The sequence below is a fragment of the Sphingomonas aerolata genome, assembly GCF_023935825.1.
GTDB lineage: Bacteria > Pseudomonadota > Alphaproteobacteria > Sphingomonadales > Sphingomonadaceae > Sphingomonas > Sphingomonas aerolata.
Window position 1 is genome coordinate 1,437,386 of the sequence record NZ_CP098762.1, and the last position, 56,168, is coordinate 1,493,553.

General features: G+C 66.6%; 54 protein-coding genes (2 of these 54 running past the window's edge). 28 read left to right on the forward strand and 26 right to left on the reverse strand.

Features of this window, described 5'->3' with window-relative positions; all coding sequences use genetic code 11:
- From purS to NEF64_RS06805, 5 genes are all read right to left on the reverse strand, one after another.
- Window positions 1-93 carry the beginning of a phosphoribosylformylglycinamidine synthase subunit PurS gene (gene purS / locus NEF64_RS06785; RefSeq protein ID WP_031439802.1) on the reverse strand. It extends 138 nt beyond the left edge of the window, so the window shows 93 of its 231 coding nt (coding positions 1-93); its start codon is at window positions 91-93; the stop codon falls past the left edge of the window.
- Entirely contained in the window at window positions 94-873 is a 780-nt protein-coding gene (gene purC, locus NEF64_RS06790) for a phosphoribosylaminoimidazolesuccinocarboxamide synthase (RefSeq protein WP_031396310.1), read from the reverse strand.
- Between the two features lie 148 nt (window positions 874-1,021).
- On the reverse strand, window positions 1,022-2,125 hold the full coding sequence (locus tag NEF64_RS06795; protein ID WP_156360329.1) for an acyltransferase family protein: 1,104 nt from the start codon (window positions 2,123-2,125) through the stop codon (window positions 1,022-1,024).
- 140 nt (window positions 2,126-2,265) lie between these two features.
- Entirely contained in the window at window positions 2,266-3,480 is a 1,215-nt protein-coding gene (gene kynU, locus NEF64_RS06800; RefSeq protein WP_252574728.1) for a kynureninase, read from the reverse strand.
- A gap of 34 nt (window positions 3,481-3,514) precedes the next feature.
- Entirely contained in the window at window positions 3,515-4,411 is an 897-nt protein-coding gene (locus NEF64_RS06805) for an alpha/beta hydrolase (protein ID WP_082446785.1), read from the reverse strand.
- Window positions 4,412-4,633: 222 nt separating this feature from the next.
- Here NEF64_RS06805 and parC point away from each other — a divergent pair, with 222 nt between their 5' ends.
- On the forward strand, window positions 4,634-6,883 hold the full coding sequence (gene parC, locus NEF64_RS06810; RefSeq protein WP_031396316.1) for a DNA topoisomerase IV subunit A: 2,250 nt from the start codon (window positions 4,634-4,636) through the stop codon (window positions 6,881-6,883).
- A 186-nt stretch (window positions 6,884-7,069) separates the two neighbouring features.
- Window positions 7,070-8,746 carry a putative bifunctional diguanylate cyclase/phosphodiesterase gene (locus NEF64_RS06815; protein WP_056406245.1) on the forward strand — a complete coding sequence of 559 codons (1,677 nt, stop codon included), beginning with the start codon at window positions 7,070-7,072 and terminating at the stop codon, window positions 8,744-8,746.
- 4 nt (window positions 8,747-8,750) lie between these two features.
- On the opposite strand, the gene NEF64_RS06820 is transcribed toward NEF64_RS06815, so the two are convergent.
- From NEF64_RS06820 to NEF64_RS06835, 4 genes are all read right to left on the reverse strand, one after another.
- Window positions 8,751-9,944: a CCA tRNA nucleotidyltransferase gene (locus NEF64_RS06820; RefSeq protein WP_056406246.1), complete on the reverse strand. Its 1,194-nt coding sequence runs from the start codon at window positions 9,942-9,944 to the stop codon at window positions 8,751-8,753.
- Window positions 9,935-10,531: a CoA pyrophosphatase gene (locus NEF64_RS06825; RefSeq protein WP_031395196.1), complete on the reverse strand. Its 597-nt coding sequence runs from the start codon at window positions 10,529-10,531 to the stop codon at window positions 9,935-9,937. Before NEF64_RS06825 ends, NEF64_RS06820 begins: the two co-directional genes overlap by 10 nt.
- On the reverse strand, window positions 10,528-11,118 hold the full coding sequence (locus NEF64_RS06830; protein ID WP_081877670.1) for a DUF1285 domain-containing protein: 591 nt from the start codon (window positions 11,116-11,118) through the stop codon (window positions 10,528-10,530). Before NEF64_RS06830 ends, NEF64_RS06825 begins: the two co-directional genes overlap by 4 nt.
- Window positions 11,119-11,194: 76 nt before the next feature.
- Complete coding sequence (locus tag NEF64_RS06835; RefSeq protein ID WP_056406247.1) at window positions 11,195-11,704, reverse strand: GNAT family N-acetyltransferase; 510 nt, start codon at window positions 11,702-11,704, stop codon at window positions 11,195-11,197.
- Between the two features lie 138 nt (window positions 11,705-11,842).
- Here NEF64_RS06835 and NEF64_RS06840 point away from each other — a divergent pair, with 138 nt between their 5' ends.
- Together NEF64_RS06840 and NEF64_RS06845 are read left to right on the forward strand one after the other, a co-directional pair.
- On the forward strand, window positions 11,843-12,214 hold the full coding sequence (locus NEF64_RS06840) for a dihydroneopterin aldolase (protein WP_031395199.1): 372 nt from the start codon (window positions 11,843-11,845) through the stop codon (window positions 12,212-12,214).
- 4 nt (window positions 12,215-12,218) lie between these two features.
- Window positions 12,219-12,509, forward strand: a complete 291-nt coding sequence (locus NEF64_RS06845; RefSeq protein ID WP_056406248.1) for a Rossmann fold domain-containing protein — start codon at window positions 12,219-12,221, stop codon at window positions 12,507-12,509.
- A gap of 24 nt (window positions 12,510-12,533) precedes the next feature.
- Here NEF64_RS06845 and NEF64_RS06850 read toward each other — a convergent pair whose 3' ends face one another.
- Window positions 12,534-13,493 carry a hypothetical protein gene (locus tag NEF64_RS06850; RefSeq protein ID WP_235516360.1) on the reverse strand — a complete coding sequence of 320 codons (960 nt, stop codon included), beginning with the start codon at window positions 13,491-13,493 and terminating at the stop codon, window positions 12,534-12,536.
- Window positions 13,494-13,747: 254 nt separating this feature from the next.
- Between NEF64_RS06850 and NEF64_RS06855 the strand changes: the two genes are divergently transcribed.
- The 5 genes from NEF64_RS06855 (at window position 13,748) to NEF64_RS06875 (ending at window position 16,887) form a co-directional block, all read left to right on the forward strand.
- Entirely contained in the window at window positions 13,748-14,428 is a 681-nt protein-coding gene (locus NEF64_RS06855; protein WP_056406249.1) for an energy transducer TonB, read from the forward strand.
- A gap of 51 nt (window positions 14,429-14,479) precedes the next feature.
- Window positions 14,480-15,274, forward strand: a complete 795-nt coding sequence (locus NEF64_RS06860; protein WP_031395815.1) for a MotA/TolQ/ExbB proton channel family protein — start codon at window positions 14,480-14,482, stop codon at window positions 15,272-15,274.
- A 92-nt stretch (window positions 15,275-15,366) separates the two neighbouring features.
- Window positions 15,367-15,846, forward strand: a complete 480-nt coding sequence (locus NEF64_RS06865; RefSeq protein ID WP_031395816.1) for an ExbD/TolR family protein — start codon at window positions 15,367-15,369, stop codon at window positions 15,844-15,846.
- Window positions 15,847-15,879: 33 nt separating this feature from the next.
- Window positions 15,880-16,308, forward strand: a complete 429-nt coding sequence (locus NEF64_RS06870; RefSeq protein ID WP_031395817.1) for an ExbD/TolR family protein — start codon at window positions 15,880-15,882, stop codon at window positions 16,306-16,308.
- Between the two features lie 231 nt (window positions 16,309-16,539).
- Window positions 16,540-16,887, forward strand: a complete 348-nt coding sequence (locus tag NEF64_RS06875; RefSeq protein ID WP_235516361.1) for a tetratricopeptide repeat protein — start codon at window positions 16,540-16,542, stop codon at window positions 16,885-16,887.
- Between the two features lie 90 nt (window positions 16,888-16,977).
- On the opposite strand, the gene dcd is transcribed toward NEF64_RS06875, so the two are convergent.
- Window positions 16,978-17,532 (reverse strand): dCTP deaminase, encoded by a 555-nt coding sequence (gene dcd, locus NEF64_RS06880; RefSeq protein ID WP_031395819.1) that lies wholly within the window; start codon window positions 17,530-17,532, stop codon window positions 16,978-16,980.
- A 119-nt stretch (window positions 17,533-17,651) separates the two neighbouring features.
- On the opposite strand from dcd, the gene NEF64_RS06885 reads away from it, so the two are divergent.
- Window positions 17,652-19,187, forward strand: coding sequence for a porin (locus NEF64_RS06885; protein WP_252574729.1), 1,536 nt, complete (start codon window positions 17,652-17,654; stop codon window positions 19,185-19,187).
- Window positions 19,188-19,194: 7 nt separating this feature from the next.
- Here NEF64_RS06885 and NEF64_RS06890 read toward each other — a convergent pair whose 3' ends face one another.
- From NEF64_RS06890 to NEF64_RS06900, 3 genes are read right to left on the reverse strand one after another with little or no spacing between them, the layout of a single operon-like run.
- A complete protein-coding gene (locus NEF64_RS06890) occupies window positions 19,195-19,659 on the reverse strand; it encodes a cytidine deaminase (RefSeq protein WP_056406250.1) in 465 nt (154 codons plus the stop codon).
- Window positions 19,656-20,333: a GH25 family lysozyme gene (locus NEF64_RS06895; protein ID WP_031395822.1), complete on the reverse strand. Its 678-nt coding sequence runs from the start codon at window positions 20,331-20,333 to the stop codon at window positions 19,656-19,658. Before NEF64_RS06895 ends, NEF64_RS06890 begins: the two co-directional genes overlap by 4 nt.
- A 9-nt stretch (window positions 20,334-20,342) precedes the next feature.
- The gene (locus NEF64_RS06900; protein ID WP_031395823.1) at window positions 20,343-20,825 is read right to left on the reverse strand and encodes a UPF0262 family protein; all 483 of its coding nucleotides are present in this window, start codon (window positions 20,823-20,825) and stop codon (window positions 20,343-20,345) included.
- A 143-nt stretch (window positions 20,826-20,968) separates the two neighbouring features.
- Between NEF64_RS06900 and NEF64_RS06905 the strand changes: the two genes are divergently transcribed.
- A complete protein-coding gene (locus NEF64_RS06905) occupies window positions 20,969-22,459 on the forward strand; it encodes a replicative DNA helicase (RefSeq protein WP_031395824.1) in 1,491 nt (496 codons plus the stop codon).
- A 165-nt stretch (window positions 22,460-22,624) separates the two neighbouring features.
- Here NEF64_RS06905 and NEF64_RS06910 read toward each other — a convergent pair whose 3' ends face one another.
- From NEF64_RS06910 to cobA, 5 genes are all read right to left on the reverse strand, one after another.
- A complete protein-coding gene (locus tag NEF64_RS06910) occupies window positions 22,625-23,377 on the reverse strand; it encodes a phosphoadenylyl-sulfate reductase (RefSeq protein ID WP_031395825.1) in 753 nt (250 codons plus the stop codon).
- Window positions 23,370-23,810: a DUF934 domain-containing protein gene (locus tag NEF64_RS06915; protein WP_031395826.1), complete on the reverse strand. Its 441-nt coding sequence runs from the start codon at window positions 23,808-23,810 to the stop codon at window positions 23,370-23,372. Before NEF64_RS06915 ends, NEF64_RS06910 begins: the two co-directional genes overlap by 8 nt.
- Window positions 23,803-25,434, reverse strand: coding sequence for a nitrite/sulfite reductase (locus NEF64_RS06920; protein WP_031395827.1), 1,632 nt, complete (start codon window positions 25,432-25,434; stop codon window positions 23,803-23,805). Before NEF64_RS06920 ends, NEF64_RS06915 begins: the two co-directional genes overlap by 8 nt.
- Before the next feature lie 282 nt (window positions 25,435-25,716).
- The gene (locus NEF64_RS06925; protein ID WP_031395828.1) at window positions 25,717-26,013 is read right to left on the reverse strand and encodes a DUF2849 domain-containing protein; all 297 of its coding nucleotides are present in this window, start codon (window positions 26,011-26,013) and stop codon (window positions 25,717-25,719) included.
- Window positions 26,010-26,798, reverse strand: a complete 789-nt coding sequence (gene cobA / locus NEF64_RS06930) for a uroporphyrinogen-III C-methyltransferase (protein WP_031441363.1) — start codon at window positions 26,796-26,798, stop codon at window positions 26,010-26,012. Before cobA ends, NEF64_RS06925 begins: the two co-directional genes overlap by 4 nt.
- A 199-nt stretch (window positions 26,799-26,997) precedes the next feature.
- Here cobA and NEF64_RS06935 point away from each other — a divergent pair, with 199 nt between their 5' ends.
- Window positions 26,998-28,815, forward strand: coding sequence for a DUF885 domain-containing protein (locus NEF64_RS06935; RefSeq protein ID WP_031395830.1), 1,818 nt, complete (start codon window positions 26,998-27,000; stop codon window positions 28,813-28,815).
- Window positions 28,816-28,878: 63 nt separating this feature from the next.
- On the opposite strand, the gene astD is transcribed toward NEF64_RS06935, so the two are convergent.
- Complete coding sequence (gene astD / locus NEF64_RS06940) at window positions 28,879-30,291, reverse strand: succinylglutamate-semialdehyde dehydrogenase (RefSeq protein WP_031441361.1); 1,413 nt, start codon at window positions 30,289-30,291, stop codon at window positions 28,879-28,881.
- Between the two features lie 69 nt (window positions 30,292-30,360).
- The gene (locus tag NEF64_RS06945) at window positions 30,361-31,740 is read right to left on the reverse strand and encodes a protein adenylyltransferase SelO (protein WP_056406251.1); all 1,380 of its coding nucleotides are present in this window, start codon (window positions 31,738-31,740) and stop codon (window positions 30,361-30,363) included.
- A 37-nt stretch (window positions 31,741-31,777) separates the two neighbouring features.
- Between NEF64_RS06945 and NEF64_RS06950 the strand changes: the two genes are divergently transcribed.
- The 3 genes from NEF64_RS06950 (at window position 31,778) to NEF64_RS06960 (ending at window position 34,745) form a co-directional block, all read left to right on the forward strand.
- Window positions 31,778-32,659 carry an alpha/beta fold hydrolase gene (locus tag NEF64_RS06950; RefSeq protein WP_056406445.1) on the forward strand — a complete coding sequence of 294 codons (882 nt, stop codon included), beginning with the start codon at window positions 31,778-31,780 and terminating at the stop codon, window positions 32,657-32,659.
- Between the two features lie 62 nt (window positions 32,660-32,721).
- A complete protein-coding gene (locus tag NEF64_RS06955; RefSeq protein WP_056406252.1) occupies window positions 32,722-33,480 on the forward strand; it encodes an SDR family oxidoreductase in 759 nt (252 codons plus the stop codon).
- A 149-nt stretch (window positions 33,481-33,629) separates the two neighbouring features.
- The gene (locus NEF64_RS06960) at window positions 33,630-34,745 is read left to right on the forward strand and encodes a glycoside hydrolase family 130 protein (RefSeq protein WP_056406253.1); all 1,116 of its coding nucleotides are present in this window, start codon (window positions 33,630-33,632) and stop codon (window positions 34,743-34,745) included.
- 35 nt (window positions 34,746-34,780) lie between these two features.
- On the opposite strand, the gene NEF64_RS06965 is transcribed toward NEF64_RS06960, so the two are convergent.
- Window positions 34,781-34,987: a hypothetical protein gene (locus tag NEF64_RS06965; RefSeq protein WP_156360330.1), complete on the reverse strand. Its 207-nt coding sequence runs from the start codon at window positions 34,985-34,987 to the stop codon at window positions 34,781-34,783.
- Window positions 34,988-35,126: 139 nt separating this feature from the next.
- Here NEF64_RS06965 and NEF64_RS06970 point away from each other — a divergent pair, with 139 nt between their 5' ends.
- From NEF64_RS06970 to NEF64_RS06985, 4 genes are all read left to right on the forward strand, one after another.
- Window positions 35,127-36,263 (forward strand): glycosyltransferase family 4 protein, encoded by a 1,137-nt coding sequence (locus NEF64_RS06970; RefSeq protein WP_252574730.1) that lies wholly within the window; start codon window positions 35,127-35,129, stop codon window positions 36,261-36,263.
- Between the two features lie 68 nt (window positions 36,264-36,331).
- A complete protein-coding gene (locus tag NEF64_RS06975) occupies window positions 36,332-37,735 on the forward strand; it encodes an NAD(P)H-dependent flavin oxidoreductase (protein ID WP_056406256.1) in 1,404 nt (467 codons plus the stop codon).
- A gap of 25 nt (window positions 37,736-37,760) precedes the next feature.
- Complete coding sequence (locus NEF64_RS06980) at window positions 37,761-38,387, forward strand: LysE family translocator (protein WP_056406257.1); 627 nt, start codon at window positions 37,761-37,763, stop codon at window positions 38,385-38,387.
- Between the two features lie 122 nt (window positions 38,388-38,509).
- Window positions 38,510-38,758, forward strand: coding sequence for a hypothetical protein (locus NEF64_RS06985; RefSeq protein WP_235516362.1), 249 nt, complete (start codon window positions 38,510-38,512; stop codon window positions 38,756-38,758).
- Window positions 38,759-38,805: 47 nt separating this feature from the next.
- On the opposite strand, the gene NEF64_RS06990 is transcribed toward NEF64_RS06985, so the two are convergent.
- Together NEF64_RS06990 and NEF64_RS06995 are read right to left on the reverse strand one after the other, a co-directional pair.
- Complete coding sequence (locus tag NEF64_RS06990; RefSeq protein WP_031395371.1) at window positions 38,806-38,997, reverse strand: hypothetical protein; 192 nt, start codon at window positions 38,995-38,997, stop codon at window positions 38,806-38,808.
- A gap of 79 nt (window positions 38,998-39,076) precedes the next feature.
- Window positions 39,077-40,099, reverse strand: coding sequence for a 2-hydroxyacid dehydrogenase (locus NEF64_RS06995; RefSeq protein ID WP_056406258.1), 1,023 nt, complete (start codon window positions 40,097-40,099; stop codon window positions 39,077-39,079).
- Between the two features lie 162 nt (window positions 40,100-40,261).
- On the opposite strand from NEF64_RS06995, the gene NEF64_RS07000 reads away from it, so the two are divergent.
- The 9 genes from NEF64_RS07000 (at window position 40,262) to NEF64_RS07040 (ending at window position 54,014) form a co-directional block, all read left to right on the forward strand.
- The gene (locus NEF64_RS07000) at window positions 40,262-40,753 is read left to right on the forward strand and encodes an SH3 domain-containing protein (RefSeq protein ID WP_056406260.1); all 492 of its coding nucleotides are present in this window, start codon (window positions 40,262-40,264) and stop codon (window positions 40,751-40,753) included.
- Between the two features lie 32 nt (window positions 40,754-40,785).
- Window positions 40,786-41,253 (forward strand): GNAT family N-acetyltransferase, encoded by a 468-nt coding sequence (locus NEF64_RS07005; protein WP_031396287.1) that lies wholly within the window; start codon window positions 40,786-40,788, stop codon window positions 41,251-41,253.
- 60 nt (window positions 41,254-41,313) lie between these two features.
- Window positions 41,314-42,087, forward strand: coding sequence for a prepilin peptidase (locus NEF64_RS07010; protein WP_234387516.1), 774 nt, complete (start codon window positions 41,314-41,316; stop codon window positions 42,085-42,087).
- The gene (locus NEF64_RS07015; RefSeq protein ID WP_056406262.1) at window positions 42,084-42,527 is read left to right on the forward strand and encodes a hypothetical protein; all 444 of its coding nucleotides are present in this window, start codon (window positions 42,084-42,086) and stop codon (window positions 42,525-42,527) included. The genes NEF64_RS07010 and NEF64_RS07015 overlap by 4 nt, the downstream gene beginning before the upstream one ends.
- Before the next feature lie 100 nt (window positions 42,528-42,627).
- Window positions 42,628-44,799 (forward strand): autotransporter assembly complex protein TamA, encoded by a 2,172-nt coding sequence (locus tag NEF64_RS07020; protein WP_056406265.1) that lies wholly within the window; start codon window positions 42,628-42,630, stop codon window positions 44,797-44,799.
- The gene (locus NEF64_RS07025; RefSeq protein WP_056406266.1) at window positions 44,799-49,055 is read left to right on the forward strand and encodes a translocation/assembly module TamB domain-containing protein; all 4,257 of its coding nucleotides are present in this window, start codon (window positions 44,799-44,801) and stop codon (window positions 49,053-49,055) included. The genes NEF64_RS07020 and NEF64_RS07025 overlap by 1 nt, the downstream gene beginning before the upstream one ends.
- A gap of 725 nt (window positions 49,056-49,780) precedes the next feature.
- Window positions 49,781-51,070 (forward strand): EAL domain-containing protein, encoded by a 1,290-nt coding sequence (locus tag NEF64_RS07030; RefSeq protein WP_081877554.1) that lies wholly within the window; start codon window positions 49,781-49,783, stop codon window positions 51,068-51,070.
- Between the two features lie 54 nt (window positions 51,071-51,124).
- Window positions 51,125-53,557, forward strand: coding sequence for an ATP-binding response regulator (locus NEF64_RS07035; RefSeq protein WP_235516363.1), 2,433 nt, complete (start codon window positions 51,125-51,127; stop codon window positions 53,555-53,557).
- Window positions 53,558-53,621: 64 nt separating this feature from the next.
- On the forward strand, window positions 53,622-54,014 hold the full coding sequence (locus NEF64_RS07040) for a response regulator (protein WP_031394137.1): 393 nt from the start codon (window positions 53,622-53,624) through the stop codon (window positions 54,012-54,014).
- Between the two features lie 43 nt (window positions 54,015-54,057).
- Here NEF64_RS07040 and NEF64_RS07045 read toward each other — a convergent pair whose 3' ends face one another.
- Window positions 54,058-55,212 carry a hypothetical protein gene (locus NEF64_RS07045; protein WP_056406270.1) on the reverse strand — a complete coding sequence of 385 codons (1,155 nt, stop codon included), beginning with the start codon at window positions 55,210-55,212 and terminating at the stop codon, window positions 54,058-54,060.
- A 68-nt stretch (window positions 55,213-55,280) separates the two neighbouring features.
- Window positions 55,281-56,168, reverse strand: partial view of an LPS export ABC transporter permease LptG gene (gene lptG / locus NEF64_RS07050; RefSeq protein WP_031394135.1) — the 3' portion only. It continues 210 nt past the right edge of the window; only the last 888 of its 1,098 coding nucleotides appear in the window; the start codon falls outside the window, past its right edge; the stop codon is at window positions 55,281-55,283.

The window sequence follows — 56,168 nt, forward strand, 5'->3', positions numbered from 1 at the left end:
GTCGAAGCCGAGGCTGCCGAGTGCGTGATGGATGGCGCGGCCCTGCGGGTCGAGCACGCCGGGTTTGAGTGTCACGAAAACCTTGAGTTTCATTTACTTGCCCCGGTTCTTGCGATGCTTTTCGAGGTCGAGGACCGAATTGTCGCCACCTTCGGGCAACAGGCCAAGACGGCGTGCAACCTCCTGATAGGCCTCGACTTCGCCGCCGAGATCGCGGCGGAAGCGGTCCTTGTCCATCTTCTCGTTGGTTTCCATGTCCCACAGACGGCAGCCATCGGGGCTGATCTCGTCCGCGAGGATGATGCGGCCATAGTCGTTGTCGAAGATGCGGCCGAATTCGAGCTTGAAGTCGACGAGGCGGATGCCGACGCCGGCAAACAGCCCGCACAGGAAATCGTTCACGCGGATCGCGAGGTCGGCGATGTCGTGCATCTCCTCCTGGCTCGCCCAGCCGAACGCGGCGATATGCTCGTCGGAGATCATCGGATCGCCGAGTGCATCGTCCTTGTAGTAATATTCGATGATCGTGCGGGGCAGCTTGGTGCCCTCCTCGATCCCAAGACGCTTCGAGATCGAACCCGCGGCGACGTTGCGCACGACGACCTCGATCGGGACGATCTCGACCTGGCGGATCAGCTGCTCGCGCATGTTAAGCCGGCGGATGAAGTGCGTCGGCACGCCGATATGATCGAGCAGCGTGAAGATGTGCTCGGAAATCCGGTTGTTGAGCACGCCCTTGCCGTTGATCGTACCCTTTTTCTGGGCATTGAACGCGGTCGCGTCGTCCTTGAAATACTGGATCAGCGTGCCGGGCTCGGGACCCTCGTAGAGGATCTTGGCCTTGCCTTCGTAGATCTGGCGGCGGCGAGCCATGCGCGGTCCCCTGAAAATTGAGCGGCCCCGACCCCCACGATAATCTTCGCGGAGCCGAGGCCGGAATAGGCCGCGCCTATAGGCGAAGGGCGCGGGCGGTGCAATCGGATCGGCGTGCCGGTGTGAACGGAATGCAGGGCTGTCGATGCTATCCGGCGACTTCGGGAAGCGGCTGGTCCACCGGCGCCGCCCGGGCGGGGCGGGCCGGGGTCAGTCGGCGAACGAGACCGAGCAGCGGTTTCTCGACCAGCAGATGGGCGAGCAGGCCGATGATGATCGCGATGATGACGATCAGGACCACGACGGGTTGCTGCGGCAGTCGGCTGACCGCGGGAATCTTCACCAGCCATCCATAGCCCATCATCACGAAGGCGTGGGTGAGATACAGCGCATAGGAGGCATCACCAAGCAGAACGAGGAACCGCGCCACCGCGGTGCGTGGTGCGCCGATCGTCAAGACGCTGGCGACGACGACGACTGCGGGAAGGCCCCACGCCGCGATGCGCGGCAGTTCGGGCAGGCTGGTGGTGGCGTCGTGCGCGACGAACAGCGGCACGACGGCCATAACCGCCATTGCGACAAGTGCCATGACGGGCGGCACGGGCCAGGCCCGTTCGCGGCGAGTCCAGGCGGCATAGCCATATCCCAGGACGAGGCCGAAGCAGAATTCGAGCGATAGCGGGCTTGCGAGAAACTTGGCGGTGGCGGTCGCAGGCATCAGCGATCCCGCGACCTGCAGGCACAGGATCGCCGCGATCGTCGCGATCACCGATAGCGTCGCCGAGCGCGCCCAGAGCGTGGCCGCGAAGAGAAGGTAGAAATACATTTCAAAGACAAGCGTCCACGCGGTTCCGAGCAGCGCATTGCCCGGCAGCAGGATCAGCGCGCCGGCGATCGTCCGTGCGGGATAATGGTTGGAAGCAAGGAATCCCATCGCCGAGATCGTCAGGACGGCGAGGCAGCACAACCAGTAGAAGGGGTAGATGCGGGTGGCGCGGCGAAACAGGAAGGTCCCGGGTGTCGGCGGGCCGCGGCGATCCCTGAACGTGACGTGGAACATGATGAAGCCGCTGATGACGAAGAATATGTCGACGCCCGATGCGCCCGATGTCGTCAGCCAGTCGGGGCTGAACTTTCCGATCGCACCCCCCGACTCCTCCAGCGCGTGATGGACGACGACGGCCAGCGCCGCGATCGCGCGCAGCATCTGTACGCCGTATAATTCGACATGACCCGACTGTTTGATTGTCACTGTTACGCCCCCGCGGCGCGACGCTCCCCATGCGCCGCGCCTATCGGCTAACAGATCGTACAGTGAAAGTCAGGGCTGGTTCGTCGGACGTGAAGCCGCGTTATTTTACAACTCTTGGCCGTTAGCGAAGGATGCTGTTCTCAGGTAACGGCAAGTCGTTCCGAATACTGCGGATTCTGCCATTCTCCGGTTTCGACGATCTTTTTCAGCATCTCGCCCGCGCACCAGACGTCTTCATGACTGAGATAGAGCGGGGTCAGGCCGAGGCGGAGGATGTCGGGGTCGCGGAAGTCGCCGATGACGCCGTGCGCGATGAGCGCCTGCGTGATCGCATGGGCATGGGGGTGGCGGAAGCTGATATGGCTGCCGCGCTGGGCGGGATCGCGCGGACTGACGCAGTCGAGGCCGAGCGCGTCGCCGGCGGCGGCGAGGATGTCGAACAGACGCGCGCTCTTGGCGGCGACGGCGTGCTGGTCGATATCGGCCCAGAGGTCGAGCGCGGTTTCGAGCGCGGCGGTCGACAGCATCGCGGGCGTGCCCGCGAGCCAGCGCTTCATCCCCGGCGCGGGGCGATAGGCGTCCTCGAACGCGAAGGGCGCGGCGTGGCCCATCCAGCCGGACAGCGGGCTGGCGAGCCTGTCCTGCCAGCGCGTCGCGACATAGATAAAGGCGGGCGCGCCGGGGCCGCCGTTGAGATATTTATACGTGCAGCCGACCGCCAGATCGGCGTCGGCGCCGTTCAGGTCGATCGGTACCGCGCCGACGCTGTGGCTGAGGTCCCAGAGCATCAACGCGCCGGCATCGTGCGCGCGGGCGGTCCACGCGGTCATGTCGAACCGCTCGCCGGTCTTGTAGTGGACATGGGTGAGCAGCAGCACCGCGGTGTCCTCGTCGAGCGCCTCTGCGAGATCCGCGCGCGCGACCACCTTCAGCCGGGCGTCGGGGACGCAGGCGACCGCGCCCTCGGCGATATGGAGGTCGGTCGGGAAATTGCCGGCCTCGCTCAGCACCGTGTGGCGGTCGGGGTTGGCGCGTAACGCCGCGACCAGCGCTTTGAACAGATGCGTCGAGGTCGTGTCGCCGATGATCACCTCGTCCGCGGCGGCGCCGATCAGCGGGGCGATCTTCGCGCCGATCCGCTGCGGTGCGTCGATCCAGCCCTCGTTCCAGCTGCGGATCAGCCGATCGCCCCATTGGCGGGTCGCGACGTCGGCGAGCGCGGCGGGCGTCGCCTTGGGAAGCGCGCCGAGTGAATTGCCGTCGAGATAGATCACGCCTTCCGGCAGCGCGAACTGCTCCCGGTACGCTGCCAGAGGATCGGCGGCGTCAAGCGCGCGGACTTCGTCGAGGGTCATGGTCGGGCCTTTGTCGATACGGGCGGGTTCAGGGTCATTTCAGGGCAGCCGCGATCAGCCGTTTCGCGTCGGCCCAGGCCGCTGTCTCGGGTGCGACGAGTTCGACATGGCCGGTCGCCGGGATGGTGTGGAGGACGGCGGTGTCGCCTGCGGCTTTCGCCCTGGCGACATAATCGGTGGCGAAGGGGAAGGGGATGATCCGGTCCTCGCGACCGTTGACGAGGTCCTGCGCGATGCCGAGCGGGAGGAGGCGCGGCACCGATGTGTCGGCGTACACATCCGCACGGGCCGCGCTGGGCGTCCCGACGAGCTTGGCGACGACCTCCGTGCCGCAGCCATTGGCGGGGGTGGCCGCCGTCGCCTCAAGATCGGGCAACCCGCCGAGGCTGATGACATGGTCGATGTGCAGCGGCGCGCTGCTGTGGAGCGGGCTGGCAGCAGGAAGCTTCGCGCGGGCGGCGAGCCAGAGCGCGAGATGGCCGCCGGCGGAATGGCCGATCGCGACGATGCGGCGCGTGTCGAGACTGAAGGTCGCCGCGTTCGCAGTGAGCGCGTCGGTCGCCTTCGCCGCGTCCTCGAACGTCCCCGGATAACCCCCGCCGGCGCGGTCGACGCCGCGATAATCGATGTTCCAGACCGCGATGCCGTTCTTGCGAAGATCGTCCGCGACCCAGTTCATCAGGCTGCGATCGGCGATGCTCGTCGTCCAGCAGCCGCCATGGACCATCACCACGACCGGGAAGGGGCCTTTGCCCTTCGGCCGCCAGACATCGACCTTCTGCATCTGGTCGGGACCATAGGCGATGGTCGCGTCTGGGCTGGGCTTCGGGCGTTTGACGAGGTCGGGCCAGGTCAGGAGCTTGGGTGCGGGCGGTTCGGCGGTCACCGGTGTGGAGATGGCGGCGAGCGCAAGAAAGGCAAGGCGGATCATGGGGTTGCGGGGCCTTTCGGGGAGCAGGTGACGAACGCAGCAGCGGTCATGGTCTGACGGTGGCGGACGTTGCGGGTGGACGCAATATCGGTGGGAGGCTTGGCTCGTGGGTCCTGATGTTCGTCAGGGTGACGGGCAGGGGATGAGGACCGGGCGGCCTGGTCGGGGTGTTGAGAACAACAGTGGAACCTTTGGGCCGCGCTTGCTATCCACAAGGCAACTATGGTCACCGATTTCAAAGATCCCTTCGATTCCATCGTCGACGCCCCCTTCGACAGCGCGCTGAGCGAGCGGTATCTCGTCTATGCGCTCTCGACGATCACCGCGCGGTCGCTGCCCGATGTGCGCGACGGGATGAAGCCGGTGCACCGGCGGCTGCTCTGGGCGATGCGTCTGCTGAAGCTCGATCCGAGCCAGGGCTACAAGAAATGCGCGCGCGTCGTCGGCGACGTGATCGGCAAATATCATCCGCATGGCGACCAGTCGGTCTATGACGCGATGGTCCGGCTCGCGCAGACCTTCTCGCTGCGCTATCCGCTGGTCGACGGGCAGGGCAATTTCGGCAATATCGACGGGGATAACGCCGCCGCGTACCGCTATACCGAGGCACGGCTGACACAGGTCGCGGTCGACCTGATGGACGGGCTCGACGAGGATGCGGCCAATCTTCGCCCGACCTACAATGGCGAGGACGAGGAGCCCGAGCTGTTCCCCGGCATGTTCCCCAATCTGCTTGCCAATGGCGCGAGCGGGATCGCGGTCGGGATGGCGACGAGCATCCCGCCGCACAATGCCGCCGAACTGATCGAGGCGGCGATCCTGCTGGTCGATCAGCCCGATGCCGACAATGACGCGATCCTGGCGCATGTGACGGGGCCGGACTTTCCGACCGGCGGGCTGGTCGTCGATCCGCCAGCGGTGATCCGCGAATCCTATGCCAGCGGGCGCGGCGGGTTCCGGGTGCGCGCGCGCTGGGAAATCGAGCGCGAAAAGGGCGGGATGTGGACGCTGATCGTGTCCGAGATCCCGTATGGCGTGCAGAAGGGCAAGCTGATCGAGCAGATCGCCGACCTGATCAACGCCAAGCGCCTGCCGATCCTGGCGGACGTGCGCGACGAATCGGACGCCGAAATCCGCATCGTGCTGGAGCCGCGGAGCCGGACGGTCGATCCGCAGGTGCTGATGGACGGGCTGTTCCGGCTGACCGATCTCGAGACGCGGGTCAGCCTCAACCTTAACGTGCTCGACAAGGATCGCACGCCGCGCGTGATGTCGCTGCGCGAGGCATTGTCGGCCTGGGTCGAGCATCAGTTCGTCGTGCTGACGCGGCGGACCCAGCACCGGCTGGAGAAGATCGCCGACCGGATCGAACTGCTCGACGGCTATCTGATCGCCTATCTCAATCTCGACCGCGTGATCGAGATCATCCGCACCGAGGACGAGCCGAAAAAGGTGATGATCGCCGAGTTCAACCTGACTGATCGTCAGGCGGAGGCGATCCTGAACATGCGGCTGCGGTCGCTTCGCCGGCTCGAAGAGTTTGAGATCAAGACCGAACGCGACAAGCTCGATAAGGAACAGGCGACGCTGACCGCGTTGCTCGCCGATCCCAAGCTGCAGAAGAAGCGGATGAAGGCGGACCTGCGCAAGATCCGCGACCGCTATGGCGCCGAGACGCTGCTCGGCAAGCGGCGCACGACGATCGAGGAGGCGGCGCCGACTCGCGACATTCCGCTTGAGGCGATGATCGAGCGCGAGCCGATCACGGTGATCCTGTCGCAGCGCGGCTGGATCCGGGCGATGCGCGGGCATAATGATCTGGCGAGCCCCGAGGCGCTGAAGTTCAAGGAGGGCGATGGCCCGGCCTTCGCCTTCCATGCGCAGACGACCGACAAGCTGTTGCTGGCGGCGGAGAATGGGCGATTCTTCACGCTGGCGGCGGACAAGCTGCCGGGCGGGCGCGGCTTTGGCGAGCCGGTGCGCGCGATGATCGACCTCGACGGCAGCGTCGGGATCGTCGCGTTGTTGCCGGCGGCGCGGCAGGCCAAGCTGATGGTCGCGGCGACCGATGGCCGCGCGTTCATCGCGACCGCAGCGGACGTGATCGCGGAGACACGCAAGGGCAAGACGGTGATGACGCCGCGGATCGGCGAGAAGGTGAAGCTGGTCCGTCCTGTCGACCCCGCGGATGATTATGTCGCGGCGATCGGCGACAACCGCAAGCTGCTGGTGTTCCCGATCAACGAGCTGGTCGAGATGAATCGCGGGCAGGGGGTGCAGCTCCAGCGTTACCGCGACGGCGGGCTGGCGGATGCGATCACCTTCGTGTTCGCCAACGGCTTGAGCTGGGCGATGGGCGGCGAAACCAAACGCACGCGGACCGAGGCGGATCTGGGGCCGTGGCGCACGGCGCGCGGTGCGGCCGGGCGGATGCCCCCCACAGGTTTCCCCCGCGACAACCGATTCGGCTGAAATTCGTCTATGCTAAGGCGATGCGTGCTGACCATCGCGATCTGACTCCAGGGTAAATCGGGGGCCAGTGGCCGGGTCGTTGCGGACTGGTGCGGGGCTGTCTGAACCGGCGTTGAAATAATCGTACTCGTTTTGGGTCTTTTGTAAATTTCACGCGGCCTTAACGAAGCCGGGTTAGGCGGGACTATGGAATGGGTTCTTCACGAGGCCGAACAACCGGCAACCGTCTCGGCTGATCTCGTCGCGCGCGGCCTCGAGCTGAGCCCGATTCCGATGGTCCACCTGACGCTCGAGAATGGTGGGCTGGAGCTGTTCGCGATGAACCGGGCCTATCGCCTGGCCGGGCTGGGCGTCGTCGCGGCACGGTCGCCGATGATCGCCGATCTGGGCGATCGGATCATCGCCTTTCTGCTGACGTCGCAGACCCGACTCGACTTCGACTGGGCCTTTGGCGACACGATCGATTGCCGGCATTACCGCGTGACGATCGCGCGGAGCAGCGCAGCGATCCACGACCGGTGCACGCTGAGCTTCGTCGACCGGACCTCGCAGATCCATACCGAACGCAGCATGCGGCGCGAGATGACGACCGACAGCCTGACCGGGCTGCTCAACCGCGAAGGGTTCGAGGATCTGGTCGAGGCGGTCGAGGATCACGCCGCGCGCGCGGTCCTGGCGATCGATATCGACCGGTTCGGGCGGCTGAACGCGTGTCTGGGATCGCTGGTCGGCGACGAGATGCTGATCACCGTCGCGCGGCGGATCAAGGGCGCGCTGCGGGTCCGCGATACGCTGGCGCGGGTCGGCGGCGGGCAGTTTGCGGTGCTGATGACGATCGACGAGGATCCCGCAGAGGCACTGCGTCTCGCCGACCGGATCCAGCGCGCGCTGATCGCACCGTTCCGCCTGACCGATTACGAGATCCGCGTCGAATGCTCGATCGGCATCGCCTATGGCCGGGACGAGACCGGCGACACCGCCGAGATGATCCGCCACGCGCAGTTCGCGGTGAAGCGCGGCAAGGCGACGGGGCGGACCGAATGCTATCAGCGCCAGGAATTCGTCATCGCACGCGAACAGTTTGGCATGGAGACCGCGCTGCGTCGCGCGATCGAGAATGATCGGCTGCGGCTTGCCTATCAGCCGATCTGCGACCTTGCGACCGGGCGTATCGTCGCGTTCGAGGCGCTGGCGCGGTGGACCGACGAGGATGGTCGCGAGATCCCGCCGACACAGTTCATTCCGGTTGCCGAGGAATCGGGGCTGATCGTTCCACTGGGGCGCTGGGCGATCGATGCGGCGGCGCGGACGCTGGCGGCGTGGGACGTGCGTGCCGGCGGGCATTGCGGCGTTCGCGTCGCGGTGAACCTGTCAGCGATCCAGCTTCAGCGCGATGCGATCGCGCCGGTGGTCGAGTCGGCGCTGTCTCGCTCGCGGCTCGGCGGCGATCGGTTCACCCTCGAACTGACCGAAAGCGCGATCGTGTCCGACCCGGACCGGATCGCGCAGGCGATGCACGCGCTGAAGGATCTCGGTACGACGCTCGCCATGGACGATTTCGGCACCGGTTATTCCAATCTCGCCTATCTCCAGAAACTGCCGATCGATGTGCTGAAGATCGACCGGAGCTTCGTGACGGGGATGCTGGCGGACCGTGACAAGGTGTCGATCGTCCGCGCGATCCTCAGTCTCGCACAGGCGCTCAACATGCAGACGACCGCGGAGGGGATCGAGACGGGCGACTTGGCCCAGACGCTCGCGGCGCTCGGATGCACCTATGGCCAGGGCTATGTCTTCGCTCGGCCGCTCGAGGCGGCTCAGGCGTTCGAGTCGATCTTCAACCGGGTCCCGATCCTGGCCTGAAGGCTCAGGCGAGCGTTTCGGTGACCGCCTTGTCGGCGATCGCATCGACCCGGGCCTGATCGGGAAAGCCCTCCGCGATCCACTGAGTCTCGATCCGCCGGCGCATCGCCGCGACGTCGGGGCCCTTCCGCAGGCCGCGTTCGACCAGCGCGCCGCCGCTGATCGGAAATGCCGGCGGCGACCAGTCGGCAATCGGCGCGACGTCCGCGCCTGCGATCAGCAACCGGTCGATCGCGCCAGCCACGCCGTGGCGATAGGCGAGTGCGCGCGGGCCTTCGTCGCCAATCCCCTGCGTCGCCGCGACGACGCGTTTGCGATTGGTGTTCGACAGTTTCAGCCGTGCAGCGACCACATCGCCGTCGCGGGCGGGGATCAGTGCGGCCAGACGCCTGATCGGATCGGGCGCAATGCCGGCGGCATCTTCGTGATCGACCAGCGCGGCCAGCTGCGCGACCCCGTCGGCGTCGATCTCGGGCAGCACCGCGCGCCAGATGCCGCGCTCGACCATCAGCGCGATCACCGCGACGGCACGCGCCGCGACGAGCAGCTTGAGCAGTTCGGCGGCGATCCGCTCGCGGGACAGCGCCATCAGGTCGTTGGCGCGGGTGGTGCACGCCTCCAGCCCGGCGACGTCGATCTCGCTGCCGAACCGGGCGTGAAAGCGGAAGAAGCGCAGAATCCGCAGATGATCCTCCGCAATTCGCTGCAACGGATCGCCGATGAAGCGCACGCGCCCTGCGGACAGATCGTCCAGGCCACCGAAATAGTCGAAGATCTCACCGCTGACGGGATCGGCGTAGAGCGCGTTGATCGTGAAATCGCGGCGCGCCGCATCCTCGCGCCAGTCATCGGTATAGGCGATCGTTGCATGCCGCCCATCGGTCGCGACATCGCGGCGCAGCGTCGTGATCTCGACCGTTCCCCCCTCGGTCACCGCGGTGATCGTGCCATGCGCGAGCCCGGTCGGTACCGCGCGGATCCGCGCATCCTCGAGCCGTTCGAGCACCTCCTGCGGGGGAAGGCTCGTCGCGATGTCGATGTCGATCGCGCCGGTATCGGCAGGCGTCAGGCCGAGCAGCGTGTCGCGTACCGCCCCGCCGACGAACCGCGACTGCGCCGACGTGCTGCCCAGCACGGCGGTCAGCGCGGCGAGGCCGGGGCGCGTCCGCCAGGCGGCGTCGGGAAGGCTCATGCCCATTGCAGTCGTCGCCTCAGATTGACGATCATCGCCGCGGTCGCGCCCCAGATGCGGCGGTCGTTCCAGATGATCTCGTAATAATGCCGCTCATGACCCTGCCACTCGACGCTGGCTTCGACATGATTGCCCGAATCGAGCAGGAATTCGAGCGGAACCTCGAACACGTTCGCCACCTCCGCCTCGCTCGGGTGAAGCACGAGGTCGGGGGGGATGACGCCGATCACCGGCGTCACCTGAAAGCCGGTGACGGTGCGATAGGTATCGGCCTGGCCGATGACGGTCACGCGGTCGCGCGGCAACGCGATCTCTTCCTCGGCCTCGCGCAGTGCGGCGGTGACGATATCCTCGCCGGGATCGATCCGGCCGCCGGGAAAGGCGATCTGGCCCGCATGCTTGCGCATCGTCTCGGTCCGCTGGGTCAGGATCACCCCGGGTTCGGCACGATCGGTCACCGCGATCAGCACCGCCGCGGGCAGCAGCGTATCGCCGGGCGGCAGATCGATGTCGTCACGGTCGCCGGTCAGCAGGATCATGCCCGGCTCGACACCCCGCGACAGCGCGCTGCGCAGCCGATCGGCGAGCGTCACGCGGCGATGTCTTCGGGCGACGGCATGGCAGGTTCGAGCGGGAAGAACTGGCCGTCGCTCCATAGTCCGACCGGCGACTCGCCGCCGGCAATCGCGCGGTCGGCGAGCTCGTAATAGACCGGCCGTGCGACCACCGCCTCCATCCCGCCGCGAACCATCAGATAGGGCCGCGGGCCATCCTCATCCTCGACGAAGCGGATCGGGTGCGCGGCGCCCGCGGTGACGAGGTCGCCGGTGTTAAGCCGGAAGGTCAGCCTGGTCGCCGGACCCTCGCCATCGATCTTCACCTCGACCGCAACGAACGGGACGTCTTCGACGACGATGTCGAGCTTCTCGACCGGGGTGACCAGGACATAGCCGCCCGATGGCTCGCGCCTGAGGATCGTCGAGAAGAGCCGGACCATCGCCTCGCGGCCGATCGGCGTGCCCTGATGATACCAGGTCCCGTCGCGCGCGATCCGCATTTCGCTGTCGCCACAATGCGACGGATTCCATTTGTCGACCGGCGGCAGTTTCTGCTCGTCGGCGAGCCGGGCGATTTCGGCGAGGCTCAGCGAGGCAAGATCGGGGAGGGGGTCCATAGGCATGAGCGCGAGGTAGGGTGCGCATGGCCTCTCGTAAAGTCTCGCGGCAGGCGAAGCGCCAGGCCGCGCTGCGGCGTCGTCAGCCGGCTGCGCCTGGGCGCGGGCCGAGCATTCCAGCGTCGTCGGGTACGGCCCCCCCCAGTGCAAGAAGCCGGTGACGTTCGACCGGACCCGGTGCCTGCCACGCGGCTGTGCGCTCAACGGAAAAGCCGAAGAACCGGCCATAATAGTCCGGATCGCCGATCAGCATCAGCGCGGCGCCCAGATCGCTCGCCGCAGCGACCTCGAGCGCGCGCGCTACCAGCGCCCGGCCGATGCCGTCGCCCTGATGCCCCGGCGCGACCGCGACCGGGCCGACCATCACCAGCGGCAATGCCGCCTGCGCGGTCATGAGCGCGATCGGCCAGCACTGGATCGAGCCCAGCAGCACGTCGCCCGACACGGCGGCGAAGCTGAGTGCCGGGATCGCTATTCCATCGCCGCGGATCATATAGGCGGTCCGGCCATGACGATCCTGCCCGAACGCGCGGTCGAGCAGCGCCTCGACCTCGGCATGCGGGACGGCGTTCAGGGGGACAAGTTCGAACACCGGCTTCTCCAGCGCCGGCGCAGGAACGTCCGGGGCCGCGCGCTTTACGCAGCACGTCGCCGAACGCAAGCGGAACCGGCGTAGCGCCGCGTCCGCCCCGGGCCTTCCCTACGGTCGCGGCTCTGCTAGAGCGCGGCGATGCAAGACAGTCTTCAGCTCGAAGTGCACGACATGGAAGTGCAGGTGCTCACCGGGATCTATTCGGAGGAGACGCATCTGCCCCAGCCGCTGCGGATTTCGCTCACCGTCGATCTCACCTGCCCGAGCCGGTTCGATCCCGACACGCCCTTGTCGGCGTCGAAAAACTATCTCGATCTGAAACATGCCGCGACCACGGCCTTGCCGACGGGCGTGCATTTCACGCTGATCGAGGCCGTTGCCGACCATATCTGCGAAACGCTGTTCCTGCAGGACGCGCGTGTTCAGCGGGTCGCGGTGAAGATCGTCAAGCTGGCGATCGCCGAAGCGGGCGAGGCGATCGGCGTGACGCTCGTGCGACATCGTCGGTGAGATCATGCGGCTGATCGTGAGCGAGCGTGACGACATCGCGGCGTGCGTGCGCGATGCGCGCGCGCGGCTGGGCACCGACGACAGCCTGGTCGTCGTGATTCGCGAAAGCAGCGATTCGCTTTTTGCCGCCCAGGCCCGTGCCGCGATCGCGCCGCTTGCGATCGAGGCGGCGCCGGTGACACGAATTAACGCCGTCCTGTCCCATAATGGGGCGCGGGCTGCCGATGTCGAGGCGGCGATCAGTTACCTCGAAACCGCCCTGTCGACGACCGGGCAGACCCTCGAAATACGCTGAGCGGGGCCTCGCTCGGCGGTCCGGTCAGCGCTGCGGGCTGCGTCCGCAGGGGCCGAGCGCACGCAGAACGAATTGATAATCCTCACGCGCGATTACCGCATCGGTGACTGCCATCGACGCGACGCTGCGATCCGGCATGGCGGCGGGAAGCGCGCAGGCTAGCCGGTACCACAATAGCGAACCACGCGGCGGAGGGGCCGCGGCCTCGTCGACGATCTCGCTCAGCGCGACCGCCCAGCGGGGTTGCTCGCCGGGCCGCCGCAGGATCGACAGCGAGACGGGACGCTGATCCGAAGTGGTCAGGAAGATCTGCGTTTCGCCTTCGCCGGGCAGGGCGCCGGGCACGTGAAAGGCGTTGCCGATCCCGGTGATGACGGGCGGCGCGTCGGCGGCGAGCACCTCGCGGGCGATGCGGCGGACCTGCGCGTCGAGAGCGGGCGTCCAGTCGCGTTGCGCGTCGCGCGCGACGAGCTGGATCTGGGCGGTCGATGTTCCGGCGGTACGTGCAAACAGCAGCACGCGCGCCTTTTTCAGCTTTGGCAGACGACCGTTGGAATCCGGTGCGATATCAAGCAGATAGCCGAGTCTTGGGGCCACACCACCACTGCCGCGAATCAGCGCGGTTACGTCGGCCTCGACATAGAAACGCACGAGCCCGGGTGCGACATCCGCCGCCTCTGCGCCCTTGATCCGCGCGGTCGAGCGAATCGTCGCGTCGGCGATCACCGGCGCGGCGAGAACGAGATCTGCAAGGTCCGCATAGCCCGCGCCTTGGTCGGGGGCCGCGGGTTGGGCGGGACCCGCGCCGGCGGCGCCGACCGGCACCGCATCGCGCGCGCCTTCCCATTGCTGATCAAGCTGTTCGGGGGTCAGCGTCGTCGAGTCGCCGGCGCTGTTTTGCTGCGGCGCGGTCGGCACGGATTGCGGCGGGGGGGCCGTTTGCGCAACGATCGGGGCCGCGGCGATGACGGCGAAGAGGGTCATGAGCGGTGGGATGGAACGTGGGGATATCATCGCCATGGGCTACGCGATGGCGCATGAACGTTACAGAAATAAAATTGCCATCATACGCTTGTACGTTTGTTGCGTCCGACAAAGCGTTTGCGTGTCGCATGGCGTGGCGATAGACATTGCGCACTGCCGCGTGGAATTTTTGCTTCACGGCACACGTTTGCGTTGCGCCTGCCCCCATGCGCGACTGCGTGAAGGCAGACAGAATAAGGGAGTGTCGTTGCTGAATGGCCTATGTTGACCAGAAGATGTCCTCAGGCAAAATCGTCGCGATCGTCATCGTCGCGCTGATTCATGCTGCCTTGGGCTATGCTTTCGTCACCGGCCTCGCGTTTCAATACGTGAAAAAGGCCACCGAAAAGTTAAACACGTTCGACGTGGAGCCGCCGCCACCGCCGCCTCCGCCCGACGAGCCCCCGCCGCCGCCGCCTGACCAGCCCAACCTGCCGCCGCCGCCGACCACGGTCGTCGTGCCGCCGCCGGTCGTTGTTACGCCGTCGCCCGCTCCGGCGATCACGACGTCGAACATCATCCCGCTGAGCCAGCCAACGGCACCGCCGGCGCCTCCCGCGCCGCCAGCGCCGCCGGCCCCGCCAGCAGCACCGACGGTCAGCAAGGCCGCGGGCGCCAAGGGTAATCCGGCCACGTGGGTGAGCCAGGACGACTATCCGCCGAGCGCGATCCGTGCCGGCGAACAGGGTGCGGTCGCGATGCGCTGGGACATTAACGCCCAGGGTCGTGTCGAGAACTGCACCGTGACGTCGTCGAGCGGTTCGCCTGCTCTCGATCGGGCAGCCTGTGCTGCGATGACGCGACGTGGTCGCTACTCGCCGGCGCTCGATCAGGCCGGGAACCCGATGCGTTCGAGTGCGACGCAGCGTATCCGGTGGACGTTGCCGGAAAATTAATCTGCGTCTCGGCGCACTTAGACCAACGAATCTTAAGAGGATCATCCGACCATGTTCACCACTATCCTTGCCGCGGCGGCGCCCGCAGCAGCCGAAGCCAACCCGTACGGCCTCGAAGCGGCACTTCGCGAAGGCGGTCTCATCTCCCAGACCGTGTTCGGCATTCTGGTGCTGATGTCGGTGGTTTCGTTCTACATCCTGTTCTCCAAGCTGTTCGAGCAGCAGAAGATCATCGGTCAGGGCAAGCGCGTCCGTCAGGCCTTCTGGTCGTCGAACAGCCTTCGCGAAGGTTCGGCCAAGCTCGAGAAGAACTCGGCCTACAAGCAGATCGTCGACGACGGCCTGGCCGCTCAGGAGCAGCATTCGAAGCTGACCGATCCGGTCGAGGCGCATGACTGGCTGCACGGTTCGCTCGCCCGTTCGGAAGCTGCGATCAACTCGAAGCTGGGTGGCGGTCTCGCCTTCCTCGCAACGGTCGGTTCGGTTTCGCCGTTCATCGGTCTGTTCGGTACGGTTATCGGCATCTACCGCGCACTCGTGAAGATCGGTGCATCGGGTCAGGCATCGATCGACAAGGTCGCAGGGCCGGTCGGTGAAGCACTGATCATGACCGCATTGGGTCTCGTCGTCGCGGTTCCTGCCGTTCTGTCGTACAACTGGCTGCAGCGTCGCAACAAGTCGATCGCAGAGGACCTGTCGGCCTTCTCGAACGACGTGCTCGGCTTCCTGGCATCGAACGGCGCCGTGCGTCCGATCACCGCTTCGGGCGTCAAGCCGGTCGTGGCCAAGCCTGCCACGGCGACCACGACTGCCGGTCAGACCGGTGGCGTGCCGCGCGCTAACTAAGACGCGAGAAAGGCGGGGCTGCCGTTCGCGGCAGCTCCGCTTCCTTCCCGCCGGCGGTGCCGGTGGCGATAAAAGAATAGGATAGTTCGCACATGGCGATGAGTGTTGGTGGCGATTCCACCGAGAAATCGATATCGGACATCAATACGACGCCGCTGGTCGACGTCATGCTCGTGCTCCTGATCATCTTTCTGGTGACGACGACCGTCGCGGTCCAAGCGGTGCAGCTGAAGCTCCCCGAGGTCAAATTTGATCCGACCACGACCAAGCCCGAAAATGTCTCGCTGTCGGTGACGACAAATGGCGATGGCAGCTGTGCAGTGTATTGGAACATGACCCCGGTCACCTCGACCGAGTTGCTCGATCGCGCGGTCGCCAAGCTGAAGACCGAGATCGATCGTCAGGGTGGCGTGAATGCCGCAGGTCTTGAGCTGCCCGAGGCGCATATTCGCGGCGACGTGAACACGCCGTACAAGTGCATCGGCGGCACGATCTACACGATGCAGCGCGCCGGCTTCGCCCGCGTCGGCTTCATCTCCGAGCCGCCCCCCGGCGGCACCACCGAACGCTGACGATCGCTCGGACGTATTTAGGAGTAGTATAGAATGGCAATGGGCGGCGGCAAAGAAGATGACGGGCCGATGATGGAAATGAACATGACGCCGTTGATCGACGTCCTGCTCGTTCTCCTCATCATGTTCATCATCACGATCCCGATCCAGACGCACGCGGTCAAGGTCGACCTTCCGGTCAACAGCAAGAACCCGCCGCAGAACCCGATCGACCCCGAGAAGAACAAGATCTCGATCGACGCATCGGGCACGGTGGCCTGGAACGGGTCGCCGGTCGACGAGGTGACGCTGCGCCAGTATCTGGACCAGACCGCGGGCATGAACCCCGAGCCGGAACTTCACTTCCAGCCGGACCCGCAGGCGCGGTACGAAGTCGTCGATCGCACGCTGGCCGTCGTGAAGCGGTCTTCGATCACGAAGCTCGGCTTCATCGGTAACGAGCAGTATCGCAACGACTTCTAAGTCACGCGACACGATCGATACGATGCCAGGGGCGGTCCGCAAGGGCCGCCCCTTTTGCATGTCCGACGTCCATGACACCGGGGGCGGACAGCGTCGGCATGCCGCGCGCGCACCTCACGGCCTTGCCAGGGCGATATCCGTAAAAATGCCATATTGCGCTCCAGTCATCGAAGTGACACAACAGTGTCACAAAAGTGAAACCTTTCGACTCAGAAGGGCGATGGAGACGGGATGATGCGCAAATTCGGCTTTGTAGTTCTTGCCCTTGTCGGCGCGGCAGCACCGGCGCTCGCAGCGGATCAGAATGGCTATCAGGCGATCGTGTCGGGCGATCTGGCCGCGGCCGAACGCCATATCCTGGCAGAACAGGCGGTCTATCCGGGTCGCCCCGAACTGATGCTCAACCTTGCCGCGGTTTACCGGCGGACCGGCCGCGAGGCGGACGCACGGGCGCTGTACAAGCGCGTGCTCGAACGCCGCGACATCGCGATGGACCTGCCCTCGGGTGCGGTGGCCTCGTCGCATGATCTGGCACGGCGCGCTCTCGGCGTGGCCCCGGTGCAGATCGCCACGCGCTAAACCAGGGCCGACGCGCTCGTCCGGCGCCGGTCCTGTGGTTCCGGTCGTGAGGCAGAGGCGTCGACCTCGCGCGGTCGACGCCTGAGGCGGTCAGAGGCGGGGCAGGGTGACCCCGCGCTGGCCCATATATTTGCCCGCGCGGTCGGCATAGCTGATCTCGCACGGCTCGTTGCCGCGCAGGAACAGGAACTGGCAGGCGCCCTCGTTCGCGTAGATCTTCGCGGGGAGCGGCGTCGTGTTGGAGAATTCGAGCGTCACATGGCCCTCCCATTCGGGTTCGAGCGGGGTGACGTTGACGATGATCCCGCAGCGCGCATAGGTCGATTTGCCCAGACAGATCACCAGCGTGTCGCGCGGGATGCGGAAATATTCGACCGTCCGCGCCAGCGCAAAGCTGTTCGGCGGGATGATGCAGACATCGGTCTTGCGGTCGACGAAGCTGTTCGCGTCGAAATTCTTCGGATCGACGATCGCACTGTCGACATTGGTGAAGATCTTGAACTCGTCGGCGACGCGCGCGTCATAGCCATAGGAGGACAGGCCGTAGCTGATACAGCCGTCGCGGCGCTGCGCCTCGTGAAACGGCTCGATCATCGCATCGCCCAGCGCGCGTTCGCGAATCCAGCGGTCGGACATGACGGACATGAGACATTCCCCTTTTCGCCGCTGCTTTCGCGCGGATGGTCGATGGCGGCAAGAGCGCGCGCACGCAGAGAGCGTTTTTGCCGTTGCAGCCGGCGTGTCGGGCCGTCATGGGGCGCGGCATGAACCAGATTCGGCAGCCTTTTCCGCGCGGTACGTCCGTCGAGCCACAGCTTCCGGACCTTGATGGTCAGCGGGATCGCGCCGCGACCCGCGCTCGCCGCGCCAGCCGCCATGCGCGGATCGCGCTGGTAGGATCGATCGCGCTGTCGGGTACGGCGGCGCAGGCGCAGTCGGTGCAGGACCTGCAACGCCAGATCGACGAACTGAAGGCGACGATCGCCGAGCTCAAGGCCGCCCAGAACGGACCGATTGCCCAGACTGCGCCAGTCACTGCGCCGATAGCTGCGCCGGTCGCGGTTGCAGCAACGCCCGCGCCCGCTCCCAAGCCGGCAACCGCGGTCGCGCCATTGACGCAATTGGCCGCGGCGACGCCCGAGCCGAAGCGCGCCTGGTATGATCGCATCGCGATCCGCGGCTATACGCAGATGCGGTTCAACGAAATCGTGTCGGGCGATCGCACCGCGCCGGACGGCCAGTCGCGGTTGCGGTCGGTGCATGACGGCAGCATCGGCGACAATACCGGCTTCTCGCTCCGCCGCGTCCGGCTGGTCCTGCAGGGCGACCTGACCGACCGTGTGTCCTTCTATCTCCAGCCGGACTTCGCGGTGAACGTCAGCAACCAGTCGGTCGGCGAGCGACGCGAGGGCTTTGCCCAGCTGCGCGACGCCTATGTCGACACGTTCCTCGACGCGGATCGCCGCTTCCGGCTGCGGTTCGGGCAGTCGAAGGTGCCATTCGGCTGGGAGAATATGCAGTCCTCGTCGAATCGCATCACGATCGATCGCAGCGACGGGATCAACAGCGCGGTCCCCGGCGAGCGCGATCTGGGCATCGTCGCCTATTACACGCCCACCGGCATGCAACGGATATGGGACCGCCTCGAGGAGGACGGCCAGAAACTGTTCGGCAATTACGGCGCGTTCGCGCTCGGCGTGTATAACGGCCAGGGGATCAGCCGTGCCGAGACCAATGACGGCGTCATGACCGTGGCGATGGCGACCTGGCCGTTCGCGCTGGACGGGCTTGGCGGGGCGTTCAGCGGACAGGTGTTGGAGGTCGGCGGGGCGGCCATCCGTAATCGCGTCCAGCCCGAATTGCGCAGCGGCGGGGTCAGCGACACGAGCTTTGCCGACGAGCGGTTCGGCGTCCACGCGATCCTCTATCCGCAGCCCTTCGGGTTCCAGGCAGAGTGGAACTGGGGCCGCGGCCCCGAATATGACGATGCATCGCAGTCGATTACGACCAAGCGGCTCAACGGCGGCTATGTCCAGGCGATGGCGCGCGTGCGGTCGTCGCCGCTCGGCCCGTTCATGCCCTATGCGCGCCGGCAATATTATCGCGGCGGGTGGAAGGCGCTGCCCAATGCGCCGCGGCTCGAGACCGACGAGTTCGAGCTGGGGATCGAGTTCCAGCCGACCCCGCCGATCGAGCTGACCGTCGCCTATGCGCGGATGACACGGCGCGAGGCCGACGAACGCCGCGAGGGCCGGGCGGAGGGCGATCTGATCCGCACACAGTTGCAGTTCAACTACTGACCGCGGATCAGCCGATCCCGAGGTCCGCCGGGCCGAACGCATCGGGGAGAAGCTCCGACAGGCGGTAGCTGCGGACAGCGTCGCCCTGCGCCGCGCCGCAATGCACGGGGAGATCGCGCCCGCCCATCTGCGCCGCCTCGTTGATCACCTGGCGGCACCGTCCGCAGGGGCTCACCGGGGAGAGGCCGGCGGCGATGCCGTCCGCATCCATCGCGCCGCCGATCACGCCGATCGCGACGACGTCACGCAGGCGGCCCTGCGCGCTTGCGGTCGCCAGCGCGACGGTTTCGGCGCAGAGCGACAGGCCGTAACTCGCATTCTCGAAATTGGCGCCGGTGATCACGCTGCCGTCGTCGAGCAGCACTGCGGCGCCGACCGCGAATCGTGAATAGGGCGCATGCGCGTGACGTGCGGCATCGCGCGCCGCGGCGATCAGGCGGGTTGCCTGATCGGTGTCGAAACCATCGTTCATCCTGCCACCACGTCCCAGTTCACCGGTCCCTCGATTCCCTCGACACGCCGAAAATTGCTCGCGCGCCACATGCGCCATGGCCGTGCCGCATAATCGGGCTTGAGCAGATTGGCCATCGCCCAGACCGGCCGCGGCAGTGCCGCCGACAACGCATAGCTGCCCTCGACCGACTTGCCGATCCGCAGCAGGACGGGCTTGCCGGTATGCGTCTCCACCATCGTCACGAAGCGCGTCAGATCGGCGACCAGCGCGGCCTTTTCAGGGCGGGCGACGCAATCATCACGGAACTGCACGTCTACGGCGACGGGCAGCGCATCGGCGGCGGCGGGCACGAAGGTATTGAACGCGTTCGCCTGTTCGACCGCAGGCTGGCACAGCGAATAGATATGCACCGCGCCGCGCCGCAGCCCGGCTTCGGGAAGCGCCGCCCAGTTCGCCTCGAACGCGGGATCGCGGCGATCCTTGCCCGAGGTCGCGACGATATAGGCGAAGTCGACGCCGCGCGCGCGCACCGTTCCCCATTCGACCGGCGCGGGATTTTCACCCAGGTCGACGCCTTGCAGCGGATAGGTCTCGGTCGCGGGATGCCACTGCGTCGCATAGGCCCAGCCGCCAATCGCAATGCCGCCCGTGCCGAACAGCAGGGTCGCAAGCTTCAGCAATGTTGTCGCCATCAGCGTTGCTCAGCCACGCAGATGCAGGACGCAGATAAGCGTGAACAACCGGCGGGCGGTGTCGAAATCGACCTCGATCTTGCCCGACAGCCGGTCCTTGAGCAGCTCGGCGGCCTCGTTGTGGACGCCGCGCCGGGCCATGTCGACGGTTTCGATCTGCGCGGGCGAGGACTGGCGAATCGCCTGGTAATAGCTGTCGCAGATCGCGAAATAGTCCTTGATCGGTCGGCGGAAACGGCCGAGCGCGAGCACCAGTGTCTCAAGATGCGTGTCGTCCTCACGATGGATGTGAATGCCGAGACGGCCTTCCTCCGTCTCGAGCCTGATGCGGTACGGGCCGGCATAGCCATCGGCATGCTGGCGCTGCGGCGCGAAATAATTGCCCTCGATCAGGTCGAAGATCGCGATCCGGCGTTCCTGCTCGATATCCGCGGAACGCCACGCAATCGTGCGCTCGTCGAGCTGTATGTCGATGATCCGCGGGTCGGCCATGCCATGTGCGATAGCGATGGTCGTAACGCGTGTCACTTGTCGCCTGCACCGGCGGCCGCCGATCGCGGCTGGCTGGTCGACTTATCCCCATCATTCTGGCGCAGTTGGCTTGGAGCGATCGCGCGCAGTGCGTAGAACGCAGTATGGCAACCCTCGCATTCCCCGTCCCCGCCGTGGCCGAACCACAGCAGCTTCCCCGCAACGTCGAGGCCGAAGCCGCGATGCTCGGCGCGATGATGATCGATAACCGGCTCGCCGACGATCTGGTCGACAAGCTCGAACCCACGCATTTCTTCGAACCCGTACACGGGCGCATCTTCGCCGCGATCAAGACGCTGCGTGGCAACGACATGCTGGTGACGCCGGTCACGCTGCGGCCGATGTTCGACGCGGACGAGGGCATGCGCGAGCTGGGCGGCCCCGCCTATCTGGCCGGCCTCACGGGCAGCGGCGCGGGGCTGATCGGTGCGCGCCAGTTCGCGCAGCAGATCTATGACCTGGCGATGCTGCGCGCGCTCGTCTCGGTCGGCCGCACCCTGGTCGACCGCGCGATGGATACGTCCGAGGAGGTTAATCCGCGTGCGCAGATCGAACTCGCCGAGGAGGAATTGTTCAAGGTCGCCGCCGATGGCGGGGCGGAGAACTCGGTCAAGACGTTCGCGCAGGCGACCACCGCAGCGGTCAAGATGGCCGAGCGGGCGCTCAACTCGGGCGGCAATTTGTCGGGCGTGACGACGGGTATCGATTCGATCAACGCCAAGATCGGCGGCATGCATCACAGCGATCTCATGATCCTCGCCGGGCGTCCGGGCATGGGCAAGACGTCGCTCGCCACCAACATCGCGTTCAACGCCGCGCGGCGCTGGATGCGCGACATGGCCGACGGGATCGCCCCGAAGGATTCGGTCGGCGCGAAGGTTGCGTTCTTCAGCCTCGAAATGTCCGCGGATCAGCTGGCGACGCGTATTCTTGCCGAGCAGTCTCAGATCAGTTCCGAATCGCTCCGCATGGGCAAGATCAGCCGCACCGAGTTCGCGCAGCTCGCGGCCGCGGCGGCCGAGCTTGAGAACCTGCCGCTGTTCATCGACGACACCGGCGGCCTGTCGATCGGCGCGCTGCACACGCGCGTCCGCCGGCTGCAGCGTCGCCACAATAACGAGATCGGGCTGGTGGTGGTCGACTATCTCCAGCTGCTGTCGGGGTCGGGCAAGAGCAAGGACGGCAACCGCGTCCAGGAAATCTCCGAGATTTCGCGCGGGCTGAAAACGCTGGCGAAGGATCTGAACGTGCCGGTGCTGGCACTGTCGCAGCTGAGCCGCGCGGTCGAAAGCCGCGAGGACAAGACGCCGATGCTGTCAGATCTTCGCGAATCGGGGTCGATCGAGCAGGACGCGGACATGGTCTGGTTCGTATACCGCGAGGACTATTACGTCGCCTCGAAGGAGCCCAAGCGGCCGGCCGAAGGCGACAGCGCGAAGATCTTCGAGGATCACGCGTCCTGGGCAGCCGAGATGGAGCGCGTCTATGGCCTGGCCGAGCTGATCATCGCCAAGCAGCGTCACGGTGCGACCGGCAAGGTGCGGATGAAGTTTGATCCGACGATCACGAAGTTCTCGGATCTGGCGGAATATTGAGGCGCTCATCTCCCTCTCCCCGCGGGGGAGAGGGAAGGGGCCCGCGGCACTTGCCGTGGGAAGGGTGAGGGGTGTGAGACGCGGGACGGTTGATCCCAACGCCCCTCTCCCTTCCGTCGCCTACGGCTCCTCCCTCCCTCTCCCCAAAGGGGCGAGGGAATTCAGTCAGATGATCGGGTCGTAGCCGCCGGGGGCGTGGATGCCGCATTCGACCTTGTCGAAGCTGCGCCAACGCCCCGCGCGCGGATCCTCGCCGGGGGCGACCTTGGTCGTGCAGGGCGCGCAGCCGATCGAGAGATAACCCTGCGCCTCGAGCGGATGCCGCGGCAGGTCATGCTCGGCGAAATAGGCATCGAGCCGCGCCTTGTCCCAGTCGGCGAGCGGGTTGATCTTCAACCGGCCCTCATCTTCCTCGAACCGCGGCAGCGCGGTGCGCGTGCCCGACTGGAAGCCCTTGCGCCCCGAGATCCACGCGTCGAACGGCGCGAGCGCGCGGCGCAGCGGCTCGACCTTGCGCAGGTCGCAGCAGCCATCGGGGTCATAAGACCAGCGCTCGCCCGCCCGATCCTTGATCGCCAGCAGCCGCGGATCGGGTCTGAACACGCGCAGGTCGGTGAGGCCCAGCCGTTCGGCGAGCGCATCACGATAGGCGAGCGTCTCGCCGAACATCTTCTGCGTGTTGGTGAAGACCACCGGCACGTCGACATCGACCTGCGCGACCATGTGCAGCAGCACCGCCGATTCGGCACCGAAGGACGAGACCGACGCGATCCGCCCGGCCAGCTCGCCGGTCAGCAGCTCGCGCAGCATCTGCGCCGCAGGAACGCCGGCGAACCGGTCCTGCATCGCCTGTGCATCCGCCTTCGTAAAGGCGGGGGTGACGTCGATCGTGTCGATCCGGCGGAGCGCTTCACCCATGGCGCAGCTTCCAGACCGGCACGGCGCCGTCCGCCGCCTTCTGATAGGGCGTGTCGTAGCGCGCGAGGCTGGCGCGCAGCACGTCGATATCGATCGGGGCCTCGGGCGCGAAGCTGTCGAAGCCGCAGCGGCGCATCAACGGAATCTGGTCGACAAGCACGTCGCCCGCCGCACGCAGCTCGCCGGTATAGCCCGCCTCGCGCAGGATCCGCGCCGCCGAATAGCCGCGCCCGTCGCGATAGCCGGGAAAGCTCACCTCGATCAGCGCGAGCTGGTCGATCTGCGGCAGCAGCGCGCGCGCATCGTCACCCGCTTCGAGGCGGACGGCGGCGGCGTTGCTCTGGCCGATGAACGAATCGAGCGTCACCGCAGGCTCGTCATGCGGCTCGTCATCGCGGAATCGGAGCAGCGTCTGGTCCGGATACTCAACCATAGATCGCCTCCTTGAACGTCTCGAAGCCGACGCGGCGATAGGTGTCGAGGAAGCGCTCGCCGGGGTCACGGACCTGGAGATAGCGGTCGGTAACGCGTTCGATCGCGTCGACGACGCCATCCTCCGAGAAGCCGGGGCCGGTGATCTTGGCGAGGCTCACATCCTCCGCGCCCGATCCGCCGAGCGAGAGCTGGTAATTCTCGGTGCCCTTCTTGTCGACGCCGAGGATGCCGATGTGGCCGGCATGGTGATGCCCGCAGGCGTTGATGCAGCCGCTGATCTTGAGCTTGAGCTCACCCAGCTCGCGCTGACGGCCAAGATCGCCGAAGCGCGTCGCGATCTTCTGCGCGAGCGGGATCGACCGCGCATTGGCGAGGCTGCAATAATCGAGGCCGGGGCAGGCGATGATGTCGCTGATCAGGTCGAGATTGGCCTCGGCCAGCCCCGCCTCGCTGAGCGTCGACCACACCGCGTGTAGATCGGCCATGCGGACGTGCGGCAGGACGATGTTCTGCGCATGCGTGACGCGCAGTTCGTCGAAGCTGTAGCGCGTGCCGAGATCGGCCATTACGTCGATCTGGTCCGCCGACGCGTCGCCGGGGATGCCGCCGACGGGCTTCAGGCTGATGTTGACGATCGCATAGCCGGGCTGCTTGTGCGCCTTCACATTCTGGTCGAGCCAGACCGCGAAGTCGGGATCGCTGCGGTCGATCTCGGTGGACGCGTTTTCCTCGAATGCGGGCGCGCCGAAATGGCTCGTGATCCGCTCGAGTTCGGCGCGCGGCGGATCGAGGCCGAGGCCCTTCACCGCGGCGAATTCCTCCTCGACCTGGCGACGATATTCGTCGGGGCCGATCTCGTGCAGCAGGATCTTGATCCGCGCCTTGTAGATATTGTCGCGGCGGCCGTAGCGATTGTAGACGCGCAGGCACGCCTCGAGATAGCTCATCAGGTCGTCGGCGGGGACGAAATCGCGGATCTCGTGGCTGATCATCGGCGTGCGGCCCATGCCGCCGCCGACATAGATCTTCGCGCCGAGTTCGCCGTCGCGGACGTGCAGACCGATGCCGATATCGTGCAGCCGCATCGCCGCGCGATCCTCGTCCGCCGCGATCACGCAGATCTTGAACTTGCGCGGGAGGTAGGTGAATTCGGGATGGAACGTGCTCCACTGACGGATCAGCTCGGCCCAAGGGCGCGGATCGGCGACCTCGTCCGCGGCGGCGCCGGCGAACTGGTCGGAACTGATGTTGCGGATGCAGTTGCCCGAGGTCTGGATGGCATGCATCTCGACCGTCGACAGCTCCTGGAGGATGTCCGGGGTCTGATCGAGCTGGATCCAGTTGAACTGGATGTTCTGCCGCGTCGTGAAATGGCCGTAGCCGCGATCATATTTGCGCGCGATGTGGCCGAGCATCCGCATCTGCCGGCCGTCCAGCGTGCCATAGGGCACCGCGACGCGCAGCATGTAGGCATGCAACTGCAGATACAGGCCGTTCATCAGGCGCAGCGGCTTGAACTGGTCCTCGGTCAGCTCGCCCGAAAGGCGGCGGCGGACCTGGTCGCGGAATTCGTCGACGCGCTGGTCGACGATGGCCTGGTCGTATTCGTCGTACTTATACATGGGGGGTTCCCGGTAGAATTTGGTTCACGCGGAGCCTGTCCTGAGCGAAGCCGAAGGGGCGCGATGGCGCGAAGAGATTCAGAAGAATTTTGTTCACGCGGAGGCGCGGAGGCGCGGAGGAGAAAGACGAGGAAGGAACTCCCGCGCCAGCGGGCATCGAATCTGCCTCAATCAGCGAGTGTGAGGGCCGCTGCGCGGCAAGGGAGACACCTCCGCGCCTCCGCGCCTCCGCGCGAACCATCTTCTCATTGCTCTCGTCGCGCCTTCGCGCCATCGCGTGAATCATATAACCCAACTCCCCGCAGCCGGATCGGCCGGCTTGAGCGTAAGGTCGGGCCGCATCGTCGGACCCAGCGCACGGATGCGGTCCTTGATGTGCGCAGGGCGGGGGCCGTCTGCGGTCGCGGTCGCCTCGATCAGATAGGGGACATTGACGCGGCGTGCGCCTTCCTCCGCCTGGAGGATCGATTCACCCGCGACGCCGACATCGGCCGCATCCTCGATGTGACGCGACCAGCCGTCGCCGGTCCACCAGATCACGTCGCCGGTGGGAAGGTCGTTTCCGGTCAGGAGCTTCATGCGGCGGCCTCTGCAATTCGTGCCCAGCGGGCGAGCTTGTCCTGCGCGTCGGAGAGTTCGACGACCTCGCCGACGACGATGATCGCGGGGCTCTTTACCGCCTCGCGCTGCACCATCGGGCCGAGATCGGCGAGCAGGGTCCGCATCGCACGGCTGCCCGATAGCGTGCCGCGCTCGAGCACCGCAACCGGCATGTCGGGCGCGACGCCATCGGCCATCAGCTTGTCGGCGATATCGGTCGCGGTCGCGATCCCCATGTAGATGACGAGCGTACGGCCCTGGCCGGCGAGCCCCGACCAGTCCTGTTCGGTCAGACCCTTGCACTGGCCCGCGACGAAGCTGACCGCGCTCGAATGATCGCGGTGAGTGAGCGGGAGCATCGCCTCGGCCGCGCAACCCAGTGCTGCGGAGACGCCGGGGATCACCTCGACCGGCAGGCCCGCCGCACGTACCGCCTCGACCTCCTCGCCGCCGCGACCGAACACGAACGGATCGCCACCCTTCAGCCGGACGACGATCGCGCCGGTCTTCACATGCGCGATGATCAGCGCGTTGATCGCCTCCTGCGGCAGCGTGTGGCGCGCGCGCTGCTTGGCGACCGAGATGCGCTGGGCGGCAGGCGGCGCAATGTCGAGCACGCGCGGATCGATCAGCCCGTCATGGACGACGACGTCGGCGATCTCGAGCGCGGCGACCGCACGTACGGTCAGCAGTCCGGGATCGCCGGGCCCCGCCCCGACGAGGATGACGCGCCCGCGGGCACCGGGGTCTAGCAAGCTTACCATGTCAGGAAGATGGGCGCTGGGCGGGCGATTGGCGAGCCCAGCATTATTTGCCCCGGGGCTAGTCCTGCTTTCCCACGCGGCGCGGGTGCCAACGCCGGAAACGTTCGCAGGCCCCGGTCACGGGCTGGTGGTGGTGGAGTCCGCGCTATAGGAAGGCGCGACGAACCGGGTAACCCGGACGCGATGGGGAACTTCGATAATGCGCCTGACCTGCCTTGCCGCCATGTTGCTGGCGACCACCTTCATCGGCGCGGTGCCGGTGTCGAGCCAGGCGCTGCCGCCGCCCGCGCCGATCGCCGGCGACGGCCCAGAGGATGCAAAGCTCAAGCAGCTTTTCTATGCAAGCGACGAGCGCGATCTGAAGAACGATCCGCTGCAGGCCATCTTCCGCGGCGACATGCGCTATGCCGATCGCTTCGGCGAATATCTGACCGATGCGCGCACCGCGCAGGACAAGCGCAACGTCGAGCAGGACCTGTCTGCGATCGCCGCGATCGACCGGGCGAAGCTGACGCGGGTCGACCAGATCGCCTATGACGTGTTCCGCAACGGCCGCGAGGTCGCGCTGCGCGGGTTCGCGCCGAACCTGGTCGCGATCGACCGGTTGCTGCCGCTCAGCCATTTCGGCGGGTTCCAGACCTTCTATCCCGATTTCGCGTCGGGCAAGGGCGGCGCGCCGTTCAAGTCGGTCGCGGATTACGAGAACAATCTGCGGCGCAATGCGGGCTATGCCGCGGTCTATGACCGGGCGATCGCGCGGTTCCGCGAGGGCATGGCGAAGGGCGTGACCCAGCCCAAGCTGGTCGTGCGCAACATGATCGGCCAGTTCGACAATCTGATCGCCGAGGGTGTCGAGAAATCGACCTTCTACGCGCCGGTGACGATGTTCCCCGCGTCGATCCCGGCGGCCGACCGCACGCGCCTGACCGCGGCCTATGCCAAGCAGGTGCGCGAGGTGATCAATCCCGCGCATGTCCGGATGCGTGACTTCCTCGCGAATGAATATCTCGCCAAGGCGCGCGATACGGTCGGGCTGTCGGCGCTGCCGGGCGGCGCCGCGCTTTATGCGCAGCGGATCGAGGATAGCACGACGCTGCCGCTCGAGCCCGAGGCGGTGCATCAGCTCGGCCTGTCGGAGGTCGCGCGGATCACGCAGGCGATGGAGGCGCAGAAGACCGCGGTCGGGTTCAAGGGCACGCTCGCCGCCTTCTTCGACCATCTGCGCACCGATCCACGCTTCCAGCCCAAGTCGGCGGCGGCGGTGCGCGAGGGCTATGAGGCGATCGGCAAGCGGGTCAACGCGCGGATCGCGACGCAATTCTCGCTGGTGCCCAAAAGCCCGCTCGAGATCCGCGCGGTGCCCGATTTCCGCGCGAAGACCGATGCGGCGGGGTCGTATCAGCAGGGGACCCCCGACGGCACGCGGCCGGGGATCTTCTACTACAACACCTATGACCTGCCGACGCGGTATCTGTGGGGGATGGAGACACTGTACCTGCACGAGGCGGTGCCGGGGCATCATTACCAGATCAGCCTGGCGCAGGAGAATGTCGCGCTGCCCGCGTTCATCCGGTTCGGCGGCAACACCGCCTATGTCGAGGGCTGGGCGCTCTATGCCGAGACCTTGTGGAAGGAACTGGGCGTCGAGAGCGATCCCTATCAGCGGATGGGCGGCCTGAACGACGAGATGCTGCGCGCGATGCGGCTGGTCGTCGATACCGGCATCCACGCCAAGGGGTGGAGCCGCGACCAGGCGATCGCCTATATGCTCGCCAATTCGCCGATGGGGCGGACCGACGCGACCGCCGAGGTCGAGCGGTACATCTCGATTCCCGGGCAGGCGCTGGCCTACAAGATCGGCCAGCTGACGATCCTCAGGATGAAGGCCAAGGCGCAGGCGGCGCAGGGTGCCGCGTTCGATCCGCGCGCCTTCCATGCGCAGGTGCTCGACACGGGGGCACTGCCGATGCCGGTGCTTGAGAAGAAGATCGACGACTGGTTGGGCGGGGCAAAGTAACCCCCATGATCCTCCCCCTGACGGGGGAGGATTTGAGTGCAGCTTTGGGGGCCGCTACCCGCCTCAGCCGTCGCGCAGGCCGATGCCGATGCTGGCGCGCGCGCTTTCGGATTCGCTGCTGACGACCGGATAGGCGCAATAGTCGGCGGCGTAATAGGCGCTGGGGCGGTGGTTGCCCGACCAGCCGACGCCGCCGAACGGCGCGCCCGACGAGGCGCCGTTGGTGGGCTTGTTCCAGTTGACGATGCCGGCGCGGATATTGGCCCAGAACCGGTCGTAGAGCGCGGGCGTCTGGCTGATCAGCGCGGCGGACAGGCCGTAGCGGGTGTTGTTCGCCTCGGCGATCGCGGCGTCGAAATCATCGGTGCGGAAGACCTGCAGGATCGGCCCGAACAGCTCGAGATCGGGGCGCTCCGCCATGTCGGTGACGTCGATCATCGCCGGGCGGAGGAAGGGCAGCGTGTCGACCGGGCGTTCGAGATGCCGGATCGGCCGGCCTCCGCGCATCAGCAGCTCGAGAAAGCTCTCAGTCAGCTGGTCGGCCGCCTGGTTGTCGATCACCGGGCCCATGAACGGCGCCGGGTTCGCATGCGGCTCGTCGACGATGATCCGCGCGATCATCCGCTCGATCGTGTCGAGCAGCGGCTGGGCGAGCCGTTCCTGGACGATCAGCCGGCGCGCGGCGGTGCAGCGCTGGCCGGCGGTGGTGAAGGCGGACTGGACGACGAGCACCGCCGCGGTGTGCAGGTCCGGCGTGTCCCAGACCATGATCGGGTTGTTGCCGCCCATTTCGAGCGCCAGGATCTTCTCGGGCTTCTCGGCAAAGGCGCGGTTGAGCGCGAGGCCGGTCTGGGCCGAACCGGTGAAGAGCAGGCCGTCGATATCGGGATGCGCGGCGAGCGCCTTGCCCTCCGCCGGGCCGCCGACGAGCAGCCGGATGCAATCCTCGGGTACACCCGCGGCGCGGTAGCATTCGACGAGGAACGCGCCCGATGCGGGGGTCTTCTCGGACGGTTTGAAGACGACCGCATTGCCCGCGATCAGCGCGGGGACGATGTGGCCATTGGGGAGGTGTGCCGGGAAGTTATAGGGGCCGAGCACCGCGAGCACGCCGTGCGGCTTGTGGCGCAGCGCGACGCGGCTGTTCATCGGCGCCTCCATCCGGCGCTGCGCGGTGCGTTCGGCATAGGCGCTGACCGAGATGTCGACCTTGGCGATCACCGTCTCGACCTCGCCGCGCGCTTCCCAGATAGGCTTGCCCGTCTCGCGCGCAATCAGGTCGGTGAACGCGTCGTTGCGCTGGCGGACGACATTGGCGAACCGGCGCATCGTCTCGATCCGGAACGCGAGCGGCTTGGACGCCCAGCCGGCCCAGCCCGATCGCGCGGTCGCCACTTCGGTATCGACATCCCCGATCGGGTGACGCCACAACAGCGTACCGGTTGCGGGTTCATAGGAGAGGATCTCATCGGCCATATCGGGCTCTTGCCCCAATTTTAGAAGAGTTTCCACCACCCGCCGCACCGTCGGCCGCGGCACCGGCGATCAGGCAAGAGCGTCGCCCATCGCCCGGATCGCCGCGACCTTCTCGGTAAGACGGCTCCAGTCGTCGGCGTCGGCGATCGGCGCCCAGATCGATTCCACCTCGTCGATCAGCAGGCTGCACGGCGTGCCCGACCAATAGGGATGGGTGCGATCCTTGCGCGCGGCATAGCCGCCGAGCGCGGCGCGGACCTCGTCCCATTCGGGACCGTAGCCCGCGGGAAGCTCGCCGCCGAACGCATCGAAGAAGAACCGGTCGATACTCGCCCCGCTGGTCCGCAGCGCGCGTTCGGTCGCCTGGACGAGCGCGCGGTCGCTGTCCGGATCGCGCGGGCGGACGCCCAGCCGCCACAGGATCGCCGCGCCCACTTCGGTCTGATAGGCGGGGCCGAAACCGTCGAGCGCGGCGATCAGCGGATCGCTCTCGGCGATCGTGCGCAGCGATACCGCGAGCTGCATCACGTCCCAGTGGATCGCCTCGGGCTGGCGACCAAAGGCGTACAGCCCCTGATGATCGAAATAGGCGGCGGTGAAACCCGGGTCCCAGGTCGGCGCGAACCGCCACGGGCCATAGTCGAAGCTTTCGCCGGTGACGTTGATGTTGTCGGAATTGAGCACGCCGTGGACAAAGCCCGCGGCCATGTAGCGCGCCGCGAGCCGCGCGGTCCGCGCGACGACGAGCGCGAGGAGGCGGACCGGATCGTCGCCTTCCCCGTTCTCGTCCTCGTCGAACAGGTTGCGCAATGTATAGCCGACCAGCCGGCGCAGGGCGTCGTCGTCACGATGATAGGCGAGGCGCTGGAACGTGCCGATCCGGACATGGCTGTGGCTGAGCCGGACCATGACCGCGGAGCGGGTCGGGCTCGGCTCGTCGCCGCGCTGCAGGTCCTCGCCGGTTTCGATTAGCGACAGCGTGCGCGAGGTCGGGACGTTCAGCGCTTCGAGCATCTCGGTCGCGAGAATCTCGCGAACGCCGCCTTTCAGCGTGAGCCGACCATCGCCCGCGCGGCTCCACGGCGTCTGCCCCGACCCCTTGGTGCCGAGATCCATCAGGCGGTCGCGATCGTCGCGCATCTGGGCGAAGGTGAAGCCGCGCCCGTCACCCAGATCGGGATTGTAGTTGCGGAACTGATGACCGTGATAGCGCAAGGCGAGTGGGCCGGGCAGCGTGTCCGGCAACGGCGCGAACCGGCCGAAATGGCGGGTCCATTCATCGTCGTCGAGCGTCGCCAGGCCGACCTGCGCGGCGGCGCGATCATTGCGGAAGCGGAGCTGGGTGCGGGGGAAATCGGCCGCCGCGACCGGATCGAAGAACGGGTCGCCCAGGTCGAGCAACGTGGTTTCGGGGCGATAGGCGGGGAAGGCTTGCGGGTCGATGGGCATGCGGCGATATGGTGGCCGCTACCCGAAGGACGCAACCATGGCCGCTTACGAAAACCTCTATTGGTGGTCCAGGGACGGGCTGCGGCTGCACGCACGCGACTATCCGGGCGGCGGCGATGGCCGTCCGCCGATCCTGTGCCTGCCCGGGCTGACGCGCAACGCGCGCGATTTTGATGCGCTGGCGGCGCGGCTGGCGGGACGCTGGCGGCTGATCGGGATCGATTTCCGCGGGCGCGGCGAGAGCGCCTATGCCAAGGATCCGATGTCCTATGTCCCGCTGACCTATGTGCAGGATGTCGAGGCGTTGCTGGCCGAGCATGGCATCGACCGTTTCGTCGCGTTCGGGACGTCGCTCGGCGGGATCGTCACGATGCTGATGGCGGGGCCGGCGCGCGGGCGAATCGCAGCCGCTTTGCTCAACGATGTCGGCCCCGAGATCGACGCGCAGGGCCTGTCGCGGATCCGCGGCTATGTCGGCAAGGCGAGCGTCTTTCCGACCTGGATGCACGCCGCGCGCTGCGTGTCGGAGAGCAATGCCGACGTCTATCCCGACTGGACGATCGAGGACTGGCTGGCGATGGCCAAGCGCATCTACCGGCTCAACAGCTCGGGCCGGATCGTGCTCGATTACGACCTGAAGATCGCCGAGCCGTTCCGCGTGCCGGGCAGCGAGGCCGGGCCGGACATGTGGCAGGCGCTGGCGGGCCTGCGCGAGATCCCGACGCTGATCGTGCGCGGTGGCCGATCCGACCTGTTGTCCGCCGCGATCGCGGATCGGATGGTCGCATCGCTCGACCGCGCGACGCTCGTCACCGTGCCCGGGGTCGGTCATGCCCCGACGCTGAGCGAGCCGATCGTCCAGGCGCCGATCGACGACCTGCTGGCGCAGGTGCTTGAGGGGGATGCTGTCCGCGCCTAGGGGACGGGGACGAGGCGTCGCAGCGACGCCTTGTCCCGCCTGCTCGATGACCGGAACAGCTTATGACCGCACCCGCCGACCTTCATCCGAACCATCGCTCCCTTGAGGGTCGTCGCGCGATCATCACGGGAGGGACGACGGGCATCGGCCGGTCGATCGCGGTGCTGCTCGCGGCGGGGGGCGCCAAAGTCTATATCTGCGGTCACGATGCGGGTCATCTCGAGGACGCGCTCGCCTGCATCCGCGCGGTCGGCGAAGGTGACGGGATGGTTACCGAGCTTGCCGATCCCGACAAGGTCCGCGCCTTTTTCGATGCGGGCGAGGCGTATCTGGGCGGGTTCGACATCACCGTAATCAACGCCTCGATCGCCGCGGGCGGGCTGACGCAGATGGACGAGGACGCGCTGCGCTACGCGATCGCGGTCAATTTCACCGCCTATCTGCTCAGCGCGCATCACGCCGCGCACCGGATGACGCCGATCGGCGATCTGGTCCTCATCGGGTCGCTCAGCGCGCACATCCTCGGGCCGAGCTCGACCGTCTATGCGGGCATCAAATCGGGTATCGCCGGTTTCGCCGAGGCGCTGCGTCGCGAGCTGGGGCCCAAGGGGATCCGGGTGTCGCTGATCGAGCCGGGCAAGGTCGGCTCCAACATGCAATATCCCGACGTGCCCGACGAGAAGCAGCGGCAGATGATCGCAGCGGAGCAGATGCTGCGCGGCGAGGACATCGCCGCGGGCGTCGAGTTCCTGCTGACGCAGCCGACGCGAAGCGTGATCCAGCAGCTCGTCATCGTGCCCCGCGCGCTGGAGGGGGAATAACGCCTTTGTTTACCCCCTCCCGTTCGTGCTGAGCGAAGTCGAAGCACCTCCGCTCGGGGCATGCCCTTCGACTTCGCTCAGGGCGAACGGGGAAGGGGGCGGGCGTTGGAAGCGGGACGTCCGCAAGACAAGACTTCAAGGAGAATAGCATGTTCGATCAGCTCGTCTTCACTCCCGCCGACATCGACCTGTCGCGCTCGCCGCTGGCGGGCAAGGTCGGCGCCGAGACCTATGTGCTCGGCGCCTTCAATCCGGGGATGACGCGGCTGGCGAACGGCAATCTGCTGCTGATGGTGCGCGTGGCCGAGGCGTTGCGCGAGCCGGTCAAGGGCGGCAACGTCCATGCGATCCGCTGGCAGGACGGCGCCTATCTGCGTGATGCGTGGCCGTTGCAGATGGTCGACACCAAGGATCCGCGCAAATTCCTGATCCCCGGCGGCGGGTGGAAGGTGATGGCGCTCACCTCGCTGTCCTGGCTCCTGCCGGTCGAGCTCGACGCGGAGGGCCGTTCGGTCGTCGCGGTCCATTACGACAATGCGATCGCGCCGCGCACGCCCTACCAATGCTATGGCGTCGAGGATGCCCGCATCTCGAAGGTCGGCGACCGCTATCTGATGACCACCTGTTCGGTCAGCCCGGAACGGCATTCGACCACGCTTTATTCCTCCGCCGACGCGCTCGACTGGCAGCTCGAGGGGATCGTGCTCGATCACCAGAACAAGGACATGCTGATCTTCGAAGGGCTGATCGGCGGGCAATATTGGGCGCAGACGCGGCCACTCGGCGACCTGTATTTCGCCTATCCGCCGGGCAGCGAATGGCGCGCCGGGCCGTCGATCAACCTGTCGCGCTCGCCCGATGCGCTCCACTGGAAGCCGCATGACAAGCCCGGCATCCGCCCGCACGCTGCCACGGTCTCGACCGCGCGGATGGGCGGGGGGACACCACCGATCCTGACCGATCGCGGCTGGCTGAGCCTGTGGCACGGCGTCGAGCCGTCGGGCGTGGTCGGCATCTACCGCACCTATTGGTCGATCCTCGACAAGGACGATCCGTCGATCACGATCGCGACCCAGCACGCGCCGCTGCTCGAGGCGAACCCCGCGCTGACCGAACCGTTGAAGGACCAGATGTACGTCGACAATGTCGTCTTCACGACAGGCATCGCGGACGCGGGCGACTTCTACGTGGTCGCGAGCGGCGAGGCGGATCTGGCGTGCCGGATCACGCACATCGCGAAGACTGCGTTCGATCCGCCGGCCTGATCCGGTTCGTGGCGTATTTTGGTGGGGAGCGGACCTTACCTCTTCAAGGCTGACACGAGACTGGTGAAAGCATCTACGTTCGCTTTCTGATGCGAAAGCACCCCGGCAGTAATATCCTGCGTAGTGCCATCCGGCATGACAAGCTGTGCCTTCACTCCGCCGTTGCTGAAGAGATCGACCTGTCGCAGCGATTCTTGGCGCTGCTCGTTCGCCCATTCGATCAAGTCATCCAGTGTTTTCACCGTCCGCCCCCCTCCGTTGTCGGCATCATAGCACGGCATGAAATTATGCTTCTAGTGTCCGCAAGTGGGCGGAAGCGGACAGCGATCCAGCGCGCCTGCTCCCTTGAAACCCCGGCGAGAAATCGGCATCGCGTCGGGCATGACCGCACCCGTCAACATCCTGCATCTCCACTCCTCGTTCGACCTCGGCGGGAAGGAGGCGCGGGCGGTGCGGTTGATGAATGCGTTCGGCGATCGCGCCAAGCACACCATCGTGTCGGGCGTGCCCGATGCGCTGGGCGCGCAGGGGTCGATCGCCAAGGGGATCCGCTACGAGATCGCGCAGAACCCGCCGCCGCTGACGGGCAAGCCGTCGGTCGCGCGCTACGAGGCGATTGCGCAATATATGCGGCGGTTCGATCTGGTGCTGAGCTACAACTGGGGGGCGATCGACGGGGCGATGGCGCGGCGCGCGTTCGGCAAGGGCGCGCCGCCGCTGGTCCATCACGAGGACGGGTTCAACGCCGACGAGGCGGGCGGGCTGAAGATCGAGCGCAACATCTATCGTCGGCTCGCGCTGGGTGCGGCACATGCGCTGGCGGTACCGTCCGAAGTGCTCGAGGCGATCGCGCTGAAGACCTGGAAGCAGCCGCGCGAGCGGGTTCACCGGATCGTGAATGGAATCGGCACCGCCTATTACGCGCAAAAGCCCGAACCCAAGGCGATCCCGGGGTTCGTCCCGAAGGCGAAGGAGGTCGTCATCGGCGCGCTGGCAGGCCTGCGCGAGGTGAAGGACCTGACCGCGCTGGTGCGTGCGGTCGGCGGCGTGTCGGGGCGGGTGCGGCTGGTGATCGTCGGCGAGGGACCCGAGCGCGCGCGGGTCGCGCAGGCGGCGGCGGCGATGGGAATGGCCGACACGCTCGTCCTGCCGGGATTTCTTGATCGGCCCTATCGTTACATCGGGCATTTCGACATTCTCGCTCTGTCGTCGCGCAGCGAGCAGTTTCCGATTTCGGTGGTCGAGGCGATGGCCGCCGGCCTGCCGATCGCGAGCTATCCGGTCGGTGACGTCGCGCGGATGGTCGCGCCCGAAAACCTGCCGTTCATCACCGAAGCGCCGAGCGAGGTACGGCTGCGCGATGCGTTGCAGGCACTGGTCGCGGATCCCGCGCTGCGCGCGTCGATCGGGGCGGCGAATCAGCGGCGGGCGCGGGCTGAATTCGACGAATCGGTGATGATCGCGCGCTACCGTACGCTGTACGAAGAGGCGCTCGGCAGGCCCGGCGCGCTAACCTAGGTCTTAATTTGCTCGCACGCTGCGTCCTTGCGATATAGGGGGCCGTATTTTCCGGGAGAGGTGACGTCGTGTTCAAGGGCCTGAAGCCTATCGTCTATAACGGTCGCGAAGTGTGGCCGCTGGTGGAAGGCGGCAAGGGAGTCGCGGCGACCAACCATGCGTCGGCCGGAGCCTGGGCCGCCGCAGGTGGCATCGGCACGGTTTCTGCCGTGAATGCCGATAGTTACGATCCAGAGGGCAAGATCATCCCGCAGGTCTATGCCGCGCTGACGCGGCGAGACCGGCATGAGGAGCTCGTCCAGTATGCGATCGACGGTGCGGTCCAGCAGGTCGAGCGCGCCTATGAGATCGCCGACGGCAAGGGCGCGATCAACATCAACGTGCTGTGGGAAATGGGCGGCGCGCAGCGGATCCTGCACGGCGTGCTCGAGCGGACGCGCGGCAAGGTGGCGGGCGTCACCTGTGGCGCGGGCATGCCCTACAAGCTCAGCGAGATCACCGCGTCCTACGGCGTCAGCTACCTGCCGATCGTCAGCTCGGGGCGGGCTTTCCGCGCGCTGTGGAAGCGCGCCTATTCGAAGGCGGCACAGTGGCTGGCGGCAGTCGTGTACGAGGATCCATGGCTCGCCGGCGGGCATAACGGCCTGTCGAATGCCGAGGATCCGCTGAAGCCGCAGGATCCCTATCCGCGCGTCAAGGAACTGCGCGACGTGATGCGCGAGGGCGGTATCTCGGACGACGTGCCGATCGTGATGGCGGGCGGCGTCTGGTACCTGCGCGACTGGAACGACTGGATCGACAACCCCGAGCTCGGCACGATCGCGTTCCAGTTCGGTACCCGCCCGTTGCTCACGCGCGAAAGCCCGATCCCGCAGGGGTGGAAGGACGCGCTGACGAAGATCGAGGAAGGCGAAGTGCTGCTGCACAAATTCTCGCCGACCGGTTTCTATTCCTCGGCGGTGCGCAACCCGTTCCTGCGCAGCCTCGAGGCGCGGTCCGAGCGCCAGATCGCGTTTTCGACGCAGGAGGCGGGCGACCACATCTTCCAGCTCGACGTCGGCGTTAAGGGCAAGAATTTCTGGGTGACGCGCAACGACCTGCTGCGCGCGCGCCAGTGGTTCGGCGAGGGCTATACCGATGCACTCAAGACCCCGGACAACACGCTGGTCTTCGTCAGTCCGGAAGAAAAGGGCATGATCCGCAAGGATCAGGCGGACTGCATGGGCTGTCTGTCGCAATGCTCGTTCTCGAGCTGGGCGGACACCGAGACCAACTCGACGGGGCGGCTCGCCGACCCGCGCAGCTTCTGCATCCAGAAGACGCTGCAGGATATCGCGCATGGCGGGGACATCGACCAGAACCTGATGTTCGCCGGCCATGCGGCGTATAACTTCAAGAAGGACCCGTTCTATTCCAACGGGTTCGTGCCGAGCGTCGGGCAGCTGGTCGATCGGATCCTGACCGGCGACTGAGCCGGTCAGGGTAGGGGGCAAAGGCATGACGCTGCATGCGTGGACGGTGTTCCTGGTCGCGGTGATCCTGTTGTGCGGGACGCCGGGGCCCAACATGCTGCATGTCATGACGCGCAGCATGACCTTCGGCGCGCGGCGCAGCCTGGCGGCTATGGCGGGGTGCCTGACCGCGCTGGTCCTGATCCTCGCGGCATCGGCGGCGGGGGTCGCGGCTTTGCTGACCGCCTGGCCGCGGGTGTTCGATGCGCTGCGTTATGCCGGTGTCGCCTATCTGATCGTGCTGGGGATCAAGGCGTGGCGCGGTGCCGGCGGGCCGGTCGATCTGGGCGCCGACACGCTGCCGCGCACGATGTCGGCCGCACGGCTGTTCCGCGGCGGGTTCGTGATCGGGATCAGCAATCCCAAGCTGCTGCTGTTCGCAGCCGCCTTCCTGCCGCAGTTCGTCAACCGCGCCGCACCGCAGGGGCCGCAGTTCGCGATCCTCGTTGTCACCTTCGCGGTGGTCGAAAGCCTCTGGTATGCGGTCTATGCGATGAGCGGGCGGACGCTCGCGCGGCATCTGACGCGACCGGCATTGCGGCGCGCCTTCGACCGCGCGACGGGGGCGGTGTTCGTTGGCTTTGGTCTCGCACTGCTCGGAACGCGCGTCTGACGCGGCGGCCGAGGTTGCCGATCGGCGGGATAGCGCGCATACCGGGCGGATTGCGGCGCTTCATTCGGGCAAGCCACGACTGAGAGACGTATCGCGCTCCCGCTCCCTGCCGGGATTATCAGATGACCACCACGCCCAGCGCCGATGTTGCGCCCATTTCGCGTGCGATGAACGTACGCGTCACCGAGGCTCAGGCCGTCGCGATGTGCGCCAAGCACAAGGCCGAGATCAGCGCGATCGAATCGCTGCCGTCGGGCGGGACACGGATCGTCCTGATGAACATTGCGGATGTCGCGACGGTCGCCAAGGCGTTCGGGTCGAAGGTCCTGACGGGCACCGTCCAGCGGACCGGCTGGATCCGCGCACGGTGATCTGAAGGGCGACGCGCGGACCTTCAGGCCCGCGCGCGCCAAGCGTTTCAGTCGGCGACCGTGCCGACCACTGCGCCGCCGGCACCACCGACCGCTGCACCCTTTTCGACGCTACCGCCCGTCGCCGCGGCGACACCCGCACCGCCGGCTGCACCAATGCCTGCGCCCTTGAGCGTCGAGCAGGCGCTCATCGAGACGGCGGACGCGATCAGCAGCGCGGAAACAGCAATCTTCTTCATGGGATACTCCTCTTTCTCTCCGGGGGTATCCAACAAATGCCGCACTGCGGAATCGGTTCCGGGCTCAGGCGCGGGGCCGTCAGGCCCAGCCTTCGAGCACCTGATCGGGCGGACGATGGCCATCGGCCCACATCCGGATGTTCTGGATCACCTTCTCACCCGTCGCGATCCGCCCCTCGAACGTCGCCGATCCCATGTGCGGGAGCATCACGACGTTATCGAGCGCGAGCAGCCGCGGATCGATCTGCGGCTCGTGACGCCAGACGTCGAGCCCGGCGCCGGCGAGCCGGCCCGCCTCGAGCGCGTCGACCAGCGCGGTCTCGTCGACCACGCCGCCGCGCGAGGCGTTGATGAGGAAGACGTGCGGGCGCATCAGCGCGATCCGCCGCGCGTCGATCATGTCCCGGCTGTCGGCGTTCAGCGGGGTGTGGATCGTCACGATGTCGACTGCGCCGAGCAGCTCGTCGAGCGAGGGGTGCCACGTCGCCCCGAGCGCCTGTTCGAGTGCGACGGGGAGGCGGCGGCGATTGTGATAGTGGATCGAGAGGCCGAATGCGGCGGCACGGCGCGCGACCGCCTGTCCGATCCGGCCCATCCCGACGATGCCGAGTGCCTTGCCGCCGATCCGGTGGCCGAGCATCCCGCCGGGGCTCCAGCCGGTCCATGCGCCCGAGCGAACGAGCTTCTCGCCCTCCGCCAGCCGCCGCGGCACCGACAGGATCAGCGCCATCGTCATGTCCGCGGTGTCTTCGGTCAGCACCCCCGGCGTGTTGGTGACGATGATCCCGCGCGCACGCGCCGCCTTCAGGTCGATATGGTTCACGCCCGCGCCGTAATTGGCGATCAGGCGAAGGCGATCGCCCGCGCCGGCGATCAGCGCGGCGTCGATATCGTCGGTCACGGTCGGGACCAGCACGTCGCAATCGGCCATCGCCGCGGCCAGCTGGTCGCGGCTGAGCTTGGCATCGCCGTGGTTGTTGGTCGTGTCGAACAGCGCCGCCATACGGTCCATGACCGCATCGGCGAGTTCGCGCGTGACGATCACCTTGGGGTTGGGGCAGCGCCGGGTGTCGGGCCAGCTATCGGGGCGTGGATCGGGCATGACCGTGGCTTGGCGAACGTCATCCACGGCGTCAACGATGGAGCGGCAAAACCGCGCTGCGATCCGTGGAACGGCGGCGCGCGCGCTTAGCAGTTGAAACCGCCGCTGCGGTGGCGATAGAGCTTGGCCGGACACGAACCGCGTCGGCAACAGGACATCAGCATGCGCATTCTCGCCTTCGGGCTCGCCGCCCTCGTCACGGCGGCGCTGGGCACCGAGCCTGCCGCCGCCGCGGATCCGGTGCGCAAGCTTCCTTATTATGCCTCGATCTCGGCGGGTCGCGCGCGGTTGCGGACCGGCCCGGCCCGCGCCTATCCCGCCAGCTGGCTGTATCAGCGTGCCGACCTGCCGGTGCGCGTGATCGCGATCCACAAGGAATGGCGCAAGATCGCCGATCCGGACGGCACCGAAGGCTGGATGCAGGCCAATTTGATGAGCAGCACGCGCACCGCGATCGTGCGCGGCACGACCCCGATCGCGATTCTCGACCGCCCGAGTGACACCGGACGCCTGCAATGGCGCGCGGCCCCCGGCGTGGTCGGTCGGCTGAGCCAGTGCGGCAATGGCTGGTGCAAGATGGACATCAAGGGACAGGCCGGTTTCGTGCGCGTCGACGCGCTGTGGGGAGTCGATGCGGACGAAGCGCTGCCCTGAACGATGACGCGGCATCGCACCCGGATCGCGTCATGCGGATAGAGCGCGACGATCTGACGCGCGATGCGGTCGTCGATCTGGTCGCGCTGCACCAGCGCGCCGCGCACGCCAATTCGCCGCCGGGCTGTGTCTTTGCCTTCGACCTCGCCGGGCTGCGAGATCCGTCGGTGATCGTGTGGTCGGCCTGGGACGAGGCGGGGGGCGAGTCGACGCTGCTCGGGATCGTCGCGGTGAAGCGGCTCGACGCGGGGCATTGCGAGCTGAAATCGATGCGGACGCATCCCGATCATGTGCGCCGCGGGGTCGGGGCGGCGCTGCTCGATCATGCGACCCGCCATGCCAGAGACATGGGCGCGACCCGGATCAGCCTCGAGACCGGGAGCAACGCCGCCTATGCTGCGGCGCGCGCGCTGTACGAACGCGCGGGCTTTGTCCGCTGTAAGCGGTTCGGGTCCTATCCGCCCTCGCGGTTCAGCCGATATTACACACTTGGTCTCTGACGCCGTCGACGCGGTCGGGACCGGCTTGACGGCGCGGAACGTGCCCGGCACGCGCGGCGGATGATCGACGCCATGCCCGTGCCGAGCCCGATGATCGCCGCGGCGGCGCTGGGCGTGCTCGGTGCCATCGTCGGCAGCTTCATCGCTGCGCTGGTGATTCGCTGGCCGGAGGACCGGTCGGTCGTTCGCGGGCGGTCGGCGTGCGACGCCTGCGGGCGGACGCTGACCGCGCTCGATCTCGTCCCGCTGGTCAGTGCGCTGCTGCTGCGGGGGCGGTGTCGGTCTTGCGGTGCGCAGATCGATCCGCTGCACTGGCGGATCGAGGCGTGCGGGCTGGGGATCGGTATTGCCGCCGGGCTCGTCGCGCCGGGGCAGGCCGCCTTGTGGGGCGCGGCCTTTGGCTGGCTGTTGCTGGCACTCGCCGCCCTCGACCTCGTCGCCTTCTGGCTGCCCGACCGCCTGACCCTCTTGCTGGCGCTCGGCGGCGCGGCGGGCGGTGTCGCCGGACTGGCGCCCGACGGAGTCGACCGGCTTATCGGCGGGGCCGCGGGGTTCGCCCTCCTTTGGGCGATCGCGGCGGGCTATCGCCGGATCCGCGGACATGACGGGATGGGCGGCGGCGATCCCAAGCTGTTCGGTGCGATCGGGCTGTGGCTCGGCTGGCAGATGCTGCCCGCCGTGTTGCTGATCGCCAGCATGGTCGGGCTCGGCGCGGTGCTGACGATGCGCGTCGGCGGCAAACCCGTGACCGGGCAGACCGCGATGCCGTTCGGCGCATTGCTGGCGATCGCGGCTTATCCGGCCTGGCTCTTCATGATAGCGTCGGGCGGATGATGCTATTGCTTATCGCCGCGGCCGTGCAAGCCGCCACGCCCGCCAAGACGGTGCCCGGCGACACCACCAAGGCTCCCGCGACGCTCGGTCCGATCGGCAAGCAGGCGATGCCCGCACGGGGATGCGCGGCGTATCTCTGGTCGACGGGCGACCGCGCGTTGGTGGCGATGGCGACCGCCGACTCGGCTCGGCTGCGTCTCGCGGTCGACGGCAAGCCGGTCGATTATGCGCGAGTCGACGAGGCCGGCCCGGGTGGCTACGGCTTTGCCGGGGTGACGACCTATCGCGGTGGCGATCTGACCGTCACGCTCGACATGACGATCGTCACGCGCGAGGATCTGGCGTCCGGCGCGATGGTGCCCAATGCGACGCTACGGCTCGAGCGGCCGGGCCGTGACACCATCGTCCTTCCGGTGGCCGGCATGATCGGCTGCGTGTGAATCGCCGGATGACGGAAACCAACCCAAGTTTCGTGCGTTGCGAGGGATTAACGGGGATGAATCGAACGCGGTCGCCCTTCGAAAGGGGATCGTGTTTCCTGTGACGAGTTCGACAAGACGGCACTATTGGCTCGCGATCGCTCTGGCGGCGAGTGTGGCCGCTCCCGGCGAAGCCCAGCTCGCAAAGCCCGGTACCGCGCCCGCAAAGGGACCCGACGCACCCACGGCCGAGCAGCGATCCGACACAGGCGTCGCCGATCCCAAGGGCAATGCCCCGATCGTCCCCGACGCGGAATTCAACCAGGCGCTGCCGCCGCTTTCGAACGACATCAATGCACCGCTCGAGCCGATGGCGAGCGAGACGGCGCCCGTGACCCCCGCGACGGATGTGACCCCCGCGACGACCGCGACGGGCGCCGCATTGCCCCCCATCGGTCCCGAAGATCCGCAGCTGGTCGTGCCGCTTCCCGCACTTGCTAGCTACGACACGGCGCCGCTGGCGACCGCTGCGGACATCAAGGACAAGGATGCGCCCGAGATCCGCTATGATACGGAGATCAAGGGTCTGGCCGATGCGGGCGACGGGCTCGAGGCGCGCTACAAGGCGCTGTCGGCGCTGAAGGGCGGCGGCAAGGCGGCGAACACGACGCAGGTTTCGGCGCGCGCGAAGGAAGACGAGGCGCTGGTCGTCCGGCTGCTGAAGTCGCTCGGCTATTATGACGCGACCGCGATTTCCACGATCGAGGCGGTTCCCGAAAAGCCCGGCCGGCTGAAGGCGATCGTCAGCGCGCAGCCGGGGCGGCTCTACACGCTCGGCTCGATCGACGTGAAGACCGCGCAGACCATTCCGCCGGATCTGGTGCGCAGCCAGTTGCCGCTGAAGGTCGGCGATCCGATCCAGGCGGACCGGATCCAGGGGGCGGAGGCCAATGTCTCGCTGATGCTGCCGCAGATGGGCTATCCCTTCGTCAAGGTCGGCGAGCGCGACATCCTGCTCGACGACGAGGCGCAGGTCCCGACCGGTGCCTATACGCTGCCCGTCGATACGGGGCCGCGCGCCTCGTTCGGGCAGTTGCGCACCGAAGGCGACGCGGTGTTCGACATCGAGCATCTGAACGTCTTTCCGCGGTTCGAGGAAGGGCAGCTCTACGACAACCGGATGACTGACGACCTGCGCGACGCGCTGGTCGCGACCAGCCTGTTCCAGAGCGTCTCGGTGGTGCCGCAACGGACCGGCAGGACCAACCCCGACGGCACCGAGCAGGTCGACCTGCTGGTCCGGCAGGAAAAGGGCCCGGCGCGCACGCTGGGCGGCAATGTCGGCTTCTCGACCGGGCAGGGCTTCCGCGCCGAGGGCACCTGGCAGCATCGCAACCTGTTCCCCTATGAGGGTGGCCTGCTCGCGTCGGTGATCGCGGGGACGCAGGAACAGGGGCTTGCGGGCACGTTTCGCCGCGCCAATGCCGGGCGTCGCGACCGCACCTTCAGCCTGACGGCGGGGGCCAATCATTCGAACTACGACGCCTATGAGGCGTTCACGACGAGCGTCGGCATCCGCTGGAGCTATGATTCGACGCCGATTTGGCAGAAGCCGATCACCTATTACTACGGCGGCGAGCTCGTCGGCACGAACGAGAGCGTGTATGATTTCGCTCGTGGCGAGAACGTCCGACGCACCTATGGCATCGTCGCGCTGCCCGGGCAGCTGTTGTTCGACCGCTCCGACAGCCTGCTGAACCCGACCAAGGGCTTCCGCCTGCGTTTGAACGCCAGCCCCGAAACATCGGTGCAGGGCTCGGTCAAACCCTATGTCCGTGCAATGGTCGAGGGGACCTTCTACTATCCCGTGTCGAGCAGCATCGTGATCGCCGGTCGCGCCAAGGCGGGAACGATCCAGGGCGTCGCGCGCGACGATCTGGCACCCTCGCGGCGCTATTATGGCGGCGGCGGCGGATCGGTCCGCGGCTATGGCTATCAGCGGCTCGGGCCGTTCGATCCCAATGGCGACCCAGTCGGCGGGCGCTCGCTCAACGAGTTCGCGCTTGAGGCGCGCTACCGGTTCGGCGATTTCGGCATCGTCCCGTTCATCGACGCGGGCAACAGCTATGAAAGCAGCACGCCGAACCTGTCGAGCCTGCGCTACGGCGCGGGTATCGGCGGTCGCTTCTACACCAGCTTCGGTCCGATGCGCATCGACGTCGCGACGCCGCTGAACCCACGCGAGGGCGACGGCAAGGTCGCGCTCTACATCTCGATCGGGCAGGCATTCTGATGGCCGAAAACGGCGCACCCCCTGCCGACCAGGGACCTATCGATCAGGCTGACGACAGCGTCGTCGCCCGGCGGCCGCTCTGGCAGCGGATCCTCAAGGGTATCGTGATCCTGATCGTGGCGCTGATCGCCCTCGTGCTGATCGTGCTGTTCGGGATCAACACCGATCCCGGTCGCCGCCTCGTCGCGGATCAGATCGGTGGCTACACGACCGCGTCCGGCCTCAACATCAAGGTCGGCCGGATCGACGGATCGATCTACGGCGCGATGACGCTCAGCGACGTCCGCGTGTCGGACCCGACCGGCGTGTTCCTCACCAGCCCGAAGCTGCGCGTCGACTGGCGCCCGTTCGCCTTTGCCAGCAACCACGTCGATGTCCGGTCACTGACCACGCCGCTCGTCACGCTGCAACGGCGTCCGGTGCTCAAGGCAACCCCGACCGATCCCAACGCGCCGCTGCTGCCCGATCTCGATATCGACGTGAACCGGCTGGTGATCGACCGGTTCGTGATCGGCAAGCCGGTGACGGGCCAGACGCATATCCTCAAGATCGACGGCGCGGTCCATATCGCCGACAAGCGTGCGCAGCTGACGACCAACGCCGCCGCGCTGACCGGCCCCGGCATTGCCGGCGGCGACCGGCTGATCCTCAAGCTCGACGCGGTGCCCGAACAGAACAAGCTCGACGTCAACGTCAAGCTGACCGCACCCGTCGGCGGTGTGGTCGCGACGATGGGGTCGCTCAAGGCGCCGCTGACCGCAACCGTCGCCGGACGCGGAAGCTGGGCCGCATGGCGCGGTCGTGCGGTCGCGACGCTGGGCGGCGGCGAGCTCGCCAATCTCGGCCTGACCGCGAAGAACGGCCATATCGAGGTGCGCGGCGCGACCCGCCCCGGCCTCTATCTCGAAGGACCGGTCGAGCGCCTGACCGCGCCGCAGCTCGAAGTGTCGATCGACACGACGCTGAACGACCGCAAGGCCGACACGCGCATGACGTTGAAGTCGGACGCGCTGGCGGTCGATGCCGGCGGCCTGATCGATCTCGCCAACAGCCGGTTCGCCAACTTCGCGGTCGACGCGAAGCTTCTGACCCCGGGGGCGATCCTGCCCAATCTGCGCGGTCGCGATGTCACCGCGCGCGTCGTCCTCGACGGGGCGTTCGCGACCCCGACCGTCGACTACAAGGTGCGGGCCGCGACGATCGCCTTTGGTGACATGGGCGTCGAGAACCTCTATGCCGAGGGTCTCGCCCGCGTGAATGCCGACCGCATCCTCTTGCCGATCAAGGCGCGCGCACGTCGCGTGACCGGGCTGAATGCGGCGGTCGGCGGCCTCGCGACCAACGTCGCGATCGATGGGGACTTCGCGATCTCCGGCGTCAATGTCCTGTCCGACAATCTCAAGATCCGTTCGGACAAGATCGATGCGACCGCGGTCGTCGTCGCCAACATGTCGACCGGACGCTACACCGGCGCGCTCAAGGGGCGGGTCAACAACTACCGCGTCGACGGGATCGGCATCGTCAACCTGACGACCGATGCAAAGCTGGTGCCGGGCCCCAATGGGGGGTTCGGCATCACCGGCCGCGTCGTCGCGCAGACCGCACAGATCTTCAACGAGGGCGCGCGCAGCTTCCTCGGCGGCAACGCGATCGTCCGGTCGGACATCGGGTACAGCCCCGAGGGGATCGTGACGTTCCGCAACCTGCGGATGAACGCGCCGCAATTCCGCGTGACGCGCGGCGAGGGGCGGTTCGATCCGGCCACCGGCGCGGTCCTCGTCAACGCGGATGCCTATTCGACGGTCTACGGGCCGCTGTCGGCGCGGGTCACGGGTAGTGCGACGGCGCCGGTCGTCGTCCTGCGCGCACCGCGGCCGGGCGTCGGCGTCGGGCTGGTAAATCTCCAGGCGCGGGTCGTCGGGCGTAACGGCGCCTATGCCGTCGTCGCGAGCGGCGGCACCGATTACGGCCCGTTCACCGCCGATGTGCTGGTCACGCCGGGCACGCAGCTTGCGGTCGACGTGCGCCGTGCGGTTTTCGCGGGCATCGTTGCACGCGGCCGGATCGTGCAGAGTGCGGCGGGGCCGTTCGCCGGTGCGCTGCAGTTCGCGGGGCAGGGGCTGACGGGCAATGTCCGTCTCGCCAACCAGGGCGGGTATCAGCGCGCCGATGTCGCTGCGCGGGCCTATGGCGCGAAGATTCCGGGGATGGTCGATTTCACGATCGGCCGCGCGATCGTCGATGCCAGCGCCGTGCTGTATCCCAAGGCGCCCGAAGTGATCGCCGACGTCCAGATCGCCGACATGCGCTACGGCGAGGTCGTGTTGTCCGCCGCACGTGCGAAGGTGAATTACGTCGGCGGGAAGGGCACGGCCCAGGCACTGGCGACCGGGTCGAGCGGCGTGCCATTCCGCCTCGCGATGAATGCGAAGCTGAGCCCCGATAACTATCTGGTCGCGCTCAAGGGCCAGGCGAACGGGATCGACTTCCGCACCGCCAATCCCGCGCGGATCCAGGCGACGCAGGGCGTCTATCGTCTTTCGCCGACCCGGATCGACTTTGGTCAGGGGACCGCGGCCGGCGCAGCGCGGCTCGCGGGCACCTATGGCCGCGGATTGAACGCACAGGCGCGGCTCGACAAGCTCGACCTGTCGGTGCTGAGCGCGCTGATGCCGAATCTCGGGATTGGCGGCACCGCGACGGGCAGCCTCGACTTCGCCCAGGCCAACAGCACTGCGGTGCCCACGGCGAACGTCCGCGCGACGGTGAGCAACTTCACCCGCACGGGAATCGCTGCGGTGTCCGATGCGGTCGACATCGTGTTCGCCGGCACGCTCAATGCCGATGGCGCGACCGGCCGCGCGCTGGTCCGGCGCGGGCCGACGGTGGTGGGGCGCATGGTCGCCAATCTCCGGCCGCTGGGCGCTGGCGCGTCCTGGTCCGAACGACTGATGGCGGCACCGCTGTCGGGTGGCATCCGGTATAACGGGCCATCGGCAGTGCTGTTCAGCCTGGCCGCGCTGCCCAATCAGCAGCTGTCCGGGCCGATCGCGATCGCGGCGGACTTTTCCGGGCGTGTCCAGGCGCCGCGTCTGAATGGTATCGTGCGGGCCGATTCGCTGACCTATGACAATGAGGTCTACGGCACGCGGCTGTCGCAGATGGCGATCAATGCGCGGTTCAACAACGACCGGCTTGAACTGACGCAGCTGCGGGCCCGTGCCGGCAATGGCAGCGTCCAGGCCCAGGGCAGTGTCGGGCTCGCCGCGGACAGCGGCTTCCCGATCGATCTGCGCGCGACGCTCGACAATGCACAGCTCGCCAAGAGCGACGCGCTGAGTGCGACGACGACCGGGTCGGTACGGTTCACCTATGGCCGCGATGGCGGACTGCTCAAGGGTGACCTGCAGATCCCGGAGGCGCGCTACGAGATCATCCGCCAGGGTCAGGCGGAGGTTGCCGAGCTGACCGGTATCCGCCGCAAGAGCGAGATCCGGCCCGCGCTGCCGACCGATCGTCCTGCGCGGCCCGCGCCGCCGAGCCTGATCAAGCTCGACCTCCGGGTGCGGGCGCCAAACCAGCTGTTCGTGTCCGGCATGGGTCTCGAATCGGAATGGGAGATGGACATGCGGATCACCGGCACGTCGACCGCGCCGGTCGTCACCGGTGGGCTCGACATCGTCCGCGGGACCTATTCGTTCGCGGGCAAGCGGTTCGAGGTCAATCGCGGCACGATCCGCTTCCGTGGTGGGGCGCTGACCGATCCGGACATCAACATCCAGGCGACGACGACCACGAACAACATCACCGTCGTGATCAACGTCACGGGCACTGGCCAGCGGCCGCAGATCGCCTTCACCTCGACCCCGGCGCTGCCGCAGGACGAGGTGCTGAGCCGGCTGTTGTTCGGGACCAACCCCGAGAATCTCTCGGCGACCGAGGCGATCCAGCTGGCGTCTGCGCTCAATTCGCTGCGCGGGTCGGGTGGCGGTCTGAATCCGCTCGGCAAGCTGCGTTCGGCGACCGGCTTCGATCGTCTGCGCGTCCTTGGCGCGGACGAGGCCAGCGGGCGTGGCACCAGCCTTGCGGCAGGCAAGTACCTGACCGACAACATCTATGTGGAGATCGTGACCGACGCGAAGGGCTTCACCTCGACCCAGCTCGAGATCGCCCTGACCAAGGCGCTCAGCCTGCTCTCGTCGGCCGGCGCGCAGGGCGGGACCAACGCCAGCGTGAAATACTCCAAGGACTATTGATCGCTTCATCCCGTGGCGGCGCGAATCACGCCCGCCACGGGATCTCGCTTGATCGGTGATTTCAGCTTGCGGTCAGGCTCGCGCGTCCATTGACGTCGCGTGTGCGGGCGCGGCGATGTTGCGCGAAGGCCTGATCCGTTCGTGAGACGATGCCGGGTGCCCGGGCTTTCCGCCGGCGACGTGGTGGTCCGTTCGGACTGATGACAGGAATGACGGCTGTCGCTGATGCATGACCCGATACGGTCTTGCAGGGCGGCTCTACGCCTGTGCCACGTGGCGGTCAGCGCACGGGGCAATGCCGTTCGCGGCGGGCCGGGGGGTTCAGGCCGGGCTGGATCTTAAACTACTATAGTTGAACGTCGTTAAATTGGCCCGGTGCCGATGGAAGCCGAACCACGAAACCGCGGATCTTTCCAAAAACGCCGGGCCGGCACCTGTTTACCAGGGGCGCATCGAGTCGCCATAGACGAGCGAAAGAATGAACTTCAGCACTTTTTTCTCCCTTATTCACGCCGTTTCGGACGCTTGATAAAGTTAATCAGGCGTTAATTGAAACACAACATGGTTTATTGATCGTTAACCATGTTTACGTGTCGTAATGGGAGGCTTAACGCTATCTTCAGTATCGGCAGCTAGCGTTTCGGAGATGAATGACCGGTCGCATCTTCCTTCCGACTGCCGTTGCGACGTGCGTGAGTGCGGGTATGCGTCGACGGGGCGGTCCTATGACTGACGTCCCGGAGCACGTGACTGTGCCTTGCCTTCCGGTCGCTTATCATGGCTGGCAGTTCGTCATCCTGGCGGAAGTGGCGAATTTCGCGATGCTTCGCCGGCATGTCGGGCGGGGCCGTGCAGACACGCTGGTCGGCGACATCGCGATCCGGATCGCAGCCTTATTGCCACAGTCGCGCACCGAAATCGCCGCCCGCGACCTGATCGACATCGCGCTGCTGGGGGATCAGCAGAGCGATCTCGATCTGGCGCTCGACCAGATCGCGCACGCCTTCACCACGCCGTTCGACATCGATGGCGAGCTCTATCATGTCGACCTGACGCTGGGCGGCGCGTCGGTCCGTGCGCCACAGCACGACGAGGTTCGCCTGGTCGAGGAAGCCGAACTCGCCCTTGACGACGCCCGGGTCGAACGCGGACCCATCGCGCGCGACGTCTCTGCCGCCAGCGCATCGCTCGACCGGCTGATGCTGGCGCGCGAGCTGCACAAGGCGATCGGCGGCGACCAGCTGTTCCTCCAATATCAACCCAAGGTCCATCTGCGTCGGCAGGAGATCGTCAGTGTCGAGGCGCTGGTCCGCTGGCGCCATCCGCAGCGCGGCCTCGTGTTGCCGAGCGACTTCATCCCGATCGCGGAGGAGAGCCGCGATATTGTCGCGCTCACGCTATGGACGATCGAGCAGGTTATCGGCGACCAGCGAATCCTGGCGGCGCATGGTCATGACCTGCCGATATTCATCAATATCGCCGGCGTGTTGCTCGCAGATGCCCGTTTCGTGCGGCAGGCGTGCGAGATGATCACTTCGAGCGGTGCGCGTCTGGGCTTCGAGATCACCGAGACGTCGGTGATTCGCGATCCGGAAAGCGCGATCCGGAATTTGCAGATTTTCGCGGATATCGGCATCGTGATCGCGATCGACGATTATGGTGCCGGCCTGTCGTCGCTCGCCTATCTCAAGCAGCTTCCCGCCAGCGAGCTCAAGATCGACAAGCTCTTCGTCACGCAACTCACCAGTTCGAACCGCGACCCGCTGATCGTCCGGTCGACCATCGATCTGGCGCATGCGCTCGAGATGGAAGTTGTGGCAGAAGGGGTTGAAACCCCGGCAGCAATGGCATTGCTGTCGGTCATGGGGTGCGACATGGTGCAGGGATTCCTGATCAGCCGCCCGATCGGGCTCGATGCGCTGCTCCCGTTCCTGGCGGAGGAACGTCACCTCGCAATCGCGCAGGATGTGCGGTCGCCTTTCACGCGGGTGGCGGCCTTTCGGAAGAGCGGCTGAATGCACAGGTCGATCCGATCGCGTGTGATCGCTTGCAGCCTGGCGGTGGGCGTGATGTTGGCAGCGCCCTTTCTGACGGCTGCGGCCCCGGTCGTGAAAGTGTCCGCCGCGACATCGGCGGTACGGTTCGACGCCGCGATCGCCGACGCGAAGTCGGCGATGCAGGTCGATCCTTCCGTGGCAATCCGTAAGGCAAAGGCAGCCGAGACGATCGCCCAAGGCATCAATGATCCGGTCCGGAAGGAGAACGCGCTCGCCACCGCCTGGTGGTTGCAGGGTGAGGCATTGATCCGGGTCAGCGACCCGGATCATGCCGAACTGCTCATCGCACGGTCGCTGGCCATCGTTCAGCGGCGCGACCCCAATTCGAATCTGCACGCCAACGTCCTGCTGTCGCGGGGCGGGGTGCATGCGGCGCGCGGGCAGGTCGCCGCGTCGCTGGCCGACTACCAGAACGCGCACAACATCTTCCGTGCGCTTTCGGATAATCGCAACCGCGCAAAGGCGCTGATGTTGATTGCGGCGCTCTATGGCGACAGCAATGATGCCGAGTCGGCGCTGAAGTATCTGGGCCAAGCACTGGACACTTATGACGGCGATCCTGGTCTGCTAGTTTCGATCTATAATAACCGCGGGTCGTATCTGCAGGATCTTGGCCGTTACGATCAGTCCGCGGCGCAGTACCGCAACGCCCTGCGGCTCGCGGGGCAGATGAAAAGCCCGCTTTTGCAATCCCGTATCCAGGGAAATATTGCTAGGACGCTTCTCAAGGCTGGTAAGATCGCTGCGGCAGCGGAGGCCGTCGCGTCGAGCCAGCGCCTTACCCTGCGATCAGAAGCTGCGGTGTGGCGCGTTCAGCTCCTGCCGATCGCCGCCAAAGTTGCGTTTAAGCAGGGCAATCTGCAGCGCGCGTTGGCGCTGATTTCGGAACGTTTTGCGGGCGTCGATGTCGAAAACACCAGCTTGTCGTTTAGGGAAGCGCACCAGACAGCTTATGCAATCTACAAAGCGCTCGACCGCCCTGCAGACGCACTCCTCCATCTCGAGGCGCAGAAGCGTCTGGATGATCAGGCGACCAAGCTTGCTACCAACATGAGCACGGCTTTGCTGGCGGCACGATTCGACTTTGCGAATCAGGAACTGAAGATTTCGAAGCTGCGCGCCGACGACCTCGAGCGCAGCGTGCGGTACGAGAAGGATCGGGCGAAGACACAGCGGCTGATGTTCATCGGCGCGATCGCCGCGGTTTCGATCATCATTGGCATGCTCGCAATCGGCCTGGTGACGATCCGTCGCAGTCGCGACAAGGTCCGGGCGGCGAATGACGATCTCGCGATCACCAATGCCGCGCTTGGCAAGGCACTCGCGGCGAAGACCGAATTCCTTGCCACGACCAGCCACGAGATCCGCACGCCGCTGAACGGGATCTTGGGCATGACCGAGGTCATGCTCGCCGATTCGCGCCTGACGCCCGACCTGCGCGATCGCCTCGGCATCGTGCGCGGCGCGGGGGCGACGATGCGCGCGCTGGTCGACGACATTCTCGACATCGCCAAGATGGAAACCGGCAACCTGACGATCGAGTTCGCACCGTTCGATCTGTGCGCTACGGTGACCGATGCTGCGCAGATGTGGGAGGAGCAGGCCCGGTCGAAGGGGCTGTCGTTCACGCTCGACATGGCCGACTGCCCCGCCCGGATTATGGGCGACGCCGCGCGGGTGCGGCAGATCGTGTTCAACCTGTTGTCGAATGCGCTGAAATTCACCCGCGTGGGCGCGGTGACGGTGGCGTTGCGGACGGGTGAAGACCGGCTGTGGCTCGACGTATCCGATTCGGGCATCGGCATTCCGGCGAACAAGCTCGACGAGATCTTCGAATCCTTCCGCCAGGCGGATGCCGGAACGACGCGGCAGTTCGGCGGCACCGGGCTCGGCCTGTCGATCTGTCGCAACCTGGCGCGCGCGATGAATGGCGACGTCACGGTCACCAGCCGCGAAGGGCAGGGCGCCACGTTCACGCTCAGCCTGCCGCTGGTCCATGCGGAGGCGATCGCGCTCGGCGACCTGGGGGCCGATCAGGGAACTGGCGCGGCGACGTTGATCATCGACCGCAATCCCATCATGCGCAGCATGTTCCGGACCCTGGTGACACCGCATTGCGACATCGTCCTGACCGCCGCCTCGATCGACGAGGCTGTCACGCTGCTGGCGCAGACGGTCGTCGCGAACATCGTGATCGACGATGCAACGTTGCGCGCCGGTGGCGATCCGGGGCCGGCGCTGGAGCAGCTGACGCGGGCGGCGGGTGATGCCGCGACGACGCTGTTGTGGCCCGCCGATCGGCTCGACGATCCGGCACTGCTCACGACTGCCATTACACGCATCGTTGCGAAGCCGGTATCGGGTGCGGATCTGGTCGAAGCGATCTTCGCGTCGCCGGTAGTTAAAAACAACGCAATTCCCGATCTTGTCTCGCGGGCGGCTTGATGCGTAAACGCCTAGCAATGACGGACAGCGCGCCTCTCCCGGTCGACCCGTCACGGAGGATATGTTGAACATATTGTTCATCGAGGACGATCGGATGAACCGCCGCGTGGTGGGCGACATGCTCGACGTGGCCGGCGCGACGATGGTCGAGGCGGAAAGCGCCGAGCGTGGCCTCGAAATCCTCGACGAGCAGGATTTCGAGATGGTGCTGGTCGACCTGCGCATGCCGGGCATGGACGGTATCACCGCGATCCGCCACATCCGCGCGCGGTCCGACGCCAAGGGCATGGTCCCAATCATCGTCGTGACCGCGGATGTCGCCCCCGACCTCCGCCAGCGCTGTCTTTCCGCGGGCGCCGACGATGTGATCTTCAAGCCGGTCGCGATGGATTCGCTGTTCGACGCGATCGGCCGGATCCTAGCGCGTGAGGCGCAGGGCGACGGGCTGATCGGCTGATCAACCCGCCGCCGGGCGCGCTCTGGCAGGGGCGACGGTCGGGCTAGAGCGTCTTTTCGTAGACCTGATAGACCTTGTTCATGCGGCTCTCGATCGTCTCGGCGATAGAGCGCATCCCCTGATTGTCGTCGAGGATCCAGCCGATCTCCGCGCGGGTCGCGCCGTAATCCTGCGAGGCGGAACGCCGGATATATTCGATCATCATGAAGGCGAGCTGGCTTGCCATGCGCGACGACTGCAGCTCCCGGACGACGCCCATCAGCGGGACGCGAACCGTCTTCACCTTTGGTTTGCGCAGCCACAGCAACAGCTTGGCCCAACCGAACGGCAGAAGCGACCCGCGCAGTGGCTTGATCGCCTCGTTCAGGTCGGGCAGCGTGATCATGAACGCGACGGGCTTGCCGTCGACCTCGGCGATCCGGATCAGGTCGTTGAAAACGATCGGCTTGAGCTTGACCCCGACATCCTTGATCTCGGGGGGCGTCAGGGGCACGAACCCCCAGTTGCTCGACCAGGCATCGTTGAGGATGGCGAGGATGATCGCGGCCTCGTCCTCGAACCGCGACTTGTCGACCTCGCGGATGACGATCCGCAGATTCTTCTCGCCGGACTTGATGATCCGCTGGACGATCGGCGGGAATTGTCGCGTGACGTCGACCTCATAGGTCATCAGCCGCTTGACGGGGACCTGGCCTGACCGCTCGACCCAGTCGCGATATTCGGGACGCGCATGCCCCATCATGATCGTCGGCGCGTGATCATAGCCTTCGATGAGGAGCCCGGGCTCCTCCCAGATCGACATGCTGATCGGGCCGAGCATCCGCGTCATGCCCTGCGCACGCAACCAATCCTCGGCAGCGGCGAGCAAAGCCTGGAACACCGGCTCGCTCTCCGCCTCCATCAGCCCCCATTGACCGACGCCGGGGCCAAAGCCCTGTTCGGCGGGCATGGTGAGCGCGAGCGTGTCGATATGCGCCGAGATGCGACCGACGACCCGGTCATTCTCCTCGGCGAGGAACAGTTGCGCCTTGGCATGGCTGAACCAGCCATTCTTTTCAGGCGTGATCAGTCCGAGCGCTTCGGTCTTGAGCGGCGGGACCCAGTGCGGATCGTCGCGATAGAGGCCGAAGGGCACGTCGACAAAGACCTTGCGATCGCGCTTCGTCTCGACCTTGCGGATCGTTATCGTACCGGCCATTGGCTCGCCCCTCAGCGCTGCGTCGTCAGCCGCTGCGGATATCGACGATCACGCAGTTCGTACAGCGGCTATTCCTCGGTCCGGAACAGGACAGCCTCGCCGATCAGGAAGAACAGGAGGAAGGGTGCCCAGGCGGCGAGGAACGGCGGATAGGCGCCAAGATTGCCCATCGCGAGCGCGAAATTGTCCGCGACGAAATAGGCAAAGCCCAGCCCCATGCCGATCACCGCGCGGACGAAGAGCTTGCCCGAGCGAGCAATACCGAACGCCGCGACTGCGCCGAGCAGCGGCATCAGCACCGAAGACAGCGGTCCCGACAGCTTGTGCCAGAGCGATCCCTCGAGTGCCTTGGTCGGGCGCCCCGCGTCAGCCAGATCGCCGATCGCCGCCTTTAGCGCGCCGAACGAAAGGCTGTCGGCGTCGACGCTTGCGAGCGTGAACTGGTCGGGGCGGACGTCACGCCCGACGACCACCGACCCGAGCGTGGTTAGCGTGCCGCTGGCGACGTCGAACCGCGTCGCGGGGCCGATCTCCCAGCCCCCGGCGACGCGCTTGCCATTAGGCGCGCGGATGATCGAGACGAGGCTGCCGCCGGCGCGATCGTATAGCGTCACCCCGCCAAGCCGCGTTCCGGCGCCCTTGCCGCGCGTCTGGTTCACCTGGATCAAATCGTCGCCGTCGCGGACCCAGACATTGGCACGGTCGCCACGGTCGATCGGCATCGCGCCGTAATTGACCTTCTGCCACTGCGACAGGGTGGCGGTGGCGCGCGACACGACGCGGTCGTTGAAGCTGAAGCTGACGATCGCGACGACCAGGCTGGCGATCAGCAGCGGGGCGAGCACCTGGTGCGCGGACAGCCCCGACGCCTTGAGCGCGATGATCTCGCTGTTCTGGTTCATCGTGATCAGCGTCAGGATGGTGCCGAGCAGGACCGAGAAGGGCAGCGCGAAGGC

Coding starts and splice junctions, on each gene's coding strand:
- purC (WP_031396310.1), bottom strand. CDS start 873: ATGGCTCGCCGCCGCCAGATCTACGAAGGCAAGGCCAAGATCCTCTAC.
- kynU (WP_252574728.1), bottom strand. CDS start 3,480: ATGACCCTCGACGAAGTCCGCGCGCTTGACGCCGCCGATCCTCTGGCA.
- NEF64_RS06805 (WP_082446785.1), bottom strand. CDS start 4,411: ATGATCCGCCTTGCCTTTCTTGCGCTCGCCGCCATCTCCACACCGGTG.
- parC (WP_031396316.1), top strand. CDS start 4,634: ATGGTCACCGATTTCAAAGATCCCTTCGATTCCATCGTCGACGCCCCC.
- NEF64_RS06815 (WP_056406245.1), top strand. CDS start 7,070: ATGGAATGGGTTCTTCACGAGGCCGAACAACCGGCAACCGTCTCGGCT.
- NEF64_RS06820 (WP_056406246.1), bottom strand. CDS start 9,944: ATGGGCATGAGCCTTCCCGACGCCGCCTGGCGGACGCGCCCCGGCCTC.
- NEF64_RS06830 (WP_081877670.1), bottom strand. CDS start 11,118: ATGCCTATGGACCCCCTCCCCGATCTTGCCTCGCTGAGCCTCGCCGAA.
- NEF64_RS06840 (WP_031395199.1), top strand. CDS start 11,843: ATGCAAGACAGTCTTCAGCTCGAAGTGCACGACATGGAAGTGCAGGTG.
- NEF64_RS06845 (WP_056406248.1), top strand. CDS start 12,219: ATGCGGCTGATCGTGAGCGAGCGTGACGACATCGCGGCGTGCGTGCGC.
- NEF64_RS06850 (WP_235516360.1), bottom strand. CDS start 13,493: ATGACCCTCTTCGCCGTCATCGCCGCGGCCCCGATCGTTGCGCAAACG.
- NEF64_RS06855 (WP_056406249.1), top strand. CDS start 13,748: ATGGCCTATGTTGACCAGAAGATGTCCTCAGGCAAAATCGTCGCGATC.
- NEF64_RS06860 (WP_031395815.1), top strand. CDS start 14,480: ATGTTCACCACTATCCTTGCCGCGGCGGCGCCCGCAGCAGCCGAAGCC.
- NEF64_RS06865 (WP_031395816.1), top strand. CDS start 15,367: ATGGCGATGAGTGTTGGTGGCGATTCCACCGAGAAATCGATATCGGAC.
- NEF64_RS06870 (WP_031395817.1), top strand. CDS start 15,880: ATGGCAATGGGCGGCGGCAAAGAAGATGACGGGCCGATGATGGAAATG.
- NEF64_RS06875 (WP_235516361.1), top strand. CDS start 16,540: ATGATGCGCAAATTCGGCTTTGTAGTTCTTGCCCTTGTCGGCGCGGCA.
- dcd (WP_031395819.1), bottom strand. CDS start 17,532: ATGTCCGTCATGTCCGACCGCTGGATTCGCGAACGCGCGCTGGGCGAT.
- NEF64_RS06885 (WP_252574729.1), top strand. CDS start 17,652: ATGAACCAGATTCGGCAGCCTTTTCCGCGCGGTACGTCCGTCGAGCCA.
- NEF64_RS06890 (WP_056406250.1), bottom strand. CDS start 19,659: ATGAACGATGGTTTCGACACCGATCAGGCAACCCGCCTGATCGCCGCG.
- NEF64_RS06895 (WP_031395822.1), bottom strand. CDS start 20,333: ATGGCGACAACATTGCTGAAGCTTGCGACCCTGCTGTTCGGCACGGGC.
- NEF64_RS06900 (WP_031395823.1), bottom strand. CDS start 20,825: ATGGCCGACCCGCGGATCATCGACATACAGCTCGACGAGCGCACGATT.
- NEF64_RS06905 (WP_031395824.1), top strand. CDS start 20,969: ATGGCAACCCTCGCATTCCCCGTCCCCGCCGTGGCCGAACCACAGCAG.
- NEF64_RS06910 (WP_031395825.1), bottom strand. CDS start 23,377: ATGGGTGAAGCGCTCCGCCGGATCGACACGATCGACGTCACCCCCGCC.
- NEF64_RS06915 (WP_031395826.1), bottom strand. CDS start 23,810: ATGGTTGAGTATCCGGACCAGACGCTGCTCCGATTCCGCGATGACGAG.
- NEF64_RS06920 (WP_031395827.1), bottom strand. CDS start 25,434: ATGTATAAGTACGACGAATACGACCAGGCCATCGTCGACCAGCGCGTC.
- NEF64_RS06925 (WP_031395828.1), bottom strand. CDS start 26,013: ATGAAGCTCCTGACCGGAAACGACCTTCCCACCGGCGACGTGATCTGG.
- cobA (WP_031441363.1), bottom strand. CDS start 26,798: ATGGTAAGCTTGCTAGACCCCGGTGCCCGCGGGCGCGTCATCCTCGTC.
- NEF64_RS06935 (WP_031395830.1), top strand. CDS start 26,998: ATGCGCCTGACCTGCCTTGCCGCCATGTTGCTGGCGACCACCTTCATC.
- astD (WP_031441361.1), bottom strand. CDS start 30,291: ATGGCCGATGAGATCCTCTCCTATGAACCCGCAACCGGTACGCTGTTG.
- NEF64_RS06945 (WP_056406251.1), bottom strand. CDS start 31,740: ATGCCCATCGACCCGCAAGCCTTCCCCGCCTATCGCCCCGAAACCACG.
- NEF64_RS06950 (WP_056406445.1), top strand. CDS start 31,778: ATGGCCGCTTACGAAAACCTCTATTGGTGGTCCAGGGACGGGCTGCGG.
- NEF64_RS06955 (WP_056406252.1), top strand. CDS start 32,722: ATGACCGCACCCGCCGACCTTCATCCGAACCATCGCTCCCTTGAGGGT.
- NEF64_RS06960 (WP_056406253.1), top strand. CDS start 33,630: ATGTTCGATCAGCTCGTCTTCACTCCCGCCGACATCGACCTGTCGCGC.
- NEF64_RS06970 (WP_252574730.1), top strand. CDS start 35,127: ATGACCGCACCCGTCAACATCCTGCATCTCCACTCCTCGTTCGACCTC.
- NEF64_RS06980 (WP_056406257.1), top strand. CDS start 37,761: ATGACGCTGCATGCGTGGACGGTGTTCCTGGTCGCGGTGATCCTGTTG.
- NEF64_RS06985 (WP_235516362.1), top strand. CDS start 38,510: ATGACCACCACGCCCAGCGCCGATGTTGCGCCCATTTCGCGTGCGATG.
- NEF64_RS06990 (WP_031395371.1), bottom strand. CDS start 38,997: ATGAAGAAGATTGCTGTTTCCGCGCTGCTGATCGCGTCCGCCGTCTCG.
- NEF64_RS06995 (WP_056406258.1), bottom strand. CDS start 40,099: ATGCCCGATCCACGCCCCGATAGCTGGCCCGACACCCGGCGCTGCCCC.
- NEF64_RS07000 (WP_056406260.1), top strand. CDS start 40,262: ATGCGCATTCTCGCCTTCGGGCTCGCCGCCCTCGTCACGGCGGCGCTG.
- NEF64_RS07005 (WP_031396287.1), top strand. CDS start 40,786: ATGCGGATAGAGCGCGACGATCTGACGCGCGATGCGGTCGTCGATCTG.
- NEF64_RS07010 (WP_234387516.1), top strand. CDS start 41,314: ATGATCGACGCCATGCCCGTGCCGAGCCCGATGATCGCCGCGGCGGCG.
- NEF64_RS07015 (WP_056406262.1), top strand. CDS start 42,084: ATGATGCTATTGCTTATCGCCGCGGCCGTGCAAGCCGCCACGCCCGCC.
- NEF64_RS07025 (WP_056406266.1), top strand. CDS start 44,799: ATGGCCGAAAACGGCGCACCCCCTGCCGACCAGGGACCTATCGATCAG.
- NEF64_RS07030 (WP_081877554.1), top strand. CDS start 49,781: ATGACTGACGTCCCGGAGCACGTGACTGTGCCTTGCCTTCCGGTCGCT.
- NEF64_RS07035 (WP_235516363.1), top strand. CDS start 51,125: ATGTTGGCAGCGCCCTTTCTGACGGCTGCGGCCCCGGTCGTGAAAGTG.
- NEF64_RS07045 (WP_056406270.1), bottom strand. CDS start 55,212: ATGGCCGGTACGATAACGATCCGCAAGGTCGAGACGAAGCGCGATCGC.